Raw genomic sequence first — 49,223 nt, forward strand, 5'->3', positions numbered from 1 at the left:
CAACAGGTTGCACGATTGCAGGAACTAGAGCAAGAGCAACAGGAAAAGAAGGACCGCGACGAACACGAGCGTTAGATGACCATGCGACCCGATTACATTTATAATTCACCCCCCGATCCGAAGGCTGACGATGCTTTTGCAAAATTCTTTGCGGTTCTGTTCTGGCTCGTTCTGGGGCTGGTAGCGATCGTGTACATAGCTACTGTCGTAAGAAGCTGGTTCAATGCAGCCATCGCGTGGATAACCGATATGATCAGTTTCCTTGGAGGATTTCTGCCGTTTTGACGGCAAAGAATATTTAATCAGACGGGTACTTTTGCTGCTCGGAATGTTTGAAGTGGGATTGAGATTTAAGCGGGTCTGGGGTCAGTTACAGGAGCAAACTACATTATGGGGCGGGAATAAACGTGCTAAGTCGAATCCGATGCCCGAGTGTAAAACTCAATGTCTTTAATATATCTAATGCATAAATGCCGACCCTATAGCCGGCCGTTGTAGGCGGTGGACTGTGGAGCTCCCCTAGCGTTCCTGACGTGGCCTCAACTCGATCGTTAAAGGGTCGATCTCTTTCATAGTCAGGAGGGCATTCACCCGCCGCGCCGCGTCGCCAGCGCGAAACCACTTGGATGCTGCGTCAATATTGAAGCGTGGGCGCCGACGGCCCTCCTGGGGCTTAGATGCTTCTGTCACAACCTTAACGATCTCATCGATCCGGTAGAGTCCGCCTGCGACAGGAAGAGGCATTTTTCGTTGCTGGAGCGCCTGCCGCTGCACTTCAAGCTTCTCAGCGACGTCAGCCAGGCTTACCAGGTCAGGTCGAACCTCGTGAAGGGTCGTGCCTTCGGGAAGCGCTTTGATCAGCGCCCGTGCTGCATTAAGAATTACGTTCTCAGCGTCATCGCCTTCCGCTTCTAACTCGACACCGAGCAAGCCGGGCGTACCAGTGCCCACCAGGGCGTCCCCGAAGCCAGCTTCGAAGATGGCGTCGGACAACACAAATGGATCGTGTTCCCCGTCAGGGAGCGCGAAAACTAATTCGAATTCGAATTCCTCAGCCATCGACATTTCCTTCGTCATTTTTCTTTAGTTGCACGCAAGCAAGGGCTTTCTGGCGGAGCTTCTTAGCATGTTGCTGAGGGTTTTTGGGTGTCGACCAGACCGACATCTGGCAAAACTCGCCACAGCGACAATCCTGATCATTGGCAGGGCAACGCAGGATACCCCAACAATGCCCTTTTCCCTCGATCAGCTTCCACCCGAGCTTTTCGAGCTCCTGGAGGACGCCTTCTATTTCCTTCGACGTGTGCCTCTTTCTAGGCAAAATATATACTCCGCCATATTAAATTGTCAATTGACAAGTTAGAACGCCGCATAGTTTTACCCATAAGAATGAGTATGATGCCATGTCATCCTTCCTCGCGTGTGACTTGGTAAGTTATAGTGGTACACAATTACAAGCGAGAAGTTCAAAGGTCAGATCGCTGTCGCATATCGACGTAGGCTCTAGACGGTCACGGAAAACGCATGGACCGGCCAAAGTCGAGCGACATTCTCTAATTCTGCAATTTCACCACGTTTAGAATGAGTGCTTTCGACCCTCTAGAGGTCGTTTCGAAGGGCTCCGTTCCCACCCGCAACCTGCCGTTCATTCTGGATGAGATGCACGACGGAGTCGGGGCCGCAAGCCGCCATGGGCGGTCAAGATATATTGGGCTGTGGCGTAGAAACGGCGGTTTGCTATCTCATCCGATGTAATGCGGTGATCGGCGGCATTATCGCACTATAGAGGGCAATCGGCGGTGTTTGGCGGAGGGGATGGGTCTGACGTCCAACCTTCTCCACCTTAAGGGATTGATTTCATTATACAAGATCCCAACAGCTCTCGCTTCAGATCACGAACACCGGCGCGAACCCACCCCCTAGCGTCCTGAAATTTGTGGTCTGGCCTTGATAAAGGCGCGCGGCCACCAGAAGCACCTGCCCATCATAGGTATACAGTCGCACGTCCATTTTGCGCCTCTGGGGTGTCTCGTCGATCTTGATCATGCGCTCGCTGGGGCGGACCAGCGTCTGGGCAACGTATCCGCCTCCCGCGATCTCCGCCCAGACTCCTTTCGTCAGCTTGTCGCTACGATATACCGCCTTGCCACCATGTCCTCCTGTCGGCTTGAAGAACAGGTCCTTGCGGGATTTCCAAAGTGCATCAGCGTTGTCGGGATTGACCAAAACGGTGCGTGGAACGGCAGCAAGCCCGGCCCGAATCCCCGGGTCGACTCCCCATGCCTCAAGTGTCGCGGAATTCGAAAGAAGCGAAAGGTTGCGCTTGTCGGCAAGGAGCGCGTGGTTGTGCGGATTCGGCGTTACGACAACCGCGCCATCACGGTAGGATTCCTGCAATGCCTTGTGCTCGGGCTGATCAAAGGCGAAATCGGTGACCCGATTGTAAACGAGATCGATCGTCTTTCCGTCGACGCTGAGCCGACCATCGTCGTAGCTAAGGTGACCGGCGTCGGCGATGACCGCGTCTACCCCTCGTGCCGCCAAAACTTGCCGCGCGAGCACGAACTCGGGATAAAGGTACTGTTCCGGCGGATTGTCATCGATGATGGCGATGCGTTGTGGCGTGCCCGTTCCCCGCTGCCGAATCCATTCGTTCTGGAACATGCGAAACGCCGCGTCCTCGAACGATGGCAGCGCCGGGGGGATATCCATTTCGGCGCAGCACGCGCGCTGCGCTCGTGCAAGAAAGGCATTGAGAAACGCGCCGCCGGCGTTGGTGTTGATTTCGATCAACCGGGGGCCGTCTTCGCCGAGATGAAAGTCGTAGCCCATCAATGCCCCGAGCGGGCCGTGATCCCCCCACGCGATTTCCGGCGCCCAGGAGAGGACCGCGGTCTTGTATGCCTCGAGTTGGGCGGTGGTCTCCACAGCCACTGCGATCGCGCGCATCTCATTGACGGTGGTGGCCGAAAGGAACACCGGCACGTGCGAGAACAGGTGGGTCTTGGGGCCGATGAACGTCTCGAAGAACGCCGGCTCACCTGCCTCCTGCTCCAGCGCCTCGCGCAGCGATGGAAGGTCCAGTGTAACGCAGAAGCAGTTCTTGTTGAGCCGCTCCGTGCGGTCTTGAACCCGCTTCGATGAACTGGAGCCGGGATTGTTCATTGAGGGAAAACCCGACGCTGCGCCATGATCGGGCGCGCTTCAAAGGCCAAGTAATCCATGAATAATCCCACGAACATCGCTCCCAAAGGTGTCGCCATCGGGTTGATCCAAATATGCCGCTTCTGTCCGGCAGCCACAACTGTCACCGGGTGGGCCTCGGAAAACTGAGCAGCCGGTCGCACGGGCAGCTCCGGCCTGCAGCGAAGCTCCATCCCGAAGGTGCCATCAGCGCTCAGCGTGCTTGCGACACATTCTCCTGGTAGGTCCGCTCGCGCTCCGGCCAGGTGCTCTTGATATAGGCGAGCGCAGCCTGGATCTCTGCGTCGCTGAGGACGGCAAAGCCCGGCATGTCGCTCTTATAGCCGCCCCCGACGATGGCGGCCGTGCCCTCCTTGACGATCCGGAACAGGATGTCATCGGGATGGTGCCACGTGTGGTCGTCGGCATCGTGTGGTGGCGCCGGGAGACGCCCGGACGGAAGGGGCGTCTTCCAGTCCGGCTGCCCCTCGAGCTGCGCACCGTGGCAGGACGCACATTGGTCCGCATAGATCTGCCGGCCCTGTTCGATGACTTCTGCAGATGACGCGGCGTTGGATGCGGTCTGGGCATAGTGCCTGCCAGCGAAGACCGCCATGACCAGGCCTCCGACGAGCAACCCGGGCCACAAGATATTACGGAGTTCTTTTCGCATGAGTTGCATGATTGGTGGCGAGGAATTTCTATTGGCTACATGCCGAGGATGAATTTCTGCCAGAGGCGCGACGCCGGAGGCAATTGACATTCCCGTGACCAGCGCCTATCTTTCCGGCATGTTCTCGCGCCTCGTCACTATGCTTGCCGTACTCGCGATCGCCGTCATGACGACGGTGACCTCCGCGCATGCGGCGCGCTTGAGCGCAGAGCCGGATCACTCGATGCATGTCGGCGAGATGATGCAGGTTGCGGCCGGCAGCGAACATTCCTGTGATGGCGAACAGCACTGCGGATCGATCGACACCGGAAGCTGTGAGCTGCTTTGCGCCGGTCTTTCGGTCTTCCTGACCTCCCCGAGCGACAGCTCTGGCAGCGATTACGCGCCTGCCAGCCATGACCTGCCCACCGGTGCAGTGCTTGCCGGTCGGGCACCTGGACTGAACGAACGACCTCCCAAGCACCGTCTCCTCTGATCGCGCGTCCGGGCCGAGGCCCGCGGCGTCCTGTCGGTTTTGATGAACGGGACGAGCTGTCCCGAGGAGACGACCATGAATACCCTTTCACGACGCGGCTTTCTTGCCGCTGGCGCCGCCATGCTGGCCTATGCGCATCTGCCCCGGATCGCGGCAGCGCAGGGCGCCGCCCCGCTGTCGCTGCACGCCGCCACCCGGACGCTCGACATCGACGGTCGCGCCGCCACCGTCTGGGGTCTTGCCGGGCCAGCCGGACAGGGGCTGACACTCGATCCCGGCGCGCGGTTCCGGGTGGATCTGCGCAACGATCTCGATACTGACACGCTGATCCACTGGCACGGCCAGATCCCGCCCAACGCACAGGATGGCGTGCCCGACATGCCTTTGCCGATGCTCGCCCCCGGCGAGACTCGCGCCTATGACTTCGCGCCGCTGCCCGGCACCTACTGGATGCACGCGCATGTGCCGCTGCATGAGATGCGCCTTCTGGCCGCGCCGCTGATCGTGCGCAGCGCCGAGGATGTCGCCGCCGACCGGCAGGAGGTGGTGCTGTTCCTGCATGATTTCTCGTTCAAGGCACCCGAGGAGGTGATGGCCGAGATCCTTGGCGGCCACGGGACCGCCGGCGGTCATGGAGGCGGCCACGGCGCGGTCATGGGCGGCATGGCGGCCATGGACCACGGCGCGATGGGGAACATGCCGATGGGTGGCATGGATCACGGCGCCATGGGTGGCATGACGGGAATGGGCGCCATGGACGGCATGGCGATGGACCTCAACGACTACGACTGGGACGCCTATCTTGCCAACGACCGCACGCTTTCGGATCCCGAGGTGGTGCAGGTTGAGCGCGGCGGGCGCATCCGCCTGCGGGTGATCAACGCCGCCGCGGCAACGGTGTTCTGGATCGAGACTGGCGAAGCGCAGGCCCGGCTCGTCGCGGTCGATGGCCATGCCGTTCAGCCCGTCCCCGGCACGCGGTTCGGCTTGGCCATGGGCCAACGGCTCGACCTCGAGATCGACCTGCCGCAGGAGGGCGGCGCCTGGCCGATCCTCGCGCTGCGGGAAGGCGCGCGAGAGCGGACCGGGCTGATCCTTGCCACGCAGGGCGCCGAAATACGGCGCATCGACACCATGGCGGAGGCCGAAGCGCCTGCCTTCGACAGCGACCTTGCGCAGGAGACGCGTCTGATCGCCGCGGGCGCTTTGCCGGATCGGCCGGTGGACCGCAGCCACATGGTGATGCTGGGCGGCTCGATGCAGCCCTATGTGTGGACGATCAACGGCGCCGTCTGGGGCCAGCATCGCCCGGTGACCGCGCAGAGCGGTGAGCGGATCGTGCTGTCATTCCACAACATGTCGATGATGGGCCACCCGATGCATTTGCACGGGCATGTGTTCCAGGTCGTCGGACTGAACGGACGTGCAGTCCGGGGCGCGCTGCGCGACACGGTATATGTGCCGCCGATGTCGATGGTCGATATCGCGCTCGACGCCGGCGAGGCCGCGCGCTGGATGCTGCATTGCCACCACATGCCGCATCTTGAGACCGGCATGATGACCGAATTCGCGGTCAGCGCATAGGCCAGGCAGAGGACGTCGGATGCCGGCGTTCTCCCTCAGCAACAAGGAGGCGGACTCATGTCGATGTCTCACGGCGGCCATGCCGGTCACATGCCCGCGGGCGGCGATCGCAAGGCGCTTGTCATCTCGGGCTGGCTCACCGGCCTTTACTTTGTAGTCGAGCTGGGAATCGGCATCTGGACGGGCTCCGTCGCTGTCATCTCCGATGCCTTCCACACCTTCTCTGCCGTGGGCGGCGTGCTCATCGCACTGGTCGCGCTTCGCTTGACTGAACGGAAATCCAGCCCGGCACGTACCTTCGGTTATGTCCGGGCCGAGATCCTCGGCGCCCTTTTCAACGGCCTGTTTCTCGTCGCGATGGCTCTTTTCGTGCTGTGGATGGGCGCGATGCGTCTCATGGAGCCGATCGAACTGGCCACGACACCGATGCTGTTTGCCGCTGCCGGCGGGATCGCCACCGAGCTTGTCGCGCTCTGGCTGCTGTACGAACGCCAGAAGGGCAACCTGAACATGCGCGGCGCCTACTGGCACATCCTCCAGACCTTCGTCGGAAGCTTCCTCATCATCATCTCGGCGCTGGTGATCCGATTTACGGGCTTCCTCGCCATTGATCCCCTGCTTGGCATGGCCTTCGGGCTCGTCCTGCTCTGGGCTTCCTGGGGCATTCTGCGTGAGGCATTGCACATCCTGCTTCAGGGCACGCCGGAAGACCTGGATCTGGAGGCCGCAATCACGGCCATCCGGCAATTGGAGGGGGTGACGGATGTGCATCACGTCCATGCCTGGAGCCTGACATCCGGGCGCAATGTCTTCTCGAGCCACATCTGCGTTCGGAACTGGAAAGACGGCGAGCGGGTGCTGCGGCAGGCGAACCATCTCCTGCGCGAGCGATTCAACATCTACTTCTCGACGTTGCAGGTGGAGGAATACTGCCTCGATGGCGAGGAGACTGCAGCCGACATTGACATCATGCGGTCACATGCCGCGCCAGAACAGACCAACGTTCGAAATTTCCATGGGAATCACTAAACGGCGATACTTTTCCAGCTTCCAGTCACCTCTTGACCGTCTAGCGATTGGAAAGCGCAGAACGGCGAACGCAAGGCCGAGGACGAGACGCCGAGGAGGCGTAAAAATGACCAACAATACTGAACACGATCATCAGCACCACGATCATGCGGCCCACGGCCATGAGCAGGGGCACGCGGCTGTCGCAGCGGACAGTGCCCACATGGTCAAGGACCCGGTCTGCGGCATGATGGTCGATCCCCACAAGACCGCGCACAAGGCCGAGCACGCGGGTCGGCCCTATTACTTCTGCTCGGCCGGGTGCCGGGAGAAGTTCCTGGCCGACCCGGAACGCTATCTCGACCCTGCCGCCGCGACGGAACGGGCCGAGCCGGTGCCCGAGGGGACGATCTACACCTGCCCGATGCATCCCGAGATCCGGCAGGTCGGCCCCGGCTCCTGCCCGATCTGCGGCATGGCGCTGGAGCCGGTGCTGGTCAGCCTGGAGGCCGGGCCGAACGAGGAACTGATCGACATGACGCGCCGGTTCTGGATCGGCCTGGTGCTGACGCTGCCGGTGTTCGTGCTGGAGATGGGCGGCCATCTTCTTGGTCTGGACCACCTCATCAGCCAGCGGACCTCGAACTGGATCCAGATGCTGCTGGCGACGCCTGTGGTGCTGTGGGCCGGTTGGCCATTCTTCCAGCGTGGCTGGCAATCGCTCGTCAACCGCAGCCTCAACATGTTCACGCTGATCGCGATGGGCACCGGAGCTGCCTGGATCTACAGCATGGTGGCGACGCTCGCGCCCGGCATCTTTCCTGACCAGTTCCGGCAGCATGACGGGTCGGTGGCGGTCTATTTCGAGGCGGCGGCGGTCATCACCGTCCTTGTCCTACTCGGCCAGGTTCTGGAACTGCGTGCGAGAGAGAGCACCAGCGGCGCGATCCGCGCGCTGCTCGACCTCGCGCCCAAGACCGCGCGGATCATTCGTGACGACGGGACCGAGGAGGAGGTACAGCTCGACAGCGTCCATGTCGGCGACCGCCTACGGGTGCGGCCCGGCGAGAAGGTGCCGGTCGATGGCGAGGTGATCGAGGGCCGCAGCGCCGTCGATGAATCGATGGTGACGGGCGAGTCGATGCCGGTGACCAAGGAGGTTGGTGCCAAGGCTATCGGCGGCACCATGAACCAGTCCGGCGCGCTGGTGATCGAGGCGAAGAAGGTCGGCCGCGACACCATGCTGTCGCAGATCGTCCAGCTCGTCGCCGAGGCGCAGCGCAGCCGCGCGCCGATCCAGCGCCTCGCCGATCAGGTGTCGGGCTGGTTCGTGCCGGCGGTGATCCTGGTCGCGGTGCTTGCCTTCGTCGCCTGGTCGATATGGGGTCCGGAGCCGCGCTTCTCCTTCGGTCTCATTGCGGCGGTTTCGGTCCTGATCATCGCCTGCCCCTGCGCGCTCGGGCTGGCCACGCCGATGTCGATCATGGTCGGCGTCGGACGTGGCGCGCAGGCCGGCGTGCTGATCAAGAATGCCGAGGCGCTGGAGCATATGGAGAAGGTCGACACCATCATCGTCGACAAGACCGGGACGCTGACCGAGGGCCGGCCCGCCGTCACCGCCATCGTTCCCGCCCCTGGCTTCACCGAAGACGAGGCGCTGCGGCTTGCTGCCAGCGTGGAGCGGGCGAGCGAGCATCCGCTGGCGCTGGCCATCGTGCGGGCGGCAGAGGAGCGAGGGCTCGAACTCGCGCCGGTCGCGGATTTCGACTCCCCCACCGGCAAGGGCGCGCTCGGGGTGGTCGAGGGCAAGCGCATTCCCCTTGGCAATGCGAAGTTCCTCGCCGAGCAGGGCGTCGATGTCGCGCCGCTGGCCGATGAGGCCGACCGGCTGCGCGAGGACGGGGCAACGGCGATCTTCATGGGGGTGGACGGGCAGGTGGCGGCGATCTTCGCCATCGCCGATCCGGTCAAGCCCACAACGCCCGAGGCGCTGGCCGCGCTGAAGGCGCAAGGTATCCGCGTGGTCATGCTGACCGGCGACAACTGGACGACGGCCAGGGCGGTCGCGCGCCAGCTCGGCATCGACGAGGTCGAGGCGGAGGTTCTGCCCGATCAGAAAAGCGCGGTTGTGCAGCGGCACAAGGCGGCGGGCGAGGTGGTGGCGATGGCGGGCGACGGGGTGAACGACGCGCCGGCGCTGGCTGCCGCGGATGTTGGCATCGCCATGGGCACCGGCACCGACGTGGCGATGGAAAGCGCGGGCGTCACGCTGCTGAAGGGCGATCTTATAGGTATCGTGCGGGCGAGGCGGCTGTCGGAAGCGGTCATGGGGAACATCCGCCAGAACCTGTTCTTCGCCTTCATCTACAACGCCCTAGGCGTGCCGGTCGCGGCGGGCGTGCTCTACCCGTTCTTCGGCATCCTGCTGTCGCCGATCATCGCGGCGGCCGCCATGGCGCTGTCCTCGGTCAGTGTCATCGCCAATGCCGCGCGTTTGCGGAAGGTGAAGCTGTGATGGCGGTGCCGCGGCCTTCGATTCGCTGCTCACCGCATTGTGCGCCGCACATGGACCGTGACGGGGAGACAATGAATCCATGAAGCGAGGTTTGACGATGAGAAACGATCACCGCATCAGCCGGCGCGCCATTCTGGCCGCTGCCGGCGCACTTCCCCTGCTGTTGTCTACAATCGGCCGGGGGCATGCCGAAGCGCTGCCTCTGGTGAACGTCACCAAGGATCCGTCCTGCGGCTGCTGCGATGGCTGGGTCGCGCATATCGAGGCTGCGGGGTTCCCGGTGCGGGTTGTGGAATCCACCGATATGGACAGCCTCAAGCAGCGGCTCGGCGTGCCAGCCGAACTGGCCTCCTGCCACACCGCCGAGGTGGGCGGCTATGTGGTCGAGGGCCATGTGCCTGCCGCGGCGATCCGCCGCCTTCTGGCCGAACGACCGGATGCGACAGGGTTGGCCGTTCCCGGAATGCCTGCCGGCTCGCCCGGCATGGATTTTCCGGGCGTCGATCCCGAGCCGTATGAAGTGTTCCTGTTCGGCCCGACTATCCAACCCTTCGGGCGTTTTCTCGGCGCGCAGGAAATCTGAGTCAGGCGTCTCCACATGACCGGCCACCTTGCCAATGATCCGAAACAGCACCTGGCCGAGGCGGCTTGCCTCCGTCAGCGGGGCGGTCTTGCTGTGTCGGGTGGCGCGCGACGTGAACGTGACATCGCACGGGCCTCGCGTGCCACCGGGAAGGAAGGTGGCGCATGAACGGGAGCGCGCGAGTTGCTGGCAGGGCAAGATGCGGCGGATTGCGCCAGTTTGCGATCTGCATCCTGCTGCTTGCCATCAGCGCCCTGGTTCTGCAGGTCCCGGCACACGCCAGTCCCGCCGGACACGCCATCCACCAGGAACAGACTGCTGCCACGGCCAGCCACTGCGCCCGCCATCACATGCCGGACGAACATGGCGCAGATCGATTCGCAGGCTGCGTGAGTGATGACGGTAGTCCAAATCTGGCGGACTGCTGCCAGACCTGTCTGACCGCCGCCGTTCTCGTCGAGCCGCCGACGCTCGGCCCGGCCGCGAACGGCGAAGCTTTCACGTTGATGCACCCTGACCCGCGCGATCGGTCCCCTGAAGGAATCCTGAGGCCGCCACGTCTCATCGCGGCGTGAGGCGCAGGGATCGCCGCGAGAACGAAGATGTCTCCGGCTGCTCCGGCGCGACCACGAAAGACCACGCGAACATATCGGAGACCCGCGTCCGCGAATCTGGACCGGCGCTCCCGTACCAAAGGATGAAATCAATGAACCGAACCGCAATCGCCCTTTCCGTCAGCATCCTGGCAGGCCTGCCAGGCGCCGCCCTCGCCCAGTCCGGGCATGACACCCACCACCCAGCAAGCCCGCCCGCGCAAGCGGAAGCGGCCCGGGCGAGCAGTAACCTTCCCGACTTCACGCAGGCCTATGTCGACGCGATGAACGAGACGCACGGGCTGATGATGGACGGCGTCATGGCCGACGATCCCGATGTCGCCTTCGTCCGGGGCATGATCCCGCATCATCAGGGCGCGATCGACATGGCCAGGATCGTCCAGCAATACGGGGACGATCCGCAGACCAAGGCGTGGGCGGACCAGATCATCGCGGCGCAGGAAGGCGAGATCGCTGAAATGCAGGCTTGGCTGGAGACGAACGCTGGCGAGGCACCGGCAGCCCTCGGCCAGACAAGGGGAACCGTCTACGCTGCCAATGAGGGCGGCAATTCCATCAGCGCCATCGATCTCGGCACCGGATCGGTCGACACCGTTTCGATCCCGGTCGGGCCCCACAACGTCGATCTGACGCCCGATGGGAAGCTGTTGCTGGCAGTCGGAGATCCTGCCACCGAGGGGGATCACGAATCCGACGGCCACGGAAACGGCGAGGAAGCTGCGGCCGAGGGTCTGCTGGTCATTCTCGATCCGCAGAACATCGCCGCGCCCAAGGCGACCGTCGCGGTGGGCTCGCACCCGGCCCATGTGGTCGCCGACCGGCAGGGGCGCGCTTTTGTCTCGCTGGCCGGCGGCGACGAGATCGCCGTGGTCGATCTCGCAAAGGCCGAGGTCATCGGGCGTATCGCGACGGGGGACTATCCGCACGGCCTGCGGCTCAGCCCGGACGAGACCCAGCTCTACGTGGCCAATGTCGAGGATGGGTCCGTGTCCGTCATCGACACGCAGGCGCTGTCCGAGGTGGCACGCATTCCGGTCGGAACCGCGCCGGTCCAGGTCGGGTTCACGCCCTCCGGCGATCAGGTCTATGTCTCGCTTCGCGACGAAAACCGTGTGGCGGTCATCGACACCTCAACCCGCCAAGTAACGAACAGGATCGAGGTGGGGCCGAACCCGATCCAGATGTTCGCGACCGCTGATGGAGCCTACGTCTATGTGGCCAACCAGGGCACCGACGCGGAGCCTAACAACACCGTGTCCGTGATCGACACCGCGACCGGTCAGGTAGTGAAGACCCTCACCACCGGCGGTGGCGCCCATGGCGTCTCGGCATCGACCGACGGGGCATTCGTGTTCGTGACCAACATTGCCGACGATACCGTGTCGATCATCGACGTGGGGAGCCAGGAAGTGGTCAAGACAGTGCCGGTCGGCGATCGCCCGAACGGCATCGTCTACGGCGGCCCGACCCGCTGAGCGATCGGCGCCGGGGTTCGCTCCGGCGCCAGCTGCCGGCCAGGCACCGAGCCGCGGTCGGCCAGAACAAAAGAGCTTCGGCATCAAATCGCCGAGATGGAGGACATGGTCGCCACGCTCACGACGCTGGCCGACGCCTGCGCGGGCGACCACCGGCCCGACTGCCCGATTCTCGGCGACTTCGAGCAAGCGAGCCCGGAGCATCGGCCGGCGCCCGCACGGGCACCCTTGGCGAGCAGCCGCCCCTCCGTCTGACTGCGGGGCATTATCGGCCATCGCCGCCTTATCCGGCGATCTGCTTTCGCGTCTTCGACCATATCGCGGCCGGCGATCAGATCGCAGATCACCGTCCTTTGCACGCGCGGGCCTGATCCCGCATGACGCTGTAGTCGGCGAGCAGTTCGGCGATAGCCGACCCCTTTGGCAGCAGATCGAGCTCGTCGGCTGCACGCTCCTGGAACTCGCGGCTATACTCGACAACCGGCAATCGGATTGTCATAGAGTAGGGTTCGAAGCATTAGCCGCTGATCATGTCACCCTTCGATCATTCTCCTCACATCCTGCACAGCGCACACGATCTGCCGCCGTAGCAGCAGTGCAATGATAAGCCCGCCGAGTGCAAGCGCGCCGATGGCGGTGACGGTCTGCCAGTCCATACCGGCGAGTGCGGCAAGGCCTGCCCCACCACTACCGAAGATGGTGGTAATCCAGCTCCACTGATCGGTGCGCTTGCGGATTTCAGCTTCGACGCTGACGGGAACGACGGGCTTGTCGACTTCCTTCTCAACCACAATCTCGCGCGCCGGCTGGCTGGCACCATGACGTTGCCGGACCTTGGCCAACACCTTACGCACGCGATCCGGACCGACAGCTGCGTTCTGGCCGGCATAAGCACCCTTGCCCATCGCGGTGGGGAGCGAAGCCCATTCATGGGCAAGATTGTTGATCAGCGTATCTTCCGAGAGCCGCCCCGCCAGATACTTGTCGATGCCACGCAGGCCGAGGAGGTAGCAGGCGCATCGGTCCTGCATCTCGGCATCAAACAGTGCCGACGGCGGAAGCTTGAGCGTCTTGGCGATCGTCCGCAGCGTGGTGCGGACGATCTGGTAGCGGCCGAGCGCTGATGAGTTAAAGCCGCATGGGCCCCGCGAGATGGAAACCTTGCTGCGTGGTGTGTTCAACAAGAGCCGTTTCCTTGCCTTGCTGCGCGATTTCATCGTGTTTGGTGACAAGGGCGCCGGGCCATTCAAGATCATTGCCGGCTATCACCAGTTCCATGGTGCCAGAAAAGCACTGGCAGCAGCCATCGAAGCCGCAAGCCCGGAAGGTGACCGCAAGATTGGCGTGATCTGGCATACACAAGGGTCGGGCAAAAGCCTGTTGATGGCGTTCTTCGGTGGCCTGATCGTCCGCTCAAGGGAACTGGAGAACCCGACACTGGTGGTTCTGACAGATCGCAACGATCTGGACGACCAACTATTCTCTACCTTTGGCCTGTGTCGTGACCTGATCCGGCAGACACCAGAGCAAGCAGGCAGTCGCGATGATTTACACCAGCTTCTCAATCGTGCATCCGGCGGCGTGATATTCACCACAGTGCAAAAATTTTCGCCTGAGGCAGGTGAGGAGAACTTCTCCGAACTGACCGCTCGGCGCAATGTCATCGTCATGGCAGATGAGGCGCATCGCAGCCAGTACGGGTTTGATGCAAAACTCGACAGGACAACTGGGCAGCGTCGCTATGGCTATGCGCATTATATCCGCCAGGCGATGCCGAACGCATCTTTCATCGGCTTTACCGGCACGCCGATCGAAGCCGACGATGTCAATACGCCGGCGATCTTCGGCGAATATATCGATGTCTACGACATCAGCCGGGCCGTCGAGGATGGAGCGACGGTGCCCATTTTCTACGAGAGCAGGCTGGCACGAATCGAACTGGACGAGGACGAGAAACCTCGCATCGATGCTGAAATCGAGGCGATCCTCGAAGACGATGAAGCCACGGAGCAAGAAAAACAGAAAGCCAAATGGACCGCCGTGGAGCGGCTGGTCGGCGCAGAAAAGCGCCTGTCGCTGATTGCTGCCGATCTGGTCGAGCACCTCGAAGCCCGCATCACAGGTATGAACGGGAAAGCCATGGCCGTGTGCATGAGCCGTCGCATCTGCGTCGACCTTTACAACCAGATTATCAAGCTGCGTCCGGACTGGCATTCGGAAGATGACGACAAGGGTGCGATCAAGATTGTGATGACCGGATCGGCGGCCGATCCACTCGCCTGGCAGCTGCATATCGGCAACAAGAAGCGCCGCGATGATCTGGCCAAACGCATGCGTGATCCCGATGATCCACTCAAGTTGGTGATCGTGCGCGACATGTGGCTGACGGGCTTCGATGCACCATGCATGCACACGATGTACATAGACAAGCCAATGCGCGGTCATGGGCTGATGCAGGCTATCGCTCGGGTCAACCGTGTGTTTCGCGACAAACCCGGCGGCCTGATTGTTGACTATATTGGCATTGCCCAGAACCTGAAGAATGCACTCGGCCAATACACCAGGTCCGACCAGGACAAGACCGGCATCGATGAGGAAGAGGCCATTGCTGTCTTGATGGAAAAGTATGAGGTCGTACGCGGCATGTTCCACGGTCACGATTATAACCTCGGCATCACTGGCCAGCCTAGCAGCGCTTGGCTGCACTTGCTGATGCCATTGACTGGATCCTGAGATGGCAGGAGCGCGAAGCCGCCAGAACCGAGAAGGTGGAAGACAAGAAGAAGGCGCATCGCCGCTATCAGGATGCAGTGCTGGAACTGAGTAAGGCTTATTCGCTGGCCTCGGCGAGCGATGCTGCTCGCGCCATTCGCGATGAGGTCGGCTTCTTTCAGGCGGTACGCGCAGCGCTGGTCAAGACCACAGGGACCGGCAAGATGTCCGACCAGGCAAAATCGCTGGCGGTAGAGCAATTGCTCAACCAGGCGGTGGCGAATGCCGAGATCGTTGATATCCTGAAGGCTGCCGGTATTCAGTCGCCCGACCTGTCGATCCTGTCGGACGAGTTCCTCGCTGAAATTCAGCAGATGGACAAGAAAAACCTGGCGCTGGAAGCTTTGAAGAAGCTTCTCAATGGCGAGATCAGGAGCCGGTCCCGCGCGAATGTAGTGGAAACCAAGTCCTTCTCACGACGGCTTGAAGAGGCCGTTGCGCGCTATCATGCCAATGCCATCTCAACTGTCGAGATGATCCAGGAACTGATCGCGCTGGCGAGGGATATCAAGGCGTCGGCTGCCCGTGGCGAGGAGCATGGCCTGTCGCCGGAGGAGCTTGCCTTCTATGATGCGCTCGCTGAAAATGAGAGCGCAGTCGAGGCGATGGGTAGCGAGCAGCTTCGAATCATTGCCACCGAACTGGTCCAGCAGATGCGCGGCTCGGCTACCGTTGACTGGCAGCACAAGGTCAGTGCCCGTGCCCGTATGCGGGTTCTGGTGAAGCGGATCCTCAAGAAATACGGTTACCCACCCGATCTGGAGCAGGAAGCCGTGCAGATGGTTCTGGCGCAGGCGGAGGTCATTTTGCGGGAGGTTACCCGATGATCCGGCTTGCGGATATCTGGCCGATTGCCTCGCCCGAGCACTACAAGCTGCACTTCGCCCGCTGGAATGGCGAGAACCAACCGCTTGAAGTGTGGGCGCGCGACAAACAGGAATGGCAGGGCTGGCAAGAATATCGACCTGCACGGGATGATTTCAACCGGCCCTTCATTTTCTCGCTCGTTCAGTTCTATCACGAGCCGGACATTTGGCTGTTTGGCGGGGTGTTCCGCGTCGTTACACGGCACAGCGATCGCTACGAGGTCGAACTTATCGAGGAAGGTGAAGGCTTCCTCGGGCGGCTGAAATTGGGTTCAGCCTATCGCCAGCGAGCAACGCGGGTGAAGTTTGAGAATCACTATTCCGACCTGGAGGTGCAGGAAATTTTGCGCGAACCCTATTCCGGGCGGTCCTTTCCTGGCTTCGAGGACATCGATCTGTCCTTTGAGGAACTTGAATCGCTTGTGCGCAACTCTCGACCCGATTGGCGTGCGGCGCTTTCCAGCATCAAGGGCATTTATCTAATCTCGGATATCACAACGGGCAAGCGCTACATCGGGTCAGCTTATGGAGATCAGGGGATCTGGTCGCGTTGGTGTGCCTATGTCACCAGCGGCCACGGCGGGAATGTGGAGCTTCGCGCCCTCGTGAACGATCCGACGCTGGAATATTGCCGCAAGGCGTTCCGCTTCGCTTTGCTGGAAGCCCGTCCCGCGCCAACGCCCGACGAAGTCGTCCTCGGGCGTGAAGCATTCTGGAAACGGATTCTTCTGACGCGCGGCGAACACGGATTGAACCGGAATTGATGCCTGCTTTCGCTTGCACGACTGTGACCGACTATTGGGAAGTTTATCCGCTGATGGCATGGGGGCATGCCGCACTGACCGATGGTGATGTGTGGCCCGTGGAAGTCGTTTTAGCAAAGTTTGACCGCAGGTTCTTTCTCCCTCCGCTATCTCGTACAAAAGTACGGATAAACCAAAGAAAATGAAGACGCATTTACAATGACTTACACCTCCGTACTAAATCCGCACAGTCAGGAGGTCTGGAGAATATCAGCGGAGAGAGAAGGAAATCAGTGTTTTGGCCAAGTAGCGCAGTCAACAGCTTTGGCCCGAAAACCCGCAGTCCTGCGCCGTTTCAGCGGTCGAAATAGAATCAGAGAATGATTCCAATAAGTTGACTGGCGGACCGCGCGGGATTCGAACATATACGCCGAAGTAATCGGTTGGGGCTCGGCTGCTCCATAAGCAATGTCGGCTTTTGGCAAATCTAAGTTGTCATTCGAACGGCAGGATTAAGGCGCAAAGCTGCCGGAATTCGGCGACCAATTGAGTGGCAGCTTTTTCAATTTGGCCGGTCAGAAGCGTCGAGGCAAGTTATACCCAATTGTGCTGCTGAGCTCGGCGCGATTGCTGAGTCTCACTCAACACCTCTTTCGAGTGCTGCAGTTATTTTCACAATGTGACATTGGTCATCAGCCCAATATCTTCCGGGTCTGGCACAGTAGCATTGAATATGTCTAGATAACTTTTCCGCTTTCGAGGCGATGCGCCCGAGGCTTCGACTTTTTCGTTCACAGCCTTCAATAATCGTTCTGCGCTCGGTTTAAGCTGCGCTTCGACTACTTCAATCCGATCATGGATATCAGCGGGAGGAGTTGCCGACTTCGTGTCACTGCCTGGTGAAGGTAATTTGACGCTCAGATCAACCGTCCTGCTATTTGTTTTTTTCCTGTCATCAGCGTTAGGAATTGACGGAGCATTGTTTGCACCCGCTTGATGCGGAGTTTCCTCATGCTTTTGAGATCGGGAGGGTAGAGGGAGTATGGTCTGCTCAACGGGCTGTTGCCCGCCATTCGCATACTCGTCTGTCAGAGCCGGAACCGGCTGATTGGGCAGATACTCGATCATCGGCACATCAGGGACGTGCGATTGCGAATAAGCTTCAGCGGCTTTGAAGGGTTGGGTATTGAAAAATCTCAGCTTGTCGCCATAGATCGGTCGTTGTCCTTCGACGAGTAAGATCATCTTGTTTTCTGGCATTTGTCGTACTTCTTGCGGCATCATCAAATCGCGCTCGCGGATTTGCTCTACTTTTGTACGGCGGGGTAAACCGAGGATCTCGATGGTTCGTGATTCCGACGTGTAGCGAATAGTTCTTTTTCCGAGTGCACGAGATGCATATTCTGCTGTGGCCTGGTCGTTGGCACCGAGCACCAATTGATAACCACAGTTGCCGAGCAGGGAATGACGCGAAGTCTCGCCATAAATCTCGTCGAGATTTTTGAGGTCCTGAATGATGATCGCTAGCTTGATATTATAACCAGCCACATAGGGAAGCTTTGTCATAATCTCATCCATCTTTTTAAGCTGCCTAAATTCATCCAGCAAAAAATAGACATGAAGCGAATTGGGATCGTGTTCAAGTGTCAGTATGTTCATGACTTGCTGCACGAACAATGTGAGAAGTGGGCGCAGAATCGTAATGTCGGTAATATTGGGTGCCAGATAAATAGAGATAGGCCGACGTTTCATGGCAGCGATATCCATGTCGGTTACCTCTGTCGCGGCTACGATACGTTCATTTCTGAAGGGTCTAAGCGCGTTTTGGATATCGAGCAGAGCGGATGCTGCAGCGCGCTCTGACAATGCCAGAAATGCGTTGAAGCTTTCGACCGTATATTTTGAAAGGTTCGGCTCTTTTTTCCTTGATAAACTTGATCTGCGCCTGAAGCTCAACTCCACTGTTCACAAAAAGAAACGACTTCGCCGAGGTTGCGCCGTCCGTGATAATAAGGGCTCTCAAGAACATAGCTGATAATTCCGGCTACGACCTGTTGAGCTAAACCCTGCCAAACTGAGTTTTCCGAGCCTAGATTCTCAGGGACGAGAATGCTCGCAATATTCTGAATATCCATCGTACGATTGCCGCGCTCGGGGCGTACAAAATCGAGAGGATTATAACGATTTGTTCTCTCAGAACCCGGAGCGAAGAGAAAGACCTGACTACCCTTATTCTTGCGATATCCGGCGGTCGCCTTGAAAATTTCGCCCTTCAAGTCTGATACGATCATGGACCCTTCGTGCATCAGAGCATTGGGGATGACGTAACCAGCTCCTTTTCCGGATCTGGTGGGGCCAATTATTAGATGATGTCGACTGTCGGCCGCACGCAGTACATTTCGGCCGAACCGTCCAAATATGTGCCCCTTACTTCGAAACCATTTGCCACGCCGTAGGCCCATAACGTCCTGAAATGCCGCATCTCCCAACGGATTTTCGTGAGTCCGAAGACCAAGATAGGCAGCAAAAACCGCAGCCGCTATCGCGGGTAATAAAGCGCCGATTGCGACCCGCTGAAGGGTTGAGTTAGACGCATAGACCCAAATTTGTTGTATCGGCGCAAAAGGGTTTTCTGTGATGGTGACATTAAGAATGCGAGTATCTTTATAAATGACACCGAGCGCTACCCCATATGCCAGGGTCCAGACGAGAAAGGCTATTCCGGCGCAAAATATGAGATAGATCGCTTTGTAACCTTTACTCATAGCTCCTCATTTCGCGCGAAAAAAATCTCCGATACACCGCGTTTTCCGCCGTCCCGGCGCAGCTGAATGACTATGGGGATTACCATGCGAATGTACGACATAAGGTCATGCTTGGAGTATCCCCCCGACAGCCCCGCCTGCTGCATCATCATGGCGAGCTGTTCATATGCGCCTTGTGGGGTATCGGCATGAATTGTGGACATAGAGCCAGGATGGCCAGTGTTAATTGCGCGTAGAAATGAAAACGCTTCGGCGCCACGGATCTCACCAACAAATAGTCGGTCTGGTCGCAGTCGGAGCGATGCTTCGAGCAGATGTTGGATCGTGACGTTAGCGGTGCCTTGACTACCTTTGGAAGCCACAAGGTGAACGCGGTTTTCCTGTGGTGGTAACAGCTCCCGGGTGTCTTCCAATGTAATGATCCGTTCCATAGGGTGAACGGACTGCAGACAAGCGTTTAGAAAAGTTGTTTTCCCCGAGGTAGTGCCGCCGCTGATCAGGATTGACACGCGTTGCTTTATCGCAGTGTTGATGAAATCAAAAACCCTGTTTTTCTTGAGATGATCGATCAGTTGGCGATCGATATCACTCAGGCCACCAACTGCGACAGATACCTTGTCCAGCGAACCGCTATCCCTGTATTCTTCCAAGCTGAAATTGCTAACCACCTGCTTGCGGATCGATATCGATCCACCTTCAGGAGCGGCAGGAGGTAGTACGACCTGGATGCGTTCGCCAGTCGGAAGCGAAGCACTTAATATTGGTTCGGATTTACTGACATACTGATCAGTCGATCCGGCGACACGTTCACCGATATTCTGAATCTCTGTCGCTGTAAGTGCGTCAATCGCATGGAACTCCATGTGATCCGCACCAAGACGCTCTACATAAACGTGACCGGGCTTGTTGACTGCAATTTCTACAACCTTCGGATCGTTGAGAAGTGGTCGCAACGGCTCCAAAGCCCGCTCAAGGAAGTAATATCTACTTTGTGTGGCTGACACCGCACTATTTGCCCCGGCGTTCACGTTGGATTTCCTTCATTGCCTCTGTGACGGGATCGTCATACATCGCGGAAAAATCGAGGTCTTGGCGCACAAAAATAAAGATGCGCTCTCCTTGATGGACGCTAATCGTTGGCTTGATACGCAAATTCTCGCTCAACGCGGTATTCGCCATCTGCGAGAATGTGTCTGCGATAGTTTCGCGTGCGAGTTCTTGGCCCCGTTTCGCATCATCATTATTGCGCCCGAAAGCTTCTCCGCTTCCAAAACCCGTCAGATAGCTGGCGCCAGCACCGACCACAGACAGCATGATGGACGCTCCGAACCGCTCGCGCCATTTTTTGTCAACGATGCCAGTGAGACCCGAACGCCCTAGACTATCTGTCCCCATGGAGTTCAGACGGACACTAACTCCATCATCGCGGAGCAAACGCGTCCAAACCACGAAGACGCGGGTTTGGCCGGTCATTACGTCACTTTGATATTCACCTACGAGGCGTGTGCCGGTCGGTATAAGAATGCGACGACCATCAAAACTGTAGACGTCTTCTGAGGTGATTGCGCGAACCTGGCCTGGCAGATCGCTTACGATCGAAGTTTCGAGGATACCGGGTATCATCGTTCCTTCCGGCACAACCGCATCGATGCGCTTGATTTTCGTAGCTTTGGCATTCCTGTCAGCCATTGCCGAGGCCGTCGCCAGAAACTTGCTGTTTCTGTCTTCGCCAGCAACAGTCGGTGTTCCTTCGCCACTATCGCCACCAAGTCCCCCATTTGCTCCGCCTGATCGCGCTTGATCCATCTGAATAAGTTTGGATTTGAACCGGTCTGGAAATTCTTCAACGATCTCCGGCGTGGGTGCCTGATCGGGTTCCTTCACCGCGACTGTCGGCGGAGGCGGGGGAAGGACATTAAATGTCGTGGTGTCGACTTTCTCCGGCTCCGGTGGCGGTGGAGGCGGCGGGATATTGATGATGTTGGGCTCGGGCGCAGCAGGAGGCTGATCCTGGTCGCGCACGAAAGACGGCGGTCTGAACGACGTGGTGCTGAACTCCTCGTCACCGCGCACGAGATCGCGCGGCTTCTCCGAAGGTTGTTTGAGAACAAAATAAGCCATAGCTACACCTGCAAGCAGAAATACCGCCATCGCAGCCGTCTGATTCCGCTTTGCATTCTTGTTGCTGACTCCGGCGTCATCGGCAGACGCCAGTGCTTCCAGTTCGGGAGACTGTTTCATCAGTTGCCGCTCCTTCTCCGCTTGGTTGCCACTTGATCAGGCGCAGGACCCATGATGTCGGGATCGGGTGCGCCAAAATCCGGCTTTCTAAGGTTGAAGATGCAGATCCACTGATCACCGTCGCGGAGAGTGTATTGAGTTGCCGTGCCATCCACGACGAGATATTCGCCTTCCTTGCGGAAGTTACGCAATGTTTCGGAAAAATCGCTGTTTACTGCAAAGATTGCTGGCGTCCGACCAGTGAATTTGAAGAAGGTTTTCTTGCCGTCATCGAAAACCATTGACGGTTTCAGTTTCGTATCTCCCGTAAAGGAATAGTCGATATTGACGTTTGCCTTGTCGATTTTAGAGATATTCGGGTTGGCAGCGCGATATTCAGCCTCTTTGCGCATCGCTGCATTCAAATCCTTCTCGGGGTAAATGAAACGGACGCCAAAGACTTTCTTGCCCGCATCGGGCGCATAATCGTGCAGTTCCAAAAAATAGATGCGCTTGGTCGTGACTACGTTCATGTTTGTAACGACGTTCTTAGCCGTCGGCTTCACAAACAGAATGTTGCCTTTTTCGGTTGGAGCAACCTGCCAGCTCTCTGTATCGCCGAGTGAAATGGTCTCAAATTTTTCATCTTCATCGAAGACGATCATTGTCGATATGCCATACGTCGCGGAGATTTTGACGACATTGTTAGGCTGGTAGACGACACTGGTCACACGTGAATCGAGTGATCCAGCCCTTGGCGTCTGTGCTGCGTGGGCGTGCGAAAGGATGACGGCGGAGAACGCCGCCGCAAGTAGGAAGCGGTTTTTCATCCCTTGCTCCCTTCCGTGACGGTTTCCTGATCACGCCGGTAATTGTAAACTTGGAAGCCGAGGGGATTTTCAAACCGCCATTCGTTTGTGGCGGGTTCGTCCGTGTAGCGATAGCGCACAACAGCGATGTAGTGTCTGGTGATGGCATCGGTATCGGACTTTTCAGTGGTTGAGAAACGAACTAGAGCGGTTGAATCGTTGGGGAAGGTGACAGACTTCACATCGACAAGCACACGCTTGTTTTTCCCGTAGATCTTTGCCGGATTGTTCGGGTTGGCGACGCTGTATTGCTCTTGCAATTCGCGAGCGGCATCGCCTGTCGACAACAGTGCCGCCGTGCCAAAGTTTGTATCGATCGCGTAAGGATCATAGCCTTCACGTGTCCTGATATACCGAACGACGTTGGCTTGTGTAATTGCGCGTGAATCCGTCAGATTTTGCGCTTTTGTCAGTCCGCTTTTGGTTTCGATGTAGCCGGTAGCCTTGTCTACGACGACAATCACAGGCTCGAAAGATTTTAGCGGAACCAGCATAACGAGTGCGAGCAATGCGAAAAGCGCGACGAGCCCGAATATGATGGTTACGAACCATGCCACGGCCTTTGAACGTTTTGCTTTCCGGACGATCTCGTTCTCCCAACGATCACCGTCCTGAAAATAACTTCTCAATGCAGCTTCTCTGGAATCCGTCATGATCTGGCCTTTGACCTCTTATGAACCTGCAGCCTCAGCGAGGCAGGCTGTTGCTGCTTATTCGGTTTTGCATTGCTTCTTTTGCGCCCTGGCTTGTCGGGGAAATCGAGCCCCCGCCGCCGCCAAAACGATTGTAAAGTGAACGTCCGCCTCGGTAGCTCGCACGGATCCCCTTGAAGCCAACTCGCGCAATCTGCATTGGGGCGGTGACACCGGTCATGCGAGCAATCCGTGTCGCGGCAACGCCAATTCCAACGGCCAACCCTCCTGCAATGCCCTGAGCAAGGACCTGGATGTTCAACAGGACGAAAGCGCCTGCGAAACAAAGCAGGAGGAACGCTGAAATATCACTCAGCGTAAGGCGTCGCTCCGCGGCGGCAGCGGATACCTTCGTCAGTTCGGGGTCCATTGCGGCGATAAGGAAGGCGGCGACGACAAACACGAATAGCGGGATCAGTGCATATAGAAGAACTTGTTGGAGCCATGCCTGCCCAAGACTGCGCGATTGTTCAAACAACATGCAGGCGATGAAGATAGGTGCGGTTCCGATCAGCACCCACAACATCACCTTGGCAAGCACAAGAATTGCGAGAGCAACGGCGATGAAGATTGCCACACAGGCCATAATGAGAAAGCCGACCATAGAAGGCAAAACGGAAAAATAGCCCGATTGCTCGGCAAACGCGGAAGCCGCCTCATTCGCGGTTTTCCAGATCATGGAAAGACCATTTGTCGGTTCGGTAATTCCCGTCCCGGTGGCGGTCAGGATGGCGCGACCTACATCTTCAGGGGTATTGTTCAGCCACTTATAGAAAAAATCGTTGAAGTATCCCCAATTGCTGATCAATGCCAGAATGAAGACCATGCGGAATACGCGTGTAACAATTTCGGCCACGCTAATCCGCGAAGTCCCCATTATTACTTGGAGACCGTAATATCCAACATAGGCGATGAACATCACCTTGAGCAGCGGCGTGATTTCAGATCCAATAATATTATAAGCCTGCGATGAAAAACTCTCGCCGGAATTATCAATTCTCTCCAGAAGATCGCTCAGGAAATTATGCATAGTGCCCCCCGATTATTCCGTCGCTATCGAATTGATTGCTGCAATGGCGGTCGCTGGATCGCCATTGATATATGCCATTGGTCCGCAGTCCTGCCGAATGTCTTCCGCGAAGGACGTGAGGTTTGCAGGACGTTTGCAAGGTGAGGTCTTCTCCTTGACCGTACCGCAGCCGGCAAGACTAGCTGCTAAGACGGTTAGAGGGAGGAGCCTCCAGAAGTTGTGAGCGAAATTAGTTGGCACTGTACGTCAACACCTTTTTGGAATTAGAAATGTCGGTGAGACGGCGCTGATTATCGGCCTGCAGGGATGAAACAGCACCATTCATCACGCCGATCAGTTCATTGATGGTCAGGCCAGCTTGGACCTGAAGCTGCGTATTCTGGTCGATGGAACCTTTAATGTCCTTCGCCTGGCCAATGCTCTGTCCGGCCTGCTCAAATGCGGTACGACGCGTGGTTACGGCCTGTTGCGACCCATTCACGAGTGCAGCAACACCAAGCACTGTATTGACCATCTGCTCATAAGACTTGTCGCCGCTGAAGCTGCTATTTGCCTGTCCGGAAAGGTTTTTCACGAGCTGAAGCCCGTTAATGAAAGTTGAGGCTAGTTTCGCAACATCGCCGCCCATGCTGTCGAAGTTTGGTACGCCGCCGGACATAAGGTTGTCGAATGAAGGCATGGAAGACACGCTAAAACCGTTACCGACCGCAAGGTTTTGCATCTGGTTCGCATCGCCGCCGCGATCACCGGTAACGGCCTTCAATGTCTTCTCGACCGTTGTCAGGATTTCCTTGTTTGTCCCGAGGATCTTGTCAGTCGTGACGGAGGTTTGTTTTGCCACTTCATAATTGGCAGCGTCGATGACCGGGACGCCACCTGCATAAGCCGCCATGGGAGCGAACGATGCCAGAGCCACGGCAATCGCTGACGCCGAAATGATCAGTCGTTTCATTGTTAGTCTCCCTTATTGAGGATCAAGGTTCAGTTTGATGTTCGCCTCGGGTTCACGCTTTTGAACGCAGGCTTTTTCTTCTGGATTCCATTCGAGGCCGGCACGGGGATCGCAGACGCCGGTCGTTTCTCGCGGCTTGTCGTCTTTCTTCTTGAACGAAGCTGATTGAGATGCGCCCGAAATGCCACTGGCTGAAACTGTATTGCGGCTGTTGAGCAGGTCGGCCATTGAATTGCCGAGGACAATCACTTGGTTGACCATTTCTAGATTCGCATTTCGAGCGCCGGCGTTGTGATCCCAACTGTCTTGAATTGTGCCGGACTGCATACCGCCAAGCTGCGTGAGCCACGAGGCGACGTTGGCGGAACTTTCCTGGGTTGCTTGCGTCGTTGCCATCGAATTGATGGTCGAATCCCGCATACCGGAATATGCGGTATCACCGCCGCCGTAGTTCATGGGCAGGTCTTTTGAACCGCCGAACGCCGGTGTCCATTTCTGCGTGATATTCCGGACGTAACAGGAATGCCGTACTGTTGCGCGGGCGGCAGGGCGGGTTAGCGTTGCCGTTGAGCAGCGGCTGCTGTTTCAGATACCGAGCGCCACCGCGTAGATTCGTTGCCTAATTCATGATATCGGCATGGCACCGCCAAACCGATTTAACGGATTAAAGCGGCTTTCCTGATAAACGAGCCCTAGAAACAAATTTTCGTCTACGCCCTCTTCGCGTGCCACTCGTTTGACCAACCCGGAAATTTCCGGATTGGCTTTGGCGGCTGCAACGGGATCGTCCTTGCGCCCCGGTCGGTAGAGCGCACATGTTACGCTCTTGTTGAGGGAAAACCGGTCTTTGTCCGTCTTCTCGATTTCCGATGTTTTTTGATCCCGTACCGTTCGTTCGGACAAATTAGATCCGTCAATGACAGGAACGCCACCAGCCCACGCCGACAATGGCATGGTTGCTGACGCCAAAAATATGCATAGAGCAGCTTTCTTATGCATCATTCCTCTCCCATCCGCAGAATTCAGCCAACCAGCTTTGAGGCTCATCGCCGTATCGTTCCCGCAGCGCAGCACTTTCTTCGACGGTCTCTTTTCGACCCGAGAGCACTTTGACGAGATCAGGCATTTTCGAGAGATCGAGACGGGCAATGACCGAGTCATTCCCGTGCTTGACGAGAAACGTGCGCTTTTCAGGCGGAGTGTTTTTGATGAAATTGAATTCTTTAACCGTCAGGCCAAAGCGTTTGATGTAGCTCTCTTCGTCAGCACGCGGGTTCGGGAAATGAATATTCGTGGCCGATTGCTCAACAAGGGTGTGAGAAGCCTTAGCCTTGGCAATATCGGCGGCTGATTGCGTTCCGAAGCCTACAATGCCGTTGAGCTTACGAATGGTTTTCATCTTGTCGATGATGAAATGACTGAACGTTTCATCCATAAGCAGCTGCCAGCCTTCGTCCATGAAGAACATGACAGGATCGCCGTTCAGAAGCTCATCGAGACGATGATAAAGGTACATTAATGCGGGCGTCCGGATATCCTCGTTGCCGAGAATTCTTGTCATATCGAAGCCGAAAACACTGCGTCCCGAGAACGACAGCACGTCATGGTGGGCGTTGAAGAGCCAGGCCTTTTCGCCGTCGATCCAAGGACGCAGCCTTGACGCCAGGTCGTTCGCATCCGCACGCGAACGTCCTACAAGCAAGCCCGACAGGTTTGGCAGGTTGCGCTGAGCTGCCGGCTCTTCCATGATACGGGCAATCGCCCGTTCCAGCGTATCTGCGTCCTCCTGGCTTAAGTCGCGACTATCGCTGGAGCGCAACATGGACTTCAAAAGACGAAGCAGAAAGTCCCGATTTGGCCCGGTATTCTCCAGTTGAAGCGGGTTAAAGCCTGTTGGCGTTCCCGGCGAGAGGACTTCGTATGCTCCGCCCATGGCCCGCACGAAGATCTCGGCACCTCTATCTTTGTCAAAAAAGACAGCTTTCGGCGTTGGACTGACACGCATTGCCTGCGCCAGCAAGAATGTCAGAGCGACGGTCTTGCCGGAGCCGGTTGGCCCGGTGACCAAAAAATGGCCGATATCACGACGGTGAAAATTGAACCAATAAGGGGTTTGCGAGGTGGTTTCGAGTATCGTGATCGGCAAGCCCCAATGCAGATTGTCCGATTGCCCGGTCGCGAAATTATGCATCGATGACAGGCCGGAGAAATTTGCCGATGACAGCATGGCCTTTCGTGCACGATAGCTGTGATTGCCGGGCAATTGCGCCCAGAACGACGCTTCGAGGTTCATATCTTCCCGAAGCCAGTTGATGTTCATATCGGTCAGGCAACTACCGAGTTCGGAAACTGCCTTGCTCAAACCATCAAGGTCGCGAGAGAGGCAAAGCAAAGAGAAATGGTGGATGCCAAAAACAGCCTCCTGGTTCATGAGACTGTTCAGAGCGAAATCGATATCGCTTTCGACCGCGCTGCCGGATTCATCCGACGCGGCAATCTGGCGCTGAAGCCGGGTAATACGCTCTTGCGCAATCGGCTTGTCCGAGATTGTGAAGCTTTGCGTCAGTATAAACTCGTGATTTACCTGCAGCAGACCGTCCAGCATTCCCGGACCGGTGTACGGCGGATATTCCTTTATGGAGAGCATTGCGCCAAAGCGATTGTCTTCATCGACGGCAGCTTGTGTCTGCATTGCTCGCTTGCCGAAATGCAGGCGTGACGCTCCGACGTAATTTCGAATCCCCATCCGCGGCAGTCGCATTTTGCGCGGTACACCGCAGGTCAGGATTGTGTTGATGAATTCGCACGGTTCAGAGTATGGCTCCCCATTGCGATAGGTGATGCCAAGCTCGCGTGCGCCATACTTTTGCAGCTCACGGGTCATGTTGGCGACGAGCTCTTCGAGCTCGGTCACTATTTCCCGCGTTTGCTGATCTCGAACCTCAGCCCCGCCGGATCGCGTGAAAGCACGGCTTACTACGTCGCTGAGACCGAGGGCGCCGCGCATATTGGTTCGCACGATGGAGAGGTAAATTTCGTTGGCGAACATGCGTTTATGACGCAACTGGCTCATATATCGGCTGTTTAGTTGATCGCAAAACGGGTCATCGAAAGCGCCACCAATTTCGGAATCGACCTGTCGGCGAATAACAGTCGACCAGACAGAAAAACGGCTCGATCCAAGCGCTCGAATGATCGTATTCTGAACATTCGAGCGCATGTTGAGTTCGGCTTGATCTTCGGTTTGGAAAAAGAGGCCGTCGAGTTTGATGACCGACAAGAGAGCGCCGTTTTCCAAGCCGATCACTGTATCCGACATATGCCTCAGATATGGGATATGCGAAGCCATAGGCCGCTCATTATGAGCGACCTTGCCAAATCCGAGTTCTTCTCTGACGACTTTCAACATTAGCTAAGGTCCGTACGAATTTGTTCCCCAGAAGGACTTGTTGCGTGTGCGAGGCGTTTTGCGCGCGGTGACTTCAACAACATCGAGAATTTTGTTGTCCCAAGCGCAAAGGGAGAACAGAACCACATAGCTGATCGGGGCCAGGAGCAGGATCCAGAACGACTTGCTGACCAGCCATGCTATGATTGTGATGCCGATAACGACGACTACTGCCATATACGGGACACCCCACATGGTGGGAGATCGGGTTAACCCGATTACCAACGGGGTCAGCTGCGGCTTTACATCCTCGTACTCAGCCATCGCTAGTTTCCAACTGTGCTGATCAGCTCGTCGACGATTGATGGAGCACCGAAAACAAGACCGATCCCGAGGATCACACCGCCAGCAAAAAACCAAGACAGTCGGCCAGCAAATGCGAGAAAGCCCAACGCCATCACGGCGATGATTGCAAACAGGCGACCAATAGGGCCGCTGATGAAATCAACGATAGCTTGAAATACTGTCTGAATGGGCGCGAAGGCACCACCAACGCCGCCTGACTGTGCCAGCGCCAAATCCGCCCCGACAATTTGCGCGGCAGCCAGCAAACCAAGGCAGGCTGCCAGCTTTGAAGCGCTGATATGCCAAGCCTTATTCTGTTCGCTGATCATCCTTCTCTCCTTTAAAAATGCATCACGCCACCAACGAAGGTGCCGGTTTTCTTGACTGCAATGACCCCGGATTGAGTTTCGCTCGCCATGACAGGCGAGGATCTCCGACTACCACCAACGAGCTTCTTTTTCGGCGCTGGCATAGTTACGCCAAGCTGGTAATTGACGACCTTTGCGACGTATCCGATGGTTTCCCTGAACGGTGGAACGCCGCCGTACTCATAGATGCGGCCTTCGCCTGCGTTATAAGCGGCGGCAACAAGCAGGGGGTTTTGGAACTCGTCCAAAAGCACCCGGAGATACTTAACGCCGCCTTCAATATTTGACGCCGGATCACAGACGTCGCGGACGTCGAAGCGCTCAGCGGTTCCCGGCATGAGCTGCATCGGCCCGCGTGCGCCTTTGTCTGAATTGCGGGAACGATCGAACTGGCTTTCTGCCCAAGTGATGGCGGTAGCAAACAGAGCATCAACTTGATGTCGGCGAGCGGCCTGTTCGACCAGAGTTTTGATTTCCTCTGGTGTTAGCGGGGAGGGGCCGCATTCGGGAGTGGATACAGCTGCCTGCTTAGAGGAAGGCAAATCGCCTAAACGGGTAGATTCATTCTGAAACGAGATAACTGGATTGGTAATATTAGATAGGGAGCCAGTGGCTAAAACAGTGCCGAATAAATTGCCAAAATGGTTATTCGTATTAGTGCCGTTTCCACTTTTATCCTCCGCGGAAACGATGCCATCAGAGCCCACAACAAATTCTTTGCTTTCGCTTGTCCAGCGGCGGTTGAATACGGTCAAGTCCGAGCGTGATCCGGATGCGTTGTGAGTTGCGGCCTCGCCGTCGCCATCTTGCGCGAATGGCGCAATTGCGCCTTTTTCTTCTGCGCAAGTGGCGGCAATCCCGAACGGGATGAACAATGTGGCGCTTAGCAATAGCGCTTTGATTGAAAGCCTCTCCATTCTAGCCCCTTAGCTCCTGTCGCAGACCTCACATGCGCTGTTGAGGTTGCAGCGAAAACCGATTAAGTTCATAATAGCATGATACCGATTTGGCTAAGTGATACATGCTTTTTCGCAAATCATAAACCCCCTATGAACATGGAAAATGAATAAGCAATACGGTAAGGGCTGGAAAATGAAGAGAACCATCGCAATCGCAATGAGCAGTTGTATGTTGGCAACAGCCGCAATCGCCGCGCCTGCAATCAACAAGGATTACATCAAGTCGCTGGCATCGCCGGGTAAGACCGTGCTTGTCATTGAGTATTATGACGGAGACGGAAAAGTTACGGCTCGGAAGGGGTTTGCATCCGCCTCGGGCTATAAGGCAACTTCACCGACCGAATTTCGGGTTGATGATAAGACCCTTCTGAATCTGTACGGGCTAGAAGCCTGCAAAGGCGAAATGGTGAACCGCAAGGATGATTTTGCTGGTTCTTGCTCTGACTACGCCAAGCAGCAGTTGCAGATCATGTTGCAGTCGCCGAAGGTTCTCTTTTGTCGGGCATTTGTAAGTGAAGAGAGCGCGCCCAAACAAAATGTGACGTGCTACGGCTATTACAATTACCCCGGAAGCCTGGACACCGTTGATATGCTCGAAGAGCAAATGCTCTCTCTCGGCGCGCTCCGCATTGCGAAATCGAAAGACGGGAAGCTAGAGCGTCCCGATCTGGAGAAGGCGCAGAAGATCGGAGAAGACGGCTCTTATGGGATGTGGGCCGATCCGCGGGTGAAGGCCCAATGAAGTCAGCCTTAATGTCGCTATGTGTGGTCCTTTTCTCGCCAACGGCTTTTGCCGCGCCGGAGGGATATTTCGACCTCCAGCCGGGCGTTACTTTGGAATCTGGGGATACGTGGGTCTCTGAAGGTCAGCGCTATCGTCTCTATGGTGTTCAGTCATGCCTTCGGGGAACTGCTTTCACTGATACGACCGGAAGAAAGAAGGACTGCGGCGAGGCTTCGCTTGCCGTATTCGCGGCTTATATCAAAGACACCAAACCGGTGTGCGCTCCCGTAGCGCAAACTGCCGATACTTCCTATGTCGTTTGCTACGCGACAATCGGCGGAAATCGCCTCGATTTATCGACGGTGTTGATTACGAGCGGCTATGCCTTTGCCGCGCTGAAGGCTGACGGGCTTCCCTACTATCCAGCATACGCAGTGGCCGAACAGGAAGCTCGTGAGAAGCGGGCAGGCCTCTGGCAATTCGAAGACGTTCAGCATCCTGCCATCCTGTTGAGCAAATCGGCAAACGAACGGACGAGGAATGCCCAACAATGAAATATCTGATCGTAGCAATGTCATTTGCCGTCGCATCGACACCAGCATTCGCAGCTGATGCTATTAAACGCGCGCCAGCTGCCAGCGTATCGGTTCAACCTAGCCAGCCGGTACCGCTTCCAATCTTCAAGGGTCGTGTCGCGGTTATTGATGGTCGGACCCTCTGGTTTCCCACTTATGCCCAACGAGTTCGGCTCGCGGACATTGACGCGTGCGAATTGCCTCAATGGGCGCTTGATCCGAAATGGACGAACAGGGACGTCACGAAAGCACCGCCGCCTGTACCCTGTGGCCCCTTTGCAAAAGCTTGGCTCAAAAGAGCGATCGGGGCGTCCGCCGTCTCCTGCGGTGTCGTCGGCTATGATGCTGAAGGCATGGCGCGAGCGAGATGCACATCGCGGGGACGCGACCTAGCTCTCGAAATGCTTCGTGTGGGTTGGGCGAGGGTGGATTCACCCTACCTCAGCCACCCTCAATATATAGGCTATCAGCGTACCGCCATGTCGGCGCGATATGGCATGTGGGCGACCTATGTTCTGGATATGAATGAGTGGCGGCGCAAGGCCGTCGACAAAACGCTCGATCGTCAGCCTATCGCGGATTTCAACCTACTCGTAGAGCGCAAAAGCGAAATCTCTCCCCCGTTTGCCAACGCGCGCAGAAAACCAAGAAGGACAGACCGATAGTTGTCGGAAATCGCTCATATTGCGCTCAATTTCGCGCGCGATCCTATGGCCTGCTTGTTGCTGGCCATCCTGCTATCGTTTTTGCTTATCATCCCGTCATCGAAAATCTGGTGGGTTTACGGCATATTGACCGCTCTGTTCCTCACCGTATCGCTGTATTGCAAGGACAACGGCAAATGTCGTTCGATGTGTTCTTGATTAGCGTCCTTGTCTCTCCAGCGATGTTCCAAATCATCACTTGGTCTATCGCGTTGGAATTTGCTGGTTTTCGGCATTCACACTTATCGCCCTTTGCAGCGAAGCGGCTCGAGATGTTGTCACACGGTCTCTCTTACACGCCCGAGACGTCTTGCCTACCGGGTTGTTTTCACAAGCTACAATATGAGGATGACCTGAAATGAAGCAGTTTCTGTTTGCAATCGCCGGCCTTGGCACTATCGCCGTGATGCCATCCGCTGCAATAGCGCAGGACACGGGAGGGATGCCATCTTGGGGCTGTCAGGTCCTTTTGTGCGCAGCATCATCAAACCCTTCGTGGCATGGTGTCCCTTATTGCGTCCCGCCAATGACCAAGTTGATCAAGGCCATGGCAAAACCGGGTTTCTCATGGCCCATTTGCCATGAAGCTAAGTCTGGCAAACCCGGATATCAGCCTTACGAGGATTGCCCATCTGGATTCAAGGAAGCCAGCAATATGAGTGATCGCGGCGCAATGCTGTCCAACCGCTGCGAAAAGACAATCAACACCTGCACCAACAAGATCAGGGACCAGAACAAAGAGCTTCAGCAGTACAAGGATGTTCAATATCGAGACATTGGCAACTCGGATCGCGGAAATAGTTGTCGAAAGGTCGTCTCCATTGCTCGTCCAATGCGAAAAGACCCTTACTTTTTCGACGTTCCCGATTATCAAGGTTTGAAGGGGCGCTATTGGTTCAACTTGAAATTTTAAGGAGCTCTAATGAATCAGAACGCACTTCTCGCACTGGCAGCAAGCGCCGGCATCGCTGTTGGCGCGGCGGTACTGGTTCGTAGTCTCCAACGCTTCGAGCAACGCAGCAGCCATCGCAAAAGCCGATATCGTTGCAGCGATCAAGGCCGACCCTACACTTTGTCCCGTTCCCGATGAGCCAGCGGCGAGCGCCAAGCTCGATGTGCCAACTCAAGCTGAAGCATTGTTTGCCGTAAGGAAGCTGGAAGAAAAAAATCCGCTCTTATGGGACAGAAGAGAACTCGAAAACCTCTCTGTCTCGTTGGCGAATTGTTGGCCAGTCGACGGTGCGACCGGCATGGTCGAATGCGTAGCCAATGTCAAAAAAAACCCGTCGGCGCAAACTATCGCGAGAACGGTTGGATTTGCCAAGGATCAATCATCCGGCGAATGGATTGCGACAGACCGCAAATGAAGAAGCCCGCTGGCGGGCTTCCAGCAATCATAATTTCTTATCGACGCTTTTCAAAACTGATGCCATTTCGCCCGTGCGAGCGTAATCCGCCCGGAGATAAGAGAAGCGGCGAGATAGACCAGTTTTCCGATGGCGTCATCCACATCTTGCGGCTCATAATCTACGATCCGGCGCGGATCTTCCGCTAGCGATGACATATCCAGCAGTCGTTTTGTCGGGCCATTGTCGCCTAGGTCAACGACATTGGTTTCATCCCGCCAATCCAATGTATCTGCAATAGCATCCATAATGGCCTCCGAAATTCATTTTCAGAAGATGGGTGATGCTCGTAAGTGCAATCCTCGAAACTGATGCCTAGTTGATAGCAGCACGATACACGATCATTAGTAGATCAATGCTTCTTACTGCCCGATGCACAGTTTCTCGTCTCCATACACCAATTTTCTGACGAAACAGTCATCCCAAAATCCAAGTGATAAAAATGTTGATTAAGGCATCCCACACGATAGGATGAGAAACACTGCGAAACGAAACGAAATCTGAGCCGCTAAGATATTGACAAAGAACGGAAAGTTTTTTCTCCCGCCACCGAAGGATGGGAGCGACTTCAAAGAATTGTTCAAGCTCATTGTCGCCGCCGGTGCTGGTCGCCCGCTAGGATCCGACGGTCATACGGCAGGTCCATGGACGCCAGAGCTTCTGGCGGAGGCCATAACGCATGTAGATCCTAAGCGGATTGGTGTCGATCTTCGAACGGTTCAGCTCTGGTTTCAGGAGAATGAAAAAGGCATAAGCACGACCAACATCGGGTTGCTGGCAAGAGTTTTAAGTTGTGGTGATACGGTTGCTACAAGCGAATGGAGTATGGAACTCAGCGCTGCACACTCTCGGCTTGTCGCTAAAAGACGTGAGCAGAAGAAGACTGAAACAGCCGAACCGTCGGAGCCAGCCCGAGTTGAACCCCGAATTGCAACATCGGACTCTGCAAACGATAACGATGGTAAGCGATGGAATCTGACTAGATGGTCAGAAAAGCTTTTCGGTGAGGGGTCTCCACTGAATCTGTCTGCCTCGGTTTTTGCTGGAATGTCGGCTCTCGGGTTCCTTTCGTACATCATTGGCATTCACAACGTAACATTCACCCGATCAGATGGCGTGATCAAGCAGGTCGGATTCCTTTGGGCGGCGAACTGGACCCTCGTGTTCATGGTGTTTCTTCCGGTCTTCCTGGCCTTCGTTTCCGAACTGGTGCATTCGTGGAAGCAGGAGGAACGTCGTCGGCATTTCGATGGCACACCCGAGTACAGCGACCGGGCATGGCGTGATATTATCGACGCCTCATCGGGTTCGTTTTGGGCGGTCTTCCTAATCTGTTTGCTTTTTGCTGGTGTGTTCCAGTGGATCGGCGTTTGTCTGGTCCCTCTCATAAGTGGAGGAGGAAATTACGCAACCGATTGGGGCACAATCGCGATAGTCCGGCCCGAAATCGTGACGATACCTGTTGCGATCGGTTTTACGGCATTTGCCTATCTTTATATGAGTTTTTCATTTTATCTCTTCTTCGCCGGCCTCATACTGCTTTACTCGGTCATCAATGACCTTCGAAAGTTACGCGAAGGACCAACAGCGCAGACGAACGCAGGTACGGGCTTTAGAAGCGAGACCGCTATCTGGGTTATGCAGGGGGTTTTTCGCTGCACGGTTTTAGGCATTTTGATCGCTACCGTGATGAAGCTACAAAGCTCGTATTTAGCCTCTAACGGCGCGAGCATTGTAGCCTGGGTGATCAACGACCTTTCATCTATCTTGTACGATCAAGCGACGGCGCACAGCCGTATCAGCTATCGAATGCCCACACACTACAGCAGTCTGCTAATCGCAATATCGACCTGTTTTGTTTTCCTTTATGGAGTGACCCGCACTGGAGCAGGAAATCATTTTAAAGTCACCTTGTGGAAAATGACCGCCGTTGTGATGCTTCTATTTGCAAGCTATCTGTCAATCGACACGTTTTCTGGCTTTACAGTCTTGATGTTTGTCGGGCTCCTAATCGCTATTTATGGCTTATTTGATCCGGCCCTTGGGTCCCGGCGCGCGAGTGAGGTGAGTAATCAAAGTGTTTCATAGTTGGCTTGATCAATGGGATGAGAAACGGGCACGACGCGGAGAAGATGCTAAAAAAGTAACAGCCGTCATTCTCGATGCAGAACGTGCGTTTCCGGGCGCCCCAAAGGTTTCCACTATCGATGAATTCTGCCAGCTCGGGGTGCAGGCAGCTGCCATCGTACTTCAGAGCGCCACTCGGTAGCGATAGAGATTTTGAGCGGGCGGGGACTACCTCAAATTTCCATCTGAAATTTCGACAGACGTTGAGGAAAACAACCAGGTCTGGGCTAAGATCACGGATAGCGGGTCACGGGACAAGGCACTGGTGATATTTCATCATTGGAACGCACGTTCCCGTAATAGTCAGATCGCACGATATTTCTCGAAAAGAGGCATTACGGTTGTCGAGATCGCAATGCCTTATCATTTTGAACGAAGCCGTCCGGGGTCCGACTACGCTGATTATATGCTTAGCGCAAATCTCGGCCGAACGATCCAATCGCTACGGCAGGCCGTGTGGGATGGACAAAAGCTCATTCGCTGGCTCAAAAGCCAAGGCTATCGAGAAATTTCCGTACTTGGAATGAGCCTCGGTTCATGGGTTGCAGGACTGGTCGCGGCTCATGATACCAATGTTAAGAAAGCTTCGCTGTTTCTCACAGCCGGAAGTCTGGCCGAGATGGTCTGGACCGGGCGCGCAACGCGCGCCATACGCGAACTTTGAGCCCACGATAGACCTTTCTCATCTACAGGGCTTGGGCACCGCTCGATCTGGGAAATTACGCCTACAGTCTCGCCCGTCCAGATTTGGATATACAGATTGTTTTGGCAAAAAGAGACAAGGTTGTATTGCCAGAATTGTCAATTGCTCTGTTGGAAAGTCTGAATAATGCTGGCGTAAATCCGAATGTTCAGCAATTAAACTGTGGTCACTATTCACTTGCCATTCCGCCGTACATTTTTAGGGCTGGAGCCAATTTGAAGCGATTTGTTGCTTCAACATCGTTGCGAAGAATGTTCCATAATTATACTTATCTGATTCATTTTGTATAACAGGGTGGGTTCTAGTTTGAAGTGCGACTTGCAAATGATAACAATGAGTTATCAATGCAAGGAACCTGTCATGGAACGCACCTACGCGCATATTGATCTGGATGAACGCCGCAGAATAGCGCGCTGGCGCACCGCAAAGCTCTCCGTTGACGTTATTGCTGAGAAGCTTGGAAGGCACCGCTCGACCATTTTTCGTGAACTCAAGCGCAATCAGTTTCACGATGATGAGATCAAGGATTTAAACGGCTATTACTGCACGATTGCCGAGCAGAAATCCCGCGAGCGGCGTTCAAAGCAACGTAAGCTGATCCGGTATGATGAGCTACGGCAGTCCGTGATCGATCACATCAGCGATGGATGGTCGCCGCAACAGATTGCAGGGAGAATGCGATTGGAACGCCATCCAATCTCTGTCAGTCATGAAACGATCTATCAGTTTGTGTATTCGACCGACGGTCGAAAAGAAAACTTTGGAAATATCTGCCGGAACGTCGTGCCAAACGACGCCCACGTCATGCCCGGCGTCATCATGGACGCCGCTTTCCACCAGAACTGAGCATCCTTTATCGTCCAGACATGGTTGCCAGACGCAAGCAGTTCGGACACTGGGAATGCGACCTTATCCAGTTTCGCAAGAGGTTCGGCAAGGCCAATGTGACGTCTCTAGTCGAGCGGGTGAGCCGCTTTACGGTTTTGTTGCGCAACAATGATCGTCAGTCACGACCAGTGATGGATGGGGTGATTAGGGTACTCAACCCTGCCCCAAATAGCCCGTCGCTCCATCACGTTTGATCGTGGCACTGAGTTCAGAATGGGCTTATCTGCAGAATGGGATCGGGTCGCAAACATGGTTCTGTGATCCGCAGTCACCCTGGCAGAAAGGCACCGTTGAAAACACCAACAGACGCACAAGACGATGGCTTCCCGAGATCTTGATCCGCTCACCCTCAGTGATCGAGACCTCGCCTTCATCTGTCATCGCCTCAACAATACGCCGCGCAAATGTTTGGGTTACAAAACACCTGCAGAAGTCTTTCGGCAAAAATTAATCGCAAACAGACATCGTTTTGCGTAAACTCAAACCGCAAAAGTCGCGCTTCAGCCTGACCTCACAACCTTATTCGCCGCACCCGACATTGCAAATGGTCAGGTTATGACTCGATGCCGTGCCCGTCACCGCCACTAGGAATTCCTCGGGTTCCTTAAACATATTGAGGCGAATATTCTGCCTGTCCTCGACGCCCATCTGGTGGTCGATAATTATGTAGCTCACAAACATCCGAAAGTCCGTGCATAGCTCGCGGCTCGTCCGCGCTTCCATGTCCACTACACCCAACTTATGCGTCATGGCTCAACCAGGTCGAGCGGCAGTTTGACCCTATCACGCAACGGCAGATACGCCTTGGTTCTTTCGTCAGCGCCAGGGACCTGATTGGGAAAATAAGCGCCTTCGTTGAAGCCTATAATGCCAAGGCAAAACCCTTTGTCTGGACAGCCACAAGCCAGTCCATCCTCGCGAAGATCGAACGATTATGTAAAGCTATTTGCCGGACAGGACACTAGGCCGTGTGGACGAATTGACTCAGGTATAAGTTTTCCGGTTCCAGATTTTCTTTCAACATGATTCACACATTGCCGACGTAATTTGGAGGTCGGCAATGTGCACGAGATACAGAGAGTGACTATGAACTGGCACTGGAGGTCTTTCGTGCTTGTCTACCAGCCGTTGGCGCGAAAGCAAAAAATGACCGCCTATTTCTTGAGGCATTGCATTATTTCACCCTTCATAACATCTCATGGCGGGCTTTGCCTGAGCGATTTGGTAACTGGAACAGCATATGGAAGCGTTTTGACCGCTTGGGTAAAGCGGGTGTGTTCGAAGACTATTTTTCCATTTTGGCTGGGCTTGATGAAAGCGCTCATCTGATTGCTATGTTCGACAGCACCGTCATTCGCGCCCATATCTGCAGCAGGTGCTAAAGGGGCAGGAAGGTCAAGCGCTCGGTCGTTCTCGTGGAGGGTTCGGAACCAACATCCATCTGAAAACCGACCGAAATGGTCAGCCTGGGTTTGAACTAACCGGAGGCGAAGCTTCCGATAGTAAACAGTTTGAAAGCCTCATGGAAACTGGCCCTCAAGTCAGGCACCGCGCTATTATTGCTGACAAAGGCTATGATAGCGACGTTAATAGAGAGACTGCGCGAAAGGCTGGCGCAATTCCTGTGATCCCTTACAGATCAAACAGAAGAAATATTCCGAAACATTTTGCCACGGCGCTTTATCGAGGTCGCGCACGTATTGAACAAATGATGGGGAAGCTCAAACGGTTCAAACGTGTAGCACTACGTTGCGAGAAAACAGCAAGAAATTTCCGATCCATCGTCGCAATCGCTGCTGCTTTTATCTTAATCAATTCCGTCCACACGGCCTAGCATGTGATCATCGGCTCAAGTTTACAGCATTCACTCGTGTAACCCGTGCCTCGTGAGAAGAGCGCAGACGGTAACGATCTCCAGGATAAGTGAACCGGCTGCGTGTCTGGTATACCATCGCGCCATGTCTGCCTATCTACAAGCAAACAAGGCTGACTGATATCAATCTGCAGATTTTCGCGAATGTCTTCATCCGCGCGTATAGCACGGATTGTATTGTCGACTGTCGTGACAATCGTGTTACGCAACAGCCAGAAATTCGGGGTAATCAGGGTGAAGTCCTGCTCGAGATAATCGGGCGCTTCAGCGCTATTCACATATCGCTCTTCGATTTGGATCGGTGTTCCATCTTCGAGGTGCAAAAGCTTGGAATAGAAGACGTCGTTTTCGGGCGAGCTCTGCAACATATTCCGCCGCGGGTTGTCCGCACTCAAAACCTCGTGCTGCAAAACACGGCTGCTATGCGCGCCGCCCGACAGGATCACTTCCTCTGAAGCGTCTGGCAAATTGAAAATCGCGCATTGCATCCGCGGGCCAACGACGAATGTTCCGCGTCCCTGAATGCGCAACAGAACCCCGTCAGCCTGCAATTCCCGCAATGCCCGGCGCACTGTCAGGCGAGATGCACTGAAGGTTCCCGCAAGGTCATCTTCTGAAGGCACCTGAAAGTTTGCCGGCCATTCTGCTGTTTCGATCTTTTTGTCGATAGCGCTTTTTATTTGAGCATATAATGGTTGGTCTGAACTGTTCATATCTCACAACAAATGATGTTATTAATAGCGCATAATCACATTCATAGTCGGGCTGGGTCAAGTCCACTTGCGTGATTACACATGGCATGAATCACGGGTTTCACCCCTAATGATTGCTTGCTAATGTTCTGGCTACAAATTCAGCGTCTGCCGGAAGTTGGTCCAGCGCCGGAAAGCCGAAGACATTCAAGAACATCAGCGAAACCGCTAAAATATTTGGTTTGTCATCAATGGGATCCACCCTGAAATAGATTGGGATCAGTTTTTCCAAAACATCAACTTCAATTCTTTCGGCGTTTAACTCAGCACTTTGATAGTCTCGCGGAAGGCACCCGTATTTTCAAAACGTGTCGCCCACGCATGCACCTTCAGCGTCTTTCGGACAATTCTCAGCGGGATTACGACCTCTTCCCGCCATTCTTGTATTTCGGCGTATAGAGCGCTGAGCGCTTTTGCCGTGACATATCGGTCTGTTGTTACCGCGTGCAGAACCGCCAGATAAAACGGCACATCAATGGCATAATTGTCTTGCAAGCTCAGCAAGGCAGCCGGAATTCCGGGCTTGGCATAGAGTTGAAGCATAAAGCTCAAAGTGCTGAATGACGTTCTATATCGTCCACTCGCGTGATCCTCTGCCTTTAAGATCCAGGCTTCAGCCCATCCCAACGTTTAACCGTGCCTGTTTCAATACCGAACAGATCAAGAGCGCGGCCCACAGAATGGCAGACCATCTCGTTAATGCTTTCGGGATGCGAATAAAAGGCTGGAACAGGCGGCATGATGATTGCCCCCATTTCAGTGAGTGCTGTCATCGTTTTCAAATGCCCGAGATGCAGCGGCGTTTCCCGCACCATGAGAACCAGTCGGCGCCGTTCTTTCAAAACCACATCAGCGGCCCTGCTCATCAGTGTCGACGTCACACCGACGCTATCTCCGACATGGTTTTAACCGAACACGGAGCAACCAGCATACCCATCGTCCTGAACGATCCCGATGCTATCGAAGCGCCGACATCCGCAGCCGAATGAACCACATCGGCGCGATGCGACAGCTCTGATTTTTGTATACCAAGCTCCTGATGGAGCGTGAGCAGCGCTGCGCGAAACAACGAGATGCGTTTCGACGCCCACTGATCGCGCCAGTTCCAGTGCCTTAAGCCCATAAGCTGCGCCCGAAGCGCCCGAAATTCCTATCACCAGGCGTTGAGCGCTCATCGGTTACGCTCCCTCGAACCAGTCGCTGGCCTTGACACTGTCGCCAAGTCGCAATCGCTTGCGTTCAAACTCCTGTTCCCGTCCCCATGGCTTGGTCGCATCCACAAGCAGCCTGCCCCAATGGTCCTTCTGTTCATCCCGATAAAATGATGGTGTATCCGGGATGATCAGCGTAATCCTTGTCTGGGCGACAACGCGTTAGAATGGCCCATTGCACATCATCCATGTCGTAGATATTCACGTCGGTATCCACCACCGTGATCTGTTTTGACCATATGGGTTCGGCCCCGATAGCCCCCAGCATGACCTGACGCGCATGTCCCTCGAACTGCGGCTCGATCTGGATGATGGCGTGATTGACGAATGGCTGGCAGGTGACATTGATGATACCGGGAAGCGCAGCACTCAAGCGCTGATAAATATTCGCGGAAACCGATAGTTCGAGTGTGAGCACTTCTTCAGGTGAACCACATAATATCGAATGAAACATCGCGTCTTTGCGCACGGTGACGCCCAGTACTTCGAAAACCGCATTAGGTCCGACAGGAACGTAATACCCATAAACTCGCCAAAGGCCCTTCGGCGCGGCGTTCATTGGGAAAGCGTCCTTCGATAACCACTTCGGTTTCTGCAGGAACTTCAAGATCGATATGGTTGCATTTGCGCATGGCAATCGGTCGTCCACGCAGGCGTGCCGCCACTTCCAATTCGTCGACATCATACGGCAGTGGCGCTGCTGCGGTTAGAAATGCATGCGAAGGTGTACCAATCAACATGGCCGCTTCAGGCGGTTTGCCCAGTTTTTCCGCCTTCTCATGATAGATCGTCAGATGATGGCGAGGTGCCAAGCGACAGCGCAGCTCGTTATCGCTGATAAACATCGAGCGATGATAGGACAAATTACCAACGCCGGTTTCCGGATCTTTGGCGATAAACATGGCGGAGGTGAAATAGGGCGCGCCGTCCCGGTCAGAATAGGTAATCAGCGGCAGATCGGACAGCTTCACTTCTTCATATTCGGGAAGTTCGCTGTCATCGGCAAGTTTCAGCGGCTCTTTCATCTCTGACGTGCCAAGAGATGCGAGACGGCTCCACTGGGTGCAAAAATCCTTTGCGTCAATGCCGATCACTTCGGCAATTCTGTCGCGCGTGCTGTAAACATTGCTGACAACGGGAAACCGTGTGCCTTTTACGTTGGTAAACATCACCGGCTTCGCCCATTTTTTCTGCGCAAGCTGTGTGACGGCTGCAAGTTCATGCGCAGGGTCAATCTCTCGATCAACCACCAGCAGATCGCCGCGCTCTTCAACTTATTGATAAAATCTCATCTCAAACTCCATTCTAGGATTCAGCGGACAGTGCCCAAATTGGGTGTTAATGCGATACGGGTGGTACGCGCGTCGTGCGCGGAACGCAGCCGATAACGGTCTCCGGGATAGATAAAACGGCTACGCGTGACCGGAATCCCGTCGCGCCATGTCGAACGGTCCAGAAGCAGGCAAGGCTGGTTGGCATCGATCTGCAAAAGCTGGCGTATGTCGTCTTCAGCGCGAATGGCACGAATGGCATTATCAACTGTTGTGACCACCGTTTCGCGCCGAAACCATGCTTCGGGGCCTTGCGTTGAAAACGTCTGATCCAGATATCCGGAGCTTCTGCGGCGTTGACATAGCGCTCTTCAAGCTGAATGGGCGTGCCATCTTCCAGATGAAGAAACCGGCTGTAATAAACAAACCACATCATCGCAAACAAATCATTGCAACCGATAATGCGATATTAATCAATCGGCTGTGCGCGAAACATCGACTCTGCTGCAATCACGCTTCCAGAAGGGATCTGGAAATTTGCTTCAACCATTCTTCCGTTTCAACGCGGCGATCAATTTCGCTTTTGATTTTTTTATAGAGATGCTGGTCAGTGTTCACGATGCGCGCTCATAAAATTGGCCAATGTGATAGTAAACTTCAACCATTATGATATCATAATCAAGTGCGTAAATTTAGAAATGCTAGAAATGTGTCGGACAAAAATCGCCCTCATCAGCATAAGGACCGCTATTCTGCGGTTTTATCGCTGTTTACCCAATTTCGACGTCTTGTATTTTTCTGTTGACTTTTAAAGTGATATCACTTTGCATAGATAAGAATATCTTTAGTGCATCGAAATGAATAATTCCGGGCACGCGGCGGAAAAGGAAGCTATGCTTTCAGCACAAGGGCTCGCCAAGAGGAGGGGCAATGTCGACCCGACCTGCAAAAACTTGCTATGTATATCAACGGTGAATGGGTAGAGCCGTCATCGGGCCAATATATCGAGACCATCGATCCATTTACGGCGAAGCCTTGGGCCTTGGTGCCTCGCGGCAATGCCGAAGACGCTGACAGAGCCATTCAAGCAGCGCATAATGCCTTTACCAAAGGCCCGTGGAGAAAGTTGCATCCCAGCGAGCGTGGCCGCATTATACAGCGCTTCGCCGATCTCATCGAACAGAATGCAGATGAGCTGGCTGAGATCGAAGTGTGCGATAATGGTCGCCTTCTCGCCGAAATGCGCCATCAAATTCGCTATATTCCGCGCTGGTATCACTATTATGCCGGGCTGAGGACAAGATCGAAGGTGCGGTGCATCCCTGCGATAAAAAGCCCTGAGCTTCTCGCGGCACGAGCCACTCGGCGTCTGCGTCGGCATCGTGCCGTGGAACGCACCCCTGTTTCTGTTTTCACTCAAGGCTGCCCCGCCCTGGCAGCCGGTTGCGCTGGTGATGAAACCGGCCGAGTATACCTCGGCTACGGCTATCAAATTGATGGAACTGGTTGAAAAGGCTGGCTTCCCCGCAGGTGTGATCAATGTCGTGACCGGCTATGGACCTGAAGTTGGTGAGCCGTTGGTGACGCACCCGCTCACACGCCACGTTGGCTTTACGGGATCGACCCGCACGGGTGCGCATCTATATGCGTTGGCGGCTAAAGACATCAAGCGGGTTAGCCTCGAACTGGGTGGCAAGTCGCCCAATATCATTTTTGAGGACGCCAATCTTGATAATGCCGTACGCGGCGTCGTCGGCGGTATCTTTGGCGCGGTAGGTCAAACCTGTATTGCCGGTTCGCTTGTTGTTGCAGCGAAAAATACGATGAATTTCTGGAAAACTGACGGCCTTCACCAAAACGGCGCGCATTGGCGACCCCAAACACCTGGATACCCATCGGCCCTATAGCCAACGCCATGCAGTATGAGAAAGTGCTGGGCTATATCGATATCGCGCGGCAGGAAGGTGCAGAACTCATCATCGGCGGCAAACGGCCCGATCTGGATGAATGTGCGGCAGGCTATTTCGTTGAGCCAACGATTTTGCAGTGTGAACAATGATATGCGCATTGCGCGTGAAGAGGTGTTTGGACCTGTTCTGGCAGCCATTCCATTTGATGATGCGGAAGAAGCCGTAGCCATCGCCAATGACAGCGAATTCGGGTTGGCTGCAGGTGTCTGGACCTCGGATATGCGTCGCGCCATACTCATGTCGGAAAGCCTGGAAGCGGGCAGTGTCTGGGTAAACACATATCGCGATGTGTCCTACACCACTCCGTTTGGCTATAAAAGAGCGGAATAGGCCGGGAAAACGGAATAGAAGGAATTAAAGAGTTCCTGCAAACCAAAGCCGTGTGGTTATCCACTGCAGAGGAGATAGCAAATCCGTTCGTGATCGGCTGACAAGGAACGCCAGAACAAAGCCTAAAAAGCGAGCCATTTGAGGCCGGGTGGTTCGCAAAAATTACGGCCAAAGGAACTAGAAAATGAGTATTAAAGAAACAGTGCGCTCTAAAAGGCGATTACGCTTACTGTCGGAGCAACGATAAGCCTTCTCATGATCACAGGCTCTGTCAGTGCGCAAACCGCAGCGGACAGCCTGCCACAGAAATATCGCGAAGCCGGTGTAATCAAGCTGGTTACCGACGCGAAATATCCGCCCTTTCAGTCTATGAACGACGCTGGCGAAATGGTCGGTTTTGAAGTCGATCTCTGGAATGCCATCGCCGCCCGTCTCAACGTCAAAGTCGATGTTACATCGGTTTCGTTCGATTCTCTGATCCCCGGTGTTCAGTCGGGACGTTGGGATATTGCGATGGAAGGCATCACCGACAATGCCGAACGCCAGAAAGTCGTTAGTTTCGTTGATTACGGATACACCACATCATCGGCCTATGTCCTTGAGCAAAGGCGCTGATATCAGCGACCATTTAGGCCTTTGCGGGCTGAAAGGTTCCGCGCAAAGCGGCACCGAATGGTGGACATGATCACGAAGGAAATCGGCGAAGCCTGCGTTGCGGCCGGCAAAGAAAAGCCAACCGTTTCAGAATTCGGCACATCCGAAGCAACATTGCTGTCGGTTTATTCCGGTCGAAGTGATTTCGTTTTGACCTCTGCGGCACTTGCCGGAGAAATTCAGAAGTCGGCACCACATCCGGTCAAAGTTATTCCTATGCAAATTTTGCCAAGAATGCCCAGTGGCATCGCATTCCGTAAAAATGAAACAGATCTCGGCGAGGCTCTGCTGGCAGCTCTGAAGTCAAGGCCAGCGGCGACTACGACAAAATCTACGCAAAATGGACTGTCTCGCCAATGGCGATGGAACACGAGCCAGGTATAAATCTGGCCACGATCCCAACTTCAAAATAGCAATCTCGGTCGGTGATATAACTCGGGATTGAGTTCATCGGCCGCATCAATGCGAATATGATTGAGAGACAGCTACTATGTCGGATGATTCAATTCTCGCCGCCTCGCCTTCTCCTGACCGGCCCATGCTGACATATATTTCGGCCAGCGCTTGAAGACGCGGATAACTGCAACGCTGCTTATCATCTTCATACTTTATTGCGCCCAGATGATTGCGGCTAATCCTAATTTTGGATGGAGTGTAGTTGGAGAATATCTGTTCGATAGTCGCGTCCTGTGGGGCTGTCTCACGCTATGGCTGACTGTGGTCACCATGGTTATTGGGTTGTTCTGGGACGATTTTAGCCATCATGGCGATGTCCAATAATTTCGTTATTTCGAAAGTAGCCAAAGCCTATATCTGGTTCTTTCGTGGAACCCCCGTCCTGGTTCAATTGATCTTCTGGTACAACCTCGGTGCCCTGTTTCCCGAAATATCGATCGGGCTGCCTTTCACATCATGGTGGATTTCGGTTCCCACCAATTCATTGATATCGCCGGTAACGGCTGCTGTCCTTGGTCTGGGATTGAACGAAGGCGCATATATGTCCGAAATCATTCGGAGCGGCCTGATGTCGGTGGAACCCGGTCAAAAACAAGCGGCGAAATCACTTGGCATGACCAACGGCAAGGCTTTGTGGCGCATTATATTGCCGCAGGCGATGCCAGTGATCATCCCTCCGACCGGCAATCAGACGATTGGGATGCTGAAAACATCCTCTCTGGTGAGTGTGATATCATTGGCTGACCTGCTTTATTCGGCGCAAACTATCTACTCCCGCAACTTTCAGACCATCCCTTTGTTGATCGTGGCATCTGGTATCTGGCGGCAACGACCATTCTGAGTACTGTACAGGTTCGCATCGAGCGGCATTTTAGTCGCTCCAATCAGCAGACAAATACATCCTCAACTCGCCTTCCCCGTCGTCTGTTTCGTCAGAAAGCTTGATAAAATGTCCGATTCGATGATTGTCTTTGACCGGGTGTCGAAAAATTACGGCAGCATGACTGTCCTCAATAACATCAACCTTGAAGTGGCCGCCGGTGAGGTGGTTAGTCTGATTGGCCCATCGGGATCAGGAAAATCAACGTTGCTGCGCTGCGTGAACCATTTGGAACGCATTGAGCAAGGCAGCATCAAGGTGGACGGTGAGTTGATCGGTTACCGACGCGAAGGCAATTTTGCGCGAACTTCCAGAAAGATGATCGCACGCCAACGCGCCCGGATCGGCATGGTGTTCCAGAACTTCAACCTCTTTGGACATAAAACAGCACTCGAAAACGTCATCGAAGCGCCTGTTCATGTGCTGGGAATTGCAAAAAGCGAAGCTGTGAAACAAGCGAGCGAGGTGTTGGCACGCGTGGGGCTTGCCGATAAATTACATCACTATCCCCGCATGTTATCTGGTGGTCAGCAGCAACGCGTTGCCATTGCGCGCCTTGGCAATGAAGCCCAAAGTCCTGCTTTCGATGAACCGACCAGTGCGCTTGATCCTGAACTGGTGGGGAAGTGCTCGACGTCATGCGGTCGCTAGCAGCAGATGGTCTGACAATGATGGTGGTGACGCACGAGATGTCGTTGCACGCGATGTTTGCAATCGGATTGCATTCATGCAAGCTGGCCAAATTGTCGAATGCGGTGCTCCCTCGGAAATATTGGATAATCCCGCATTTGAGCGAACCCGCTCTTTCCTTTCCAAGGTTCACTAGATGACTATTCCGCACAAGGCGGTTTCTTCGGATAAATGGGACCTGATCATCGTTGGCGGCGGTATAGTCGGATGTTCAACGGCTCTTTATGCCGCACGATCAGGCTTGCGTGTGCTGATTGTCGAGCGTGATACACGGGATCCAGACAATCCGGCCGAAATCTTGGCTTTGTGCGTCAGCAGGGCCGTGACTTTCGCGAGCTTCCGCTGGCCATGGCTTCTCTCAACCTGTGGGAAGGACTGGAGCGGGATCTGGGCCGTAAAGTGGGCTGGCTTCGTGGCGGCAACGCGGTCCTTGCCACCAGTGACAGTGACCTTTCAACCAAGCCGATTGGCAATCCAAAGCCACAAAGTATGGGTTGGACACGGTTCTGCTTACACAAGCGCAAATTCGCGAAAAGCTTCCGCTTATCGCAGACAATGCTAAAGTGCGCGGGGCCATGTTTACCGCATCAGACGGGCGTGCCGAACCGAGTCGAGCAACGCGAGCCATGTTTGAAGCGGCGATTGAAGCCGGTGTTTCCGTTATCCTTGGCGCGCGTGTGACGCGAGTGGATATTCAGGCTGGTCATGTGCACGGGGTCTGGATTGGCCGCAGGCTTTATCGCGCAGATCAGGTACTGTGCGCAGCGGGCACCGAAAGCTCAAGCTGTTGCGCGCGGTTGGGTACATTCTCCCGCAAGAAAGAATACGCGCAACCGTGGCACGAACGGTCCCGGCCGCAGATCTCACCGTCAATCCTGCATTTCACTGCCACTGACCGGCATTCGTCAGGATGCGTGGAGACATTCGTCTTTCAGTGGCGGGCGGGGAATATGATGTTCGTCTCGATTCCTGGCGCACCATGCGTCACTACCAAGAAACACGTAAGAGCAATCCTGACGCGGCCCGGATAAATTATCTAGGTCCTCTGCAAAAGTTAGCGCCCTTGCGACCATCGGCACCGATTGCTGACATTGCACCAACAAGCGAGGCGGTAGAACCCGCGTATTATCGCGTGCAGCAGGCGCAGGATGAGATAAGGCGCTTCCTGCCGGCGATCGCTGATCTCGAAATCGAAGCGGTTTGGGCTGGCATCATCGACACACTTCCTGATGTGATCCCGGTTATGGGCCATGTGAACGGCGTCGATGGACTTCTAGTGGCGACGGGCTTCAGTGGACACGGTTTTGGCCTAGGTCCATGGCTGGTAAAGTCATGGCTGAATTCGCACAAGGGCACTCGTCTTCAGTGGATATATCGGGCCTATCACCGGATCGGTTCTAACCATAATCGGTAGACCTCAAACAGTGTAACGCGCACCCAACACAATCAACTAACAAAGACAAGGAGACGGAAAATGGCACAGAGAATTTTTTCTGGAGTCCCTTCGGAGGCAATCGCCGGATATGCCAAAGCGGTTATTGATGGAAGCACAATTTATGTTTCGGGGACCACTGGCCGCGATAAAACAACAGGCATATTTCCCACTGATGCAGCGCAACAGGCACGCAATGCGCTCGCCGAGATCGACGACGTTCTGAAGAAGGCGGGGCAAGCCTTACGCCGTCGCCAGCCGCGTTTACGTCACCGATCTTGAGGCCGCCGATGCTGTAACGCCAGTGCTTGGGAAGTGTTCAAAGACATTCGGCCGACCAGTACGTTCCTAATCTGCCAGATCCCTGCACGCGGTGCGAAAGTGGAGATCGAGATTATAGCTTCAGTGTCCGTCGTCGAATGATTTGAGACTATTTGTGTTTTTGAAGATTGGAGTTTCCGGCTCGGTTTGGGGTTTGATTTAAGCGGCTTTGGCCTG

At 55.3% G+C, this 49,223-nt stretch carries 48 protein-coding genes and 12 pseudogenes (1 of these 60 running past the window's edge); 33 read left to right on the plus strand and 27 right to left on the minus strand.

The window, feature by feature from the left end:
• Together C9380_RS25540 and C9380_RS25545 are read left to right on the plus strand one after the other, a co-directional pair.
• Positions 1-75, plus strand: partial view of an LPD7 domain-containing protein gene (locus C9380_RS25540; protein WP_128095074.1) — the final stretch only. Its footprint begins 2,910 nt before the window's first position; the window shows 75 of its 2,985 coding nt (coding positions 2,911-2,985); its start codon lies off the left edge, out of view; it ends in the stop codon at positions 73-75.
• The gene (locus tag C9380_RS25545) at positions 76-285 is read left to right on the plus strand and encodes a hypothetical protein (protein WP_128095075.1); all 210 of its coding nucleotides are present in this window, start codon (positions 76-78) and stop codon (positions 283-285) included.
• Between the two features lie 234 nt (positions 286-519).
• Here the strand turns inward: C9380_RS25545 and C9380_RS25550 are convergent, their stop codons facing one another.
• The 4 genes from C9380_RS25550 to C9380_RS25570 form a co-directional block, all read right to left on the minus strand.
• Positions 520-1,059 (minus strand): hypothetical protein, encoded by a 540-nt coding sequence (locus C9380_RS25550; RefSeq protein ID WP_024899907.1) that lies wholly within the window; start codon positions 1,057-1,059, stop codon positions 520-522.
• Between the two features lie 828 nt (positions 1,060-1,887).
• Positions 1,888-3,165 carry an ATP-grasp domain-containing protein gene (locus C9380_RS25560; RefSeq protein ID WP_128095076.1) on the minus strand — a complete coding sequence of 426 codons (1,278 nt, stop codon included), beginning with the start codon at positions 3,163-3,165 and terminating at the stop codon, positions 1,888-1,890.
• A complete protein-coding gene (locus tag C9380_RS25565) occupies positions 3,162-3,347 on the minus strand; it encodes a hypothetical protein (protein ID WP_128095077.1) in 186 nt (61 codons plus the stop codon). Before C9380_RS25565 ends, C9380_RS25560 begins: the two co-directional genes overlap by 4 nt.
• Before the next feature lie 50 nt (positions 3,348-3,397).
• Positions 3,398-3,799 (minus strand): c-type cytochrome, encoded by a 402-nt coding sequence (locus C9380_RS25570; RefSeq protein WP_161662579.1) that lies wholly within the window; start codon positions 3,797-3,799, stop codon positions 3,398-3,400.
• A gap of 151 nt (positions 3,800-3,950) precedes the next feature.
• Between C9380_RS25570 and C9380_RS25575 the strand changes: the two genes are divergently transcribed.
• From C9380_RS25575 to copM, 8 genes are all read left to right on the plus strand, one after another.
• On the plus strand, positions 3,951-4,331 hold the full coding sequence (locus tag C9380_RS25575) for a hypothetical protein (protein ID WP_200869487.1): 381 nt from the start codon (positions 3,951-3,953) through the stop codon (positions 4,329-4,331).
• Between the two features lie 75 nt (positions 4,332-4,406).
• Positions 4,407-5,915: a multicopper oxidase family protein gene (locus C9380_RS25580; protein ID WP_024899901.1), complete on the plus strand. Its 1,509-nt coding sequence runs from the start codon at positions 4,407-4,409 to the stop codon at positions 5,913-5,915.
• Positions 5,916-5,972: 57 nt separating this feature from the next.
• Positions 5,973-6,944, plus strand: a complete 972-nt coding sequence (locus tag C9380_RS25585; protein ID WP_024899900.1) for a cation diffusion facilitator family transporter — start codon at positions 5,973-5,975, stop codon at positions 6,942-6,944.
• 106 nt (positions 6,945-7,050) lie between these two features.
• Positions 7,051-9,438, plus strand: a complete 2,388-nt coding sequence (locus C9380_RS25590) for a heavy metal translocating P-type ATPase (protein ID WP_128095078.1) — start codon at positions 7,051-7,053, stop codon at positions 9,436-9,438.
• Between the two features lie 79 nt (positions 9,439-9,517).
• Positions 9,518-10,021: a DUF411 domain-containing protein gene (locus tag C9380_RS25595; protein WP_425598729.1), complete on the plus strand. Its 504-nt coding sequence runs from the start codon at positions 9,518-9,520 to the stop codon at positions 10,019-10,021.
• A gap of 15 nt (positions 10,022-10,036) precedes the next feature.
• Entirely contained in the window at positions 10,037-10,189 is a 153-nt protein-coding gene (locus C9380_RS27010; RefSeq protein ID WP_164844753.1) for a hypothetical protein, read from the plus strand.
• Positions 10,186-10,596 carry a hypothetical protein gene (locus tag C9380_RS25600; RefSeq protein WP_024899897.1) on the plus strand — a complete coding sequence of 137 codons (411 nt, stop codon included), beginning with the start codon at positions 10,186-10,188 and terminating at the stop codon, positions 10,594-10,596. The genes C9380_RS27010 and C9380_RS25600 overlap by 4 nt, the downstream gene beginning before the upstream one ends.
• A gap of 131 nt (positions 10,597-10,727) precedes the next feature.
• Positions 10,728-12,110 carry a CopM family metallochaperone gene (gene copM / locus C9380_RS25605; protein WP_024899896.1) on the plus strand — a complete coding sequence of 461 codons (1,383 nt, stop codon included), beginning with the start codon at positions 10,728-10,730 and terminating at the stop codon, positions 12,108-12,110.
• A gap of 343 nt (positions 12,111-12,453) precedes the next feature.
• Here the strand turns inward: copM and C9380_RS27015 are convergent, their stop codons facing one another.
• Complete coding sequence (locus C9380_RS27015; RefSeq protein ID WP_164844754.1) at positions 12,454-12,609, minus strand: hypothetical protein; 156 nt, start codon at positions 12,607-12,609, stop codon at positions 12,454-12,456.
• A 34-nt stretch (positions 12,610-12,643) separates the two neighbouring features.
• Positions 12,644-13,291, minus strand: coding sequence for a lysozyme family protein (locus tag C9380_RS25615; protein ID WP_128095079.1), 648 nt, complete (start codon positions 13,289-13,291; stop codon positions 12,644-12,646).
• On the opposite strand from C9380_RS25615, the pseudogene C9380_RS29040 reads away from it, so the two are divergent.
• Both C9380_RS29040 and C9380_RS25625 read left to right on the plus strand, forming a co-directional pair.
• Positions 13,263-15,709 (plus strand): annotated as a pseudogene (locus C9380_RS29040) (type I restriction endonuclease subunit R). The gene C9380_RS25615 and the pseudogene C9380_RS29040 sit on opposite strands and share 29 nt — an antisense overlap.
• Positions 15,706-16,512 carry a GIY-YIG nuclease family protein gene (locus C9380_RS25625; protein ID WP_024899893.1) on the plus strand — a complete coding sequence of 269 codons (807 nt, stop codon included), beginning with the start codon at positions 15,706-15,708 and terminating at the stop codon, positions 16,510-16,512. The pseudogene C9380_RS29040 and the gene C9380_RS25625 overlap by 4 nt, the downstream one beginning before the upstream one ends.
• Positions 16,513-17,163: 651 nt before the next feature.
• Here the strand turns inward: C9380_RS25625 and C9380_RS25630 are convergent.
• From C9380_RS25630 to C9380_RS25695, 13 genes and pseudogenes are all read right to left on the minus strand, one after another.
• Positions 17,164-19,256: pseudogene (locus C9380_RS25630) on the minus strand (type IV secretory system conjugative DNA transfer family protein).
• Complete coding sequence (gene virB11, locus C9380_RS25635; protein ID WP_024899891.1) at positions 19,253-20,284, minus strand: P-type DNA transfer ATPase VirB11; 1,032 nt, start codon at positions 20,282-20,284, stop codon at positions 19,253-19,255. Before virB11 ends, C9380_RS25630 begins: the two are co-directional and overlap by 4 nt.
• The gene (virB10, locus tag C9380_RS25640) at positions 20,265-21,497 is read right to left on the minus strand and encodes a type IV secretion system protein VirB10 (protein WP_128095080.1); all 1,233 of its coding nucleotides are present in this window, start codon (positions 21,495-21,497) and stop codon (positions 20,265-20,267) included. The genes virB11 and virB10 overlap by 20 nt, the downstream gene beginning before the upstream one ends.
• Entirely contained in the window at positions 21,497-22,306 is an 810-nt protein-coding gene (locus C9380_RS25645; protein ID WP_128095081.1) for a TrbG/VirB9 family P-type conjugative transfer protein, read from the minus strand. The genes virB10 and C9380_RS25645 overlap by 1 nt, the downstream gene beginning before the upstream one ends.
• A complete protein-coding gene (locus C9380_RS25650; RefSeq protein ID WP_128095082.1) occupies positions 22,303-22,998 on the minus strand; it encodes a VirB8 family type IV secretion system protein in 696 nt (231 codons plus the stop codon). Before C9380_RS25650 ends, C9380_RS25645 begins: the two co-directional genes overlap by 4 nt.
• Positions 22,999-23,032: 34 nt before the next feature.
• Complete coding sequence (locus C9380_RS25655) at positions 23,033-24,067, minus strand: TrbL/VirB6 family protein (RefSeq protein ID WP_128095083.1); 1,035 nt, start codon at positions 24,065-24,067, stop codon at positions 23,033-23,035.
• 229 nt (positions 24,068-24,296) lie between these two features.
• Positions 24,297-25,019 (minus strand): type IV secretion system protein, encoded by a 723-nt coding sequence (locus C9380_RS25665; RefSeq protein WP_128095085.1) that lies wholly within the window; start codon positions 25,017-25,019, stop codon positions 24,297-24,299.
• A gap of 12 nt (positions 25,020-25,031) precedes the next feature.
• Positions 25,032-25,475, minus strand: coding sequence for a hypothetical protein (locus tag C9380_RS28945; protein WP_435373152.1), 444 nt, complete (start codon positions 25,473-25,475; stop codon positions 25,032-25,034).
• 168 nt (positions 25,476-25,643) lie between these two features.
• Positions 25,644-26,021 (minus strand): hypothetical protein, encoded by a 378-nt coding sequence (locus C9380_RS28950; protein ID WP_128095086.1) that lies wholly within the window; start codon positions 26,019-26,021, stop codon positions 25,644-25,646.
• Positions 26,011-28,428 carry a VirB4 family type IV secretion/conjugal transfer ATPase gene (locus tag C9380_RS25680; protein ID WP_128095087.1) on the minus strand — a complete coding sequence of 806 codons (2,418 nt, stop codon included), beginning with the start codon at positions 28,426-28,428 and terminating at the stop codon, positions 26,011-26,013. Before C9380_RS25680 ends, C9380_RS28950 begins: the two co-directional genes overlap by 11 nt.
• Before the next feature lie 3 nt (positions 28,429-28,431).
• Complete coding sequence (locus C9380_RS25685) at positions 28,432-28,731, minus strand: VirB3 family type IV secretion system protein (RefSeq protein WP_128095088.1); 300 nt, start codon at positions 28,729-28,731, stop codon at positions 28,432-28,434.
• A 2-nt stretch (positions 28,732-28,733) separates the two neighbouring features.
• On the minus strand, positions 28,734-29,081 hold the full coding sequence (locus tag C9380_RS25690) for a TrbC/VirB2 family type IV secretion system protein (protein ID WP_128095089.1): 348 nt from the start codon (positions 29,079-29,081) through the stop codon (positions 28,734-28,736).
• 11 nt (positions 29,082-29,092) lie between these two features.
• Positions 29,093-30,037 carry a transglycosylase SLT domain-containing protein gene (locus C9380_RS25695; RefSeq protein ID WP_128095090.1) on the minus strand — a complete coding sequence of 315 codons (945 nt, stop codon included), beginning with the start codon at positions 30,035-30,037 and terminating at the stop codon, positions 29,093-29,095.
• 175 nt (positions 30,038-30,212) lie between these two features.
• Here C9380_RS25695 and C9380_RS25700 point away from each other — a divergent pair, with 175 nt between their 5' ends.
• The 5 genes from C9380_RS25700 to C9380_RS25720 all read left to right on the plus strand — a co-directional run bounded on the left by C9380_RS25700 (position 30,213) and on the right by C9380_RS25720 (position 33,449).
• A complete protein-coding gene (locus tag C9380_RS25700; RefSeq protein ID WP_094574644.1) occupies positions 30,213-30,821 on the plus strand; it encodes a hypothetical protein in 609 nt (202 codons plus the stop codon).
• A complete protein-coding gene (locus tag C9380_RS25705; RefSeq protein ID WP_094574642.1) occupies positions 30,818-31,357 on the plus strand; it encodes a thermonuclease family protein in 540 nt (179 codons plus the stop codon). Before C9380_RS25700 ends, C9380_RS25705 begins: the two co-directional genes overlap by 4 nt.
• Complete coding sequence (locus tag C9380_RS25710; protein ID WP_094574640.1) at positions 31,354-32,043, plus strand: thermonuclease family protein; 690 nt, start codon at positions 31,354-31,356, stop codon at positions 32,041-32,043. Before C9380_RS25705 ends, C9380_RS25710 begins: the two co-directional genes overlap by 4 nt.
• Positions 32,044-32,440: 397 nt before the next feature.
• Complete coding sequence (locus C9380_RS25715) at positions 32,441-32,995, plus strand: hypothetical protein (protein ID WP_128095091.1); 555 nt, start codon at positions 32,441-32,443, stop codon at positions 32,993-32,995.
• 58 nt (positions 32,996-33,053) lie between these two features.
• Positions 33,054-33,449 carry a hypothetical protein gene (locus C9380_RS25720; RefSeq protein WP_128095092.1) on the plus strand — a complete coding sequence of 132 codons (396 nt, stop codon included), beginning with the start codon at positions 33,054-33,056 and terminating at the stop codon, positions 33,447-33,449.
• Positions 33,450-33,499: 50 nt separating this feature from the next.
• On the opposite strand, the gene C9380_RS25725 is transcribed toward C9380_RS25720, so the two are convergent.
• Positions 33,500-33,736 carry a hypothetical protein gene (locus C9380_RS25725; RefSeq protein WP_128095093.1) on the minus strand — a complete coding sequence of 79 codons (237 nt, stop codon included), beginning with the start codon at positions 33,734-33,736 and terminating at the stop codon, positions 33,500-33,502.
• A 268-nt stretch (positions 33,737-34,004) separates the two neighbouring features.
• Here C9380_RS25725 and C9380_RS25730 point away from each other — a divergent pair, with 268 nt between their 5' ends.
• From C9380_RS25730 to C9380_RS25750, 5 genes and pseudogenes are all read left to right on the plus strand, one after another.
• Positions 34,005-35,576: an RcgA family putative transporter gene (locus C9380_RS25730; RefSeq protein ID WP_128095094.1), complete on the plus strand. Its 1,572-nt coding sequence runs from the start codon at positions 34,005-34,007 to the stop codon at positions 35,574-35,576.
• A pseudogene (locus tag C9380_RS25735) lies at positions 35,566-36,608 on the plus strand (RcgR family putative quorum lactone hydrolase). The gene C9380_RS25730 and the pseudogene C9380_RS25735 overlap by 11 nt, the downstream one beginning before the upstream one ends.
• 70 nt (positions 36,609-36,678) lie before the next feature.
• Positions 36,679-37,683: pseudogene (locus C9380_RS25740) on the plus strand (IS30 family transposase).
• A gap of 620 nt (positions 37,684-38,303) precedes the next feature.
• On the plus strand, positions 38,304-38,588 hold the full coding sequence (locus C9380_RS28765; protein WP_353954670.1) for a transposase: 285 nt from the start codon (positions 38,304-38,306) through the stop codon (positions 38,586-38,588).
• Positions 38,552-39,040, plus strand: a pseudogene (locus C9380_RS25750) (IS5 family transposase); the annotation flags it as partial. The gene C9380_RS28765 and the pseudogene C9380_RS25750, both read left to right, overlap by 37 nt.
• A 7-nt stretch (positions 39,041-39,047) precedes the next feature.
• Here C9380_RS25750 and hutC read toward each other — a convergent pair.
• The 7 genes and pseudogenes from hutC to C9380_RS25775 all read right to left on the minus strand — a co-directional run.
• Positions 39,048-39,792, minus strand: a pseudogene (hutC, locus tag C9380_RS25755) (histidine utilization transcriptional repressor HutC).
• A gap of 106 nt (positions 39,793-39,898) precedes the next feature.
• A complete protein-coding gene (locus C9380_RS27020; protein ID WP_164844755.1) occupies positions 39,899-40,063 on the minus strand; it encodes a hypothetical protein in 165 nt (54 codons plus the stop codon).
• 26 nt (positions 40,064-40,089) lie between these two features.
• A complete protein-coding gene (locus C9380_RS25760) occupies positions 40,090-40,374 on the minus strand; it encodes a TIGR02444 family protein (RefSeq protein ID WP_128095096.1) in 285 nt (94 codons plus the stop codon).
• A gap of 56 nt (positions 40,375-40,430) precedes the next feature.
• A pseudogene (locus C9380_RS25765) lies at positions 40,431-41,006 on the minus strand (UbiX family flavin prenyltransferase).
• 133 nt (positions 41,007-41,139) lie between these two features.
• Positions 41,140-41,601: a UbiD family decarboxylase gene (locus C9380_RS28120; protein ID WP_252869900.1), complete on the minus strand. Its 462-nt coding sequence runs from the start codon at positions 41,599-41,601 to the stop codon at positions 41,140-41,142.
• Positions 41,540-42,292 (minus strand): UbiD family decarboxylase, encoded by a 753-nt coding sequence (locus tag C9380_RS28125; protein ID WP_252869901.1) that lies wholly within the window; start codon positions 42,290-42,292, stop codon positions 41,540-41,542. Before C9380_RS28125 ends, C9380_RS28120 begins: the two co-directional genes overlap by 62 nt.
• A gap of 62 nt (positions 42,293-42,354) precedes the next feature.
• Positions 42,355-42,737 (minus strand): annotated as a pseudogene (locus C9380_RS25775) (UTRA domain-containing protein); the annotation flags it as partial.
• 534 nt (positions 42,738-43,271) lie between these two features.
• Between C9380_RS25775 and C9380_RS28420 the strand changes: the two are divergent.
• The 11 genes and pseudogenes from C9380_RS28420 to C9380_RS28160 all read left to right on the plus strand — a co-directional run.
• Positions 43,272-43,628, plus strand: a pseudogene (locus tag C9380_RS28420) (aldehyde dehydrogenase family protein); the annotation flags it as partial.
• Positions 43,629-43,695: 67 nt separating this feature from the next.
• Positions 43,696-44,220 (plus strand): aldehyde dehydrogenase family protein, encoded by a 525-nt coding sequence (locus tag C9380_RS28425; protein ID WP_290124842.1) that lies wholly within the window; start codon positions 43,696-43,698, stop codon positions 44,218-44,220.
• An 8-nt stretch (positions 44,221-44,228) separates the two neighbouring features.
• Positions 44,229-44,613: pseudogene (locus C9380_RS28430) on the plus strand (aldehyde dehydrogenase family protein).
• Positions 44,614-44,868: 255 nt separating this feature from the next.
• Positions 44,869-45,228: a transporter substrate-binding domain-containing protein gene (locus C9380_RS28955; RefSeq protein WP_252869902.1), complete on the plus strand. Its 360-nt coding sequence runs from the start codon at positions 44,869-44,871 to the stop codon at positions 45,226-45,228.
• A 66-nt stretch (positions 45,229-45,294) separates the two neighbouring features.
• Complete coding sequence (locus C9380_RS28960; protein WP_252869903.1) at positions 45,295-45,651, plus strand: type 2 periplasmic-binding domain-containing protein; 357 nt, start codon at positions 45,295-45,297, stop codon at positions 45,649-45,651.
• 385 nt (positions 45,652-46,036) lie between these two features.
• Complete coding sequence (locus C9380_RS28140; RefSeq protein ID WP_252869909.1) at positions 46,037-46,564, plus strand: amino acid ABC transporter permease; 528 nt, start codon at positions 46,037-46,039, stop codon at positions 46,562-46,564.
• Positions 46,565-46,684: 120 nt separating this feature from the next.
• Positions 46,685-47,429: pseudogene (locus C9380_RS25795) on the plus strand (amino acid ABC transporter ATP-binding protein).
• Positions 47,430-47,855: an FAD-dependent oxidoreductase gene (locus C9380_RS28145; RefSeq protein ID WP_252869904.1), complete on the plus strand. Its 426-nt coding sequence runs from the start codon at positions 47,430-47,432 to the stop codon at positions 47,853-47,855.
• Positions 47,788-48,036 (plus strand): annotated as a pseudogene (locus tag C9380_RS28150) (FAD-dependent oxidoreductase); the annotation flags it as partial. The gene C9380_RS28145 and the pseudogene C9380_RS28150, both read left to right, overlap by 68 nt.
• A 167-nt stretch (positions 48,037-48,203) precedes the next feature.
• Positions 48,204-48,707 carry an FAD-dependent oxidoreductase gene (locus tag C9380_RS28155; protein ID WP_252869905.1) on the plus strand — a complete coding sequence of 168 codons (504 nt, stop codon included), beginning with the start codon at positions 48,204-48,206 and terminating at the stop codon, positions 48,705-48,707.
• Positions 48,708-48,767: 60 nt separating this feature from the next.
• Entirely contained in the window at positions 48,768-49,007 is a 240-nt protein-coding gene (locus C9380_RS28160; protein ID WP_252869906.1) for a Rid family hydrolase, read from the plus strand.
• Positions 49,008-49,223: the final 216 nt, after the last annotated feature.

The sequence above is a fragment of the Brucella pituitosa genome (assembly GCF_003049685.1).
GTDB classification, from domain to species: Bacteria; Pseudomonadota; Alphaproteobacteria; order Rhizobiales; family Rhizobiaceae; genus Brucella; species Brucella pituitosa.

What these genes read in the sequence shown, in the direction of transcription:
- C9380_RS25545 (WP_128095075.1), top strand. Translation starts at nt 76, where the DNA reads ATGACCATGCGACCCGATTACATTTATAATTCACCCCCCGATCCGAAG.
- C9380_RS25550 (WP_024899907.1), bottom strand. Translation starts at nt 1,059, where the DNA reads ATGGCTGAGGAATTCGAATTCGAATTAGTTTTCGCGCTCCCTGACGGG.
- C9380_RS25560 (WP_128095076.1), bottom strand. Translation starts at nt 3,165, where the DNA reads ATGAACAATCCCGGCTCCAGTTCATCGAAGCGGGTTCAAGACCGCACG.
- C9380_RS25570 (WP_161662579.1), bottom strand. Translation starts at nt 3,799, where the DNA reads ATGGCGGTCTTCGCTGGCAGGCACTATGCCCAGACCGCATCCAACGCC.
- C9380_RS25580 (WP_024899901.1), top strand. Translation starts at nt 4,407, where the DNA reads ATGAATACCCTTTCACGACGCGGCTTTCTTGCCGCTGGCGCCGCCATG.
- C9380_RS25585 (WP_024899900.1), top strand. Translation starts at nt 5,973, where the DNA reads ATGTCGATGTCTCACGGCGGCCATGCCGGTCACATGCCCGCGGGCGGC.
- C9380_RS25590 (WP_128095078.1), top strand. Translation starts at nt 7,051, where the DNA reads ATGACCAACAATACTGAACACGATCATCAGCACCACGATCATGCGGCC.
- C9380_RS25595 (WP_425598729.1), top strand. Translation starts at nt 9,518, where the DNA reads ATGAAGCGAGGTTTGACGATGAGAAACGATCACCGCATCAGCCGGCGC.
- C9380_RS27010 (WP_164844753.1), top strand. Translation starts at nt 10,037, where the DNA reads ATGACCGGCCACCTTGCCAATGATCCGAAACAGCACCTGGCCGAGGCG.
- C9380_RS25600 (WP_024899897.1), top strand. Translation starts at nt 10,186, where the DNA reads ATGAACGGGAGCGCGCGAGTTGCTGGCAGGGCAAGATGCGGCGGATTG.
- copM (WP_024899896.1), top strand. Translation starts at nt 10,728, where the DNA reads ATGAACCGAACCGCAATCGCCCTTTCCGTCAGCATCCTGGCAGGCCTG.
- C9380_RS27015 (WP_164844754.1), bottom strand. Translation starts at nt 12,609, where the DNA reads ATGACAATCCGATTGCCGGTTGTCGAGTATAGCCGCGAGTTCCAGGAG.
- C9380_RS25625 (WP_024899893.1), top strand. Translation starts at nt 15,706, where the DNA reads ATGATCCGGCTTGCGGATATCTGGCCGATTGCCTCGCCCGAGCACTAC.
- virB10 (WP_128095080.1), bottom strand. Translation starts at nt 21,497, where the DNA reads ATGAAACAGTCTCCCGAACTGGAAGCACTGGCGTCTGCCGATGACGCC.
- C9380_RS25645 (WP_128095081.1), bottom strand. Translation starts at nt 22,306, where the DNA reads ATGAAAAACCGCTTCCTACTTGCGGCGGCGTTCTCCGCCGTCATCCTT.
- C9380_RS25650 (WP_128095082.1), bottom strand. Translation starts at nt 22,998, where the DNA reads ATGACGGATTCCAGAGAAGCTGCATTGAGAAGTTATTTTCAGGACGGT.
- C9380_RS25655 (WP_128095083.1), bottom strand. Translation starts at nt 24,067, where the DNA reads ATGCATAATTTCCTGAGCGATCTTCTGGAGAGAATTGATAATTCCGGC.
- C9380_RS25665 (WP_128095085.1), bottom strand. Translation starts at nt 25,019, where the DNA reads ATGAAACGACTGATCATTTCGGCGTCAGCGATTGCCGTGGCTCTGGCA.
- C9380_RS28945 (WP_435373152.1), bottom strand. Translation starts at nt 25,475, where the DNA reads ATGAACTACGGCGGCGGTGATACCGCATATTCCGGTATGCGGGATTCG.
- C9380_RS28950 (WP_128095086.1), bottom strand. Translation starts at nt 26,021, where the DNA reads ATGATGCATAAGAAAGCTGCTCTATGCATATTTTTGGCGTCAGCAACC.
- C9380_RS25680 (WP_128095087.1), bottom strand. Translation starts at nt 28,428, where the DNA reads ATGTTGAAAGTCGTCAGAGAAGAACTCGGATTTGGCAAGGTCGCTCAT.
- C9380_RS25685 (WP_128095088.1), bottom strand. Translation starts at nt 28,731, where the DNA reads ATGGCTGAGTACGAGGATGTAAAGCCGCAGCTGACCCCGTTGGTAATC.
- C9380_RS25690 (WP_128095089.1), bottom strand. Translation starts at nt 29,081, where the DNA reads ATGATCAGCGAACAGAATAAGGCTTGGCATATCAGCGCTTCAAAGCTG.
- C9380_RS25695 (WP_128095090.1), bottom strand. Translation starts at nt 30,037, where the DNA reads ATGGAGAGGCTTTCAATCAAAGCGCTATTGCTAAGCGCCACATTGTTC.
- C9380_RS25700 (WP_094574644.1), top strand. Translation starts at nt 30,213, where the DNA reads ATGAAGAGAACCATCGCAATCGCAATGAGCAGTTGTATGTTGGCAACA.
- C9380_RS25705 (WP_094574642.1), top strand. Translation starts at nt 30,818, where the DNA reads ATGAAGTCAGCCTTAATGTCGCTATGTGTGGTCCTTTTCTCGCCAACG.
- C9380_RS25710 (WP_094574640.1), top strand. Translation starts at nt 31,354, where the DNA reads ATGAAATATCTGATCGTAGCAATGTCATTTGCCGTCGCATCGACACCA.
- C9380_RS25715 (WP_128095091.1), top strand. Translation starts at nt 32,441, where the DNA reads ATGAAGCAGTTTCTGTTTGCAATCGCCGGCCTTGGCACTATCGCCGTG.
- C9380_RS25725 (WP_128095093.1), bottom strand. Translation starts at nt 33,736, where the DNA reads ATGGATGCTATTGCAGATACATTGGATTGGCGGGATGAAACCAATGTC.
- C9380_RS25760 (WP_128095096.1), bottom strand. Translation starts at nt 40,374, where the DNA reads ATGCTTCAACTCTATGCCAAGCCCGGAATTCCGGCTGCCTTGCTGAGC.
- C9380_RS28120 (WP_252869900.1), bottom strand. Translation starts at nt 41,601, where the DNA reads ATGAACGCCGCGCCGAAGGGCCTTTGGCGAGTTTATGGGTATTACGTT.
- C9380_RS28955 (WP_252869902.1), top strand. Translation starts at nt 44,869, where the DNA reads ATGATCACAGGCTCTGTCAGTGCGCAAACCGCAGCGGACAGCCTGCCA.
- C9380_RS28960 (WP_252869903.1), top strand. Translation starts at nt 45,295, where the DNA reads ATGATCACGAAGGAAATCGGCGAAGCCTGCGTTGCGGCCGGCAAAGAA.
- C9380_RS28140 (WP_252869909.1), top strand. Translation starts at nt 46,037, where the DNA reads ATGTCCAATAATTTCGTTATTTCGAAAGTAGCCAAAGCCTATATCTGG.
- C9380_RS28145 (WP_252869904.1), top strand. Translation starts at nt 47,430, where the DNA reads ATGACTATTCCGCACAAGGCGGTTTCTTCGGATAAATGGGACCTGATC.
- C9380_RS28155 (WP_252869905.1), top strand. Translation starts at nt 48,204, where the DNA reads ATGCGTGGAGACATTCGTCTTTCAGTGGCGGGCGGGGAATATGATGTT.
- C9380_RS28160 (WP_252869906.1), top strand. Translation starts at nt 48,768, where the DNA reads ATGGCACAGAGAATTTTTTCTGGAGTCCCTTCGGAGGCAATCGCCGGA.